The organism is Pseudomonas sp. S30, from assembly GCF_016518545.1.
Lineage (GTDB): Bacteria > Pseudomonadota > Gammaproteobacteria > Pseudomonadales > Pseudomonadaceae > Aquipseudomonas.
On the sequence record NZ_JACVTO010000017.1, the window covers coordinates 1 to 57,671 of the forward strand.

Sequence of the window (57,671 nt, forward strand, 5' to 3'; positions counted from 1 at the left end):
CGGCCCCCTGTGAAGGGGCTCTTGCAGGGCCTCGCAGTTCTGCCGATTGATGTCCAGCAGGGTTTTCAGGTCGAGCATGAGAGGTCCCTGGCGAAGTGAGCGGGGTTGTATGGGAAGATGCGCCTGTGGGAGCGCAGCCGGGCGCGAACCAGGCGTGCAGTGGGTGCAGCACATGCCGCTTTCGCTTTGGCTGATCAGGCCGTGCATATAGCGCATCGGCCCTTAGCAATAGCAGAATCTCCTCGTGATATTTATAAATATCAACTAATAATTGAGTTGCCACTTCTGAATAACTCGTAGGAAATTTCACAAACATTGGATTCTGATATTAATAAAGTACCAGCAGCCTCGTGGCCCACCTAAAAATATGCAGGTGAACTGACTAGTTCGTTGAGTGCAAAAGTGTAAACTAGTATTTGTCTTTGTCCGCTTTTTACTGGCTCACTTATAGAGTTTCGGGAAAGACAAAAACAAGAATGCCGATTTGATAGATGATGCTCGGGCGAGCAAACACATCAAAAAACCGGCGTACTTATGCACGATATAATACGTGCGTGCTCTATTGGGGGCAGTCATCGTTCGCAAACACGCGGGATCTATGACCTGTCCCACAGGGCCGCCAACTATGGCCGAGAAGTGATTGATCGTGTTAGAGGCGATGAGGCCAAGCGCCTTCGCCATGACAAGCCCGCCCGCAATCAACCGAATCAAGGCGATCAAACGGATGGCTTACGGCTGCCAAGATGGCAAATGCTTCTTCACGAAGATCAAGAACCACTTTCCCGGCAATCCATGAGGAATCTTTTTCAGGGCTCGACGGCTCAGCCGCGTCGGTCCGCCACCACGCCGATCAGCACCAGTACCACCAGCAGCACCGGCGCCAGGGCATAGTTGTTGAACTGCGCCAATGCCTTCACCACCCAGGGCGTGGCATAGATCAACGCGGCGCCGCTGCCGATCATCACCAGTAGCGCCATGAACGGCACCCGAAAGGCACCGGCCAGCCCGCCCAGGCGCTGCTCGACCCAGCCTTTGATGTCGGTTCCGAACAGCACCAGCAGACAGCCCACCAGCGCCAGGGAAATTTCCGATAGGTTGCTGCGGCTCCAGCGGGAAACGGTCGAGAGCAGGTCAAGTACCAGGTCCATGGGTCATCCTTAATTCAAGAAGTACTGCAGCAGATCGTTGAGGAACAGCTGGCCCTGTGGCGTGGCTGCAAGCCGCTTCGGTTCGACCTGCAAAAGGCCCCTTTGTTCGGCGCGACGGCGGGGCTCGGCCAACTGCGCCAGCGGCAGGCCCGTGCGTTGGGTGAACAGCTCGGCCTCCACCCCCTCGGTCAGGCGCAGGGCGTTGATCAGGAACTCGAACGGCAGCTCATCGGCGGGGAGCAGCTTCTCCCCGGCCTTGAACGGCTTGGCAGGGTCGAGGTAATCCTTGGGCAGGCGGGTCTTCCAGGTCCGCAGAATGCGGCCATCGGGAAACGACAGCTTGCCATGGGCACCTGCACCGATGCCGATGAAGTCGCCGAAACGCCAGTAATTGAGATTGTGACGCGCCGGGCGCCCGGGCAGGGCATAGGCCGAGACTTCATATTGCTGGTAGCCGTGCTCGGCCATCAGGGCCTGGCCGGCTTCCTGGATGTCCCAGAGAATGTCGTCCTCGGGCAGCATGGGCGGCTGGTTCCAGAACACGGTGTTCGGCTCCAGGGTCAGCTGATACCAGGACAGGTGCGTGGGGCCCAGGGCGATGGCCTGGCGCAGGTCGTCCAGGGCTTCGTCCAGCGACTGCTCCGGCAGGCCGTGCATGAGGTCCAGGTTGAAATTGTCGAAACCTGCCACACGGGCCATGTCGGCCGCGCGCACCGCCTCCTCGCCATTGTGGATGCGCCCGAGCTTCTCCAGCTTCTGCGGCTGGAAGCTCTGTACGCCGATGGACAGGCGGTTGATGCCAGTCTGCCGGTAGGCCTTGAACTTGTCCTGTTCGAACGTGCCGGGGTTGGCTTCCAGAGTGATCTCGATATCGGCCGCGAAGGCGATGCGCTGCTCGATGCCGCGCAGCAGCCGGCCCAGGGCCTGTGCGCTGAACAGGCTGGGCGTTCCGCCGCCGAAGAAGATCGTGCTGATCGCCCGACCCTGCACCACCGGCAACTCCAGCTCCAGATCCGCGAGCAGGGCGTCGATGTAGGCCTCTTCCGGCAGGGCAGGACCGGCCTGGTGCGAGTTGAAGTCGCAATAGGGGCACTTGCGCACGCACCAGGGAATATGGATGTACAGCGACAGCGGTGGCAGCACGGGTAGTCTGGGCTGCGTGGCGCTCGGAGAAGGCGTTGCGCTCATGCCAGTCCCAGGCGCTGGCGCAGCAGGGCCACGGCGCGGGCGCGGTGGCTGAGCTGGTTCTTTTCCAGGGGCGCCAGGTCGGCGCTGGAGCAGTTGCGCTCGGGCACCCAGAACAGTGGGTCATAGCCGAAACCGTGAGCGCCGCTGGCGGCGAAAAGGATCCGGCCGTGCCACAGCCCTTCGCACAGGATCGGCAGCGGATCGTCGGCGTGGCGCACCAGCGCCAGCACGCACACGAACTGGGCGCCACGCTCGGCCTCGGGCACCTCCATGAGGGCCTCCAGCAGCTTGGCGTTGTTGGCTGCATCGCCTTTTCCATCGGCATAGCGAGCCGAATAGATGCCGGGTGCGCCACCCAGGGCGTCGACCGCCAGACCCGAGTCGTCGGCCAGCGCCGGCAGGCCGCTCAGGCGTGCGGCATTGCGCGCCTTGAGGATGGCGTTCTCGACGAACGACAGGCCGGTTTCCTCCGGCTCCACCTGGCTGAATTCGCCGATCGAGCGAAGCTGAACGGCGCCGCCGAGCATGGCCTGGAGTTCCTTGAGCTTGCCGGCGTTGTGGCTGGCCAATACGAGTTGCTGGATGTTCATCATTCGCCTGGGAATACGTCCTGGTTGAATTGCAGGTCGTGGCTGATGCCGCCGACCTCGAACTGCAGGTCGAAGACCAGGGTCTGCGCCTGCTCGGTCTTGAACTGGGCTATATAGGATACGCCGCCGGCGCTGGTCACCTGCCTGAACGACAGCGCACTGGCGCTGCCAGCGAGGTCCTTGACCTTGCCACCGACCACTGCGGTGACCGGCTTGCCGGCCTTGAGCAGGGTCAGGTTGAGCACGCCCAGGGCCTTGCTGCGCACTATGCCGCTGGCCTGGGCGACCTCGGGCGTCAATGTGCCGGAGGGAAAGGCGTTGTAATGCACGGTGACGTCACCGAAGGCCTGCTTGCGCTCGGGGCGGGCCGCGTCCGCGGCCCAGGCGGGCAGCGCCAGGCACAGGGTGATCAGCATGAGGGCGAGTCGACGCATCATGGCATTGCTCCGATAGTCGGTCAGACCGCCACCTGGTGCTCCTGCAAACCAGGGCTGCTGACCCGATAGATACCGATTTCCCCCAACAGATTAGGCCACAGCCGGCCGCCCCAGCCATTGCGGTGGAGGTTGTCCACGGCCAGGCGGTCGAGCACCTTGGCGTCGCGTTCGCGGCACAGGTTCTCGAAATCCTCGAAGGTGCAGAAGTGGATGTTCGGCGTGTTGTACCAGGTGTAGGGCATGAAGTCCGACACGGGCATGCGGCCCTTGGTCGCCAGGTACCAGCGGCAGCGCCAGTGACCGAAGTTGGGGAAGGTGATGATGCACTGGCGACCGACGCGCAGCATTTCGTCGAGAATGCGGTCGGGATACTCCACGGCCTGCAGGGCCTGAGTCATCACGACCACGTCGAAGCTGTTGCTGGCGAAGTTGCCCAGGCCCTTGTCCAGGTCCTGCTCGATGACGTTGACGCCCTTGGCCACGCAGGCGGCGATGTTCTCGGCGTCGATTTCCAAACCGTAGCCGGTGACCTGCTTGCGATCGCGCAACGAGGCCAGCAGCTCGCCGCTACCGCAGCCCAGGTCGAGTACCCGGCTGCCGGCAGGGATCCAGTCGTGGATGATTTCCAGGTCGGCTCTCATGGGGTCCTCAGATGACGATGCGATTCATGTAGTTCGTGAAGCCCTGGGTGTAGCGCGGCGTGGGAATCAGGAAGGCGTCGTGGCCGTAGGGCGCATCGATCTCCAGGTAGCACACGTTCTTGCGGGCGGCCATCAGGGCGTCGACGATCTCCCGCGAGCGCGCGGGCGAGAAGCGCCAGTCGGTGGTGAACGACATGATGCAGTAGTCCGCCGTGACCCCCGCCAGCGTGGCCGCCAGATCGCCGCCATGGGCGGCGGCCGGATCGAAGTAGTCCAGCGCCTTGGTCATCAGCAGGTAGGTGTTGGCGTCGAAACGGCCGGAAAACTCCTCGCCTTGGTAGCGCAGGTAGCTCTCGACCTGGAACTCGACGCTGTGGAAGTCGTAGTTGAGCTTGTCGCTCTTGAGTTCGCGGCCGAATTTCTCGCCCATGGAATCGTCGGACAGGTAGGTGATGTGGCCGACCATGCGTGCCAGCATCAACCCGCGCTTGGGAATCACGCCCTGGTGCTGGAACGAGCCGCCGTGGAACTCGGGGTCGGTGAGGATGGCCTGGCGTGCCACTTCGTTGAAGGCGATGTTCTGCGCCGACAGCTTGGGCGCCGAGGCGATGTCGACACAATGGCGCACGCGCTCGGGATAGGTGATGGTCCACTGCAGCGCCTGCATGCCGCCCAGGCTGCCACCGACCACCGCGGCCCATTGCTGCACGCCCAGGCGATCGGCCAGGCGTGCCTGGCTGTGCACCCAGTCTTCGACCGTGAGCACCGGGAAATCGGCGCCATACGGCTTGCCGGTGGCCGGATTGAGGCTGCTCGGGCCGGTACTGCCGTTGCAACCCCCCAGGTTGTTCAGGCTGACCACGAAGAAGCGGTTGGTGTCGATGGGTTTGCCGGGGCCGATGCAGCTGTCCCACCAGCCAGGCTTGCGCTCGTCGGGGCTGTGGTAGCCGGCAGCATGGTGATGGCCGGACAACGCGTGGCAGATCAGCACCGCATTGCTGGCACTGGCATTGAGCGTGCCATAGGTTTCGTACACCAGCTCGTAGCCGGCCAGGGCGCGACCGCCGGCCAGCGTCAGCGGTTCATCGAACCGGGCGATCTGGGGGGTTACCAGACCGACGGAATCTTCGGGAAAGACAGTGGACATCGGCCCTGCTCACGCTTGACGGAGGCGTAAGTCTAAAGAGCGCTACCCCCAGCGGCAAGCGATGGCTGCCGCTGGGGGGCGAGGGAGGTCAGATCAGTCGCCACAGCAGATCGGGCATGCCGGCGTAGGCCGCCAGTTGCGGCATCAGGAACGACTGGACCACCTGGATGGCCAGGAAGGCGAAGATCGGCGAGATATCCAGCCCGCCCATGTTCGGCAGCAGGCGACGGAAAGGCGCCAGCACTGGCTCGCTGATCTGGTAGGCCAGCTCGGCGGCGGGGTTGTGGCTGTTGGGGGCGATCCAGGAGACGATGACCATGACGATCATCGCTACCCAGAAAATCTTCAGGAACAGCGAAGTGACGCCCAGGATCGCCCAGATCAGCAAGTGCGGCAGGTCGCCGAAAGTGCCGTACTTGAGCATCAGCACGAAGGCCATCAGCAGCGCCTGGATCACGATCGCCAACAGCAGCGAGGAGGTATCCAGGCCAGCGATGCTCGGCACGATGCGGCGGATGGGCTTGAGCAGCGGCTGGGTGGCACGCACGGCGAACTGGCTCAGCGGGTTGTAGAAGTTGGCCTTGACCAGTTGCAGCACGAAGCGCAGCAGGACGATCACCAGGTACAGGCTGACCAGCGATTGCACCACGAAGATCGCGGCGTCGGACAGTGCATTCATCGAGGACTCCTCATTTGCCCAGTTGTTCGGCCAGTTCGGCCGAGCGCCGGGCCGCAGCCTTCAGCGCCTGCTCGACCACGGCTTCGAAGCCGTTGGCCTGGAACGATGTGATCGCCGCTTCGGTGGTGCCGGCCGGCGAGGTGACACGCCGGCGCAGCTCGGCCGCATCGACCTCGCTGGAGACGGCCATGTGCGCAGCGCCCAGTGCGGTTTGCAGGGTCAGTTGCGAGGCTACCTCACGCGGCAGGCCGAGCTTTTCGCCCGCGGCGGTCATGGCCTCGATCAGCAGGAAGAAATAGGCCGGGCCGCTACCGGATACGGCGGTCACCGCATCGAGCTGCTGCTCGTGCTCCAGCCACAGGGCGCTGCCCACGGCGCGCAGCAACTGTTCGGCCTGTTCGCGCTGCTCGGCGCTGACCTGCGCGGTGGCGTACAGGCCGCTGGCACCTTGGCGCAGCAGCGATGGCGTGTTGGGCATGCAGCGCACAACCGGCACCTGCCCGAGCCATTGCTGCAGGCTTTGGCAGGTGATGCCGGCGGCGATCGAGACCACCAGCTGGCCAGCCTTCAGGCTCGGCTTCAGGCTCTCGCAAACGGCCTTCATCACCTGTGGCTTGACCGCCAGAACGATGACGTCCATGCCGTCGATGGCCTGGGCGTTGTCGTCGAACGTCTCGATGCCGTGTTCGGCCTGGATCCGGGCGCGGCTGTCGGCACCTGGATCGCTGGCGCGAATCTGCGCCGCGTCCAGGCCTTGGGCCCGCAGGCCGCCGATCAGGCTGGCCGCCATGTTGCCCGCGCCGATGAAGGCGATACGCGTCTTGCTCATGTCAGGTCCTTGAGGGGAAGAGTGAATGAAGCATGGAATCAGGCGTTGCCGTAGTCGCGAGCGCCGAACAGCGCGGTACCGATGCGCACCCAGGTGGCGCCCTCGGTAATCGCCGCTTCCAGGTCGTGGCTCATGCCCATGGACAGCGTGTCCAGGCCCAGGTCCAGGGAGGCCTGCAACTGGCGCAGCAGGCCGAAGGCGGCGCGCTGATCCGCGGCATCGTCGGTGGGCTCGGGGATCGCCATCAGCCCGCGCAGGCGCAGGTTGGGCAACCCGGCCACGGCCTGGGCCAGCGCCGGAAGCTGCGCTGGCGTACAGCCGGACTTGCTGTCCTCGCCGCTGACGTTCACCTGCAGGCAGACGTTCAACGGCGCCAGCCCGGCCGGGCGTTGCTCGCTCAGGCGCTGGGCGATCTTCAGACGATCCACGCTGTGTACCCAATCGAAATGTTCGGCAATCGCCTTGGTCTTGTTCGACTGGATGGGGCCGATGAAGTGCCAGATCAAGGGCAGGGCGGACAATTGGCCTTGCTTGGCCAGCGCCTCCTGCAGGTAGTTCTCGCCAAAGTCGCGCACCCCTGCGCCGTGCAGTTCGGCGATGGCCTCGGCGGGCTTGGTCTTGCTGACCGCCAGCAACTGCACGCTGTCCGCCTGCCGTCCGCAGGCATGGGCAGCGGTGTCGATGCGGGTGCGGATGGCGTGGAGGTTGTCTGCTAGGGTGGACATGGATCGATGCCGGCAGCTCAGTGATGTGCGGCATTCTACCTGCTTGATGGCCTTTGGGGAGTCTCATGGATGTGACCGACCTGCTGGCCCGGGCCGTGAAGGCCGGGGCATCGGATGTACACTTGGTCGCGAGCCAGGCGCCGCTGTGGCGCCTGGACGGCGAATTGCAGCGCCTGGAGCAGGAGCGCCTATGTGACGAGGCGCTGATGCGGGGTCTGGCGCCCTGGCTGAGCGATGCCCTGCGGGCGCAGTGGCTGAGCGGGGACGAGGTGGACCTGGCCATCGACTGCGCGGCCTTCGGGCGTGCCCGCCTGAGCCTGTTCAGGCAATACCATGGCCTTGCCGCCAGTGCCCGCCTGATCGCCGCGGACGTTCCCACGGTCGAAGCGCTGGCGCTCGATGATGTGTATCAAGAAGTTTCTCGGTGTGAGGGCGGCCTGGTGCTGGTGGGCGGCGCGACCGGCAGCGGCAAGTCCAGCACCCTGGCCGCCCTGATCGCGCAGCTGGCGCGCGATCGCGGCGGGCACACCATCACCCTGGAAGATCCGCTGGAGTTTCTCCACCGCTCCGGCTGCGGGCTCATCACCCAGCGCGAGATCGGTCGCCACAGCCAGGATTTCGCCCAAGGCCTGCGCAGCGCGCTGCGCCAGGACCCGGACGTGATCATGATCGGCGAACTGCGTGACCTGGACAGCATTCGCCTGGCTCTGCGCGCGGCGCAGACCGGGCACCTGGTGCTGGCCACCGTCCATACCCGCACGGCCGCGGGCAGTATCGATCGGCTGGTGGACGTGTTCGCGGGCGAGGAGAAATCGCTGATCCGCGCCCTGCTCGCTGACTGCCTGCAACTGGTGGTGGCGCAAGCGCTGGTCCGCCGTGTGGGTGGCGGGCGAGTGGCGGTGCGAGAGGTGCTGGTGGCCAGCCCCGCGGTACGCAACCTGATCCGTGAAGGGCGCGTGGCCCAGTTGCAGTCGGCGATGCAGGCTGGCGCAGCGCAAGGCATGGTGACGATGGAGGAGGCGCGACGACGTTTGCAGGCAGGCGGGGTGGTACTGGGCTAGCTCAACCCTGCGGCCCTATCCAGGCGTAATCCGCCAGGAAGGGCAGGGCAGGGCGGACTCAGCGCTTGGCCAGCCGCAGAGCTTGCTGTTCCTTGGGCAGTACGCGCTTGGCGACCACGTAGTGCTGCTGCCAGTAGGGCTTGTCCAGGCTGTCGATGGTCACCCGCTTGCCGGTGCGCGGCGCGTGGATGAAGCGCTCGTTGCCCAGATAGATGGCGACATGGTTGACCTGCCGGCTCTTGATGTTGAAGAAAATCAGATCGCCCGGTTTGAGGTCCTTGCGCTCGACCTTCACGCCATGGCCCTGGGCCATGGCCGTGGAGGAACGCGGCAGGTCGAGATTGGCCACGTCGTTGAAGGCGTATTTGACCAGGCCGCTGCAGTCCAGGCCCTTACCGGGCGTGGTGCCGCCCCAGCGATAAGGCGTGCCAAGCGCGTTGACCGCACGGCTGAGCACCTGGCTGCTCTGCTTGGGCGCTGCGGCGGCGACCTTCGGTGCAGGACGTTTGGCGGCATTGCCAGGACGTGCGTGCAGGGCGACGTGCTTGACGGGGCTGCGTTGGACGGTTGCATCGGCGTTGGTGGTGTAGCCGGTGAAGCCGTTGGGAAGTCTTTGCTCACGGTTGGTGGCGTGGGCGGCCAGGGGTAACAAAAGGCAGAGGGTCAGCCATGTCTTGAAAGAAGGCGGCATAGATGAAGCTCTTATGATGGTTATGAAGGTTGGCGCGCAACTTTATAACAGCTTTTCGATCAAAAACTGATCCGTTGGTCGTCTCGGCGATTACCATACGTCGGGACATCACCTGAAAGTCACATCGCTCTCAAGAAAATTTTCGGCTATCCCGCGAGGTAACAGCATGAATACATACGAACAGGGTGCGCCGTTGCACGATACCCACAGCAAGGTGATCGGCTACCTGTTGTGGATCTTCGGCTTCACCGGCTCCCATCGTTTCTACTACGGCAAGCCCATCACCGGCACGATCTGGTTCTTGACCCTGGGGCTGCTGGGCATCGGCTGGCTGATCGACCTGTTTCTGATCCCGTCCATGGATCGTGAAGCCGACCTGCGCTTTCAACCCGGCCCGGTGAACTACTCGGTGGCCTGGCTGCTGCTGACGTTCCTGGGGATCTTCGGCATCCATCGCCTGTACCAGGGTAAGTGGATCAGCGCCATCGTCTACTTCTTCACCGGCGGGTTGTTCCTGCTGGGCGTGCTGTACGACTTCTGGACACTCAACAGCCAGATCTCCACGATCAATCGCGAGCGGGTATGAAAAAAGGCCCTGTCGCGATGCGGCAGGGCCTTGGGTTCACTGGCGGGTCTGGCGCTGCTGCAACAGCAGGTTGCTGAAGCCGGCACCGGCCAATTGCTTCTGCGCCACGGTCAATTGTTCGCGGTTGCTGAATGGCCCGACCAGCACGCGGTACCAGGTCTCGTCCTTCACCGTGCCAGACTCCACCTTCACCACCTGGCCCAGCAGGATGATCTGCGCCCGCACCTTGTCGGCATCGGCCTGCTTGCGGAACGAGCCGGCCTGCAGGAAATACTGTGTGGTGGCGGCCGGCTTGATCACCGGTGGCGCTGGTGGTGGCGTCTGGCCAGACAGTGCCGCCTGGGCGCGTGCGGTGTCGATCTTCGCCGCCTCGGCCGGGGTGACCGGTGTGGTCGGCTGGGCAGGCACCGGCGGCGTCTTCTCCGGCACTGCCTCCGGCGGCACGATCACCTCCGATTCCGGCAGCAAGGTGTAGAAATCGTACTTGGGCTTGATCGGCTGCGGCGTCGTGGCCGTGGTGGCTTTGCCGGCCTCGGCGATCTTCGCTGGCTTCTGCTGCTCTGGCTTGGCACGCTTGATGTCGTCACCGCCCGGTTCGAGCTTCATCAGGAACACCACGAAGGCGCCTATGGTGAGGCCGATCGCCAGCCAGATCCAGCCAGGGATCGGCTGCTTGGCAGGCGGCTGGTGGCGACTGGCGCCGCGCTTGGGTGCGGGTTTTTTCTTGGCGGCCAACTTACATGCGCTCCAGGGTTTCCAGGCCGAGCAGATCCAGACCCTGCTTGAGGGTGCGGCCGGTCAGCGCGGCGAGACGCAGACGGCTTTGCTGCTGCTCGGCGGTGTCTGCGGAAAGAATCGGGCAGTGTTCGTAGAAGCTGGAGAACAGACCCGCCAGGTCGTAGAGGTAGCTGCACAGCACGTGCGGCGTGCCTTTGTCAGCGACGGCGTTGAGCACTTCGCCGAACTGCGCCAGGCGGGCGGCCAGGTCCTGCTCGTGGGGGGCCTGCAACAGGATGTCGCCTTCGGCCTGCTCGAAGCGCTTGCCCAGCTTGCGGAACACGCCAGCCACACGGGTGTAGGCGTACAGCAGGTAGGGCGCGGTGTTGCCTTCGAAGTTGAGCATCAGCTCGAAGTTGAAGCTGTAGTCGCTGGTGCGGTGCTTGGACAGGTCGGCATATTTCACCGCGCCGATGCCCACCACCTCGCCGATGCGGCGCAGTTCGTCTTCGCTCAGGTCCGGGTTCTTTTCCTTGACCAGCGCATAGGCGCGCTCCTTGGCTTCGGTCAGCAGGTCGACCAGCTTCACGGTGCCGCCGTCACGGGTCTTGAACGGACGACCGTCGGCGCCGTTCATGGTGCCGAAGCCCATGTGCTCCATTTTCATCGGGTGGCCGACGAAGCCGGCGCGACGGGCGACCTCGAACACCTGGTTGAAGTGCAGAGCCTGGCGCTGGTCGACGAAGTACAGGGCGCGGTCGGCCTTCAGCACATTGCTGCGGTAGCGTACGGCAGCCAGGTCAGTGGTGGCATAGAGGTAACCACCGTCGGCTTTCTGCACGATCACCGGCAGGGGGTCGCCTTCGCTGTTCTTGAACTCGTCGAGGAACACGCACTGGGCACCCTGGCTCTCGACCAGCAGACCAGAGGCCTTGAGGTCGGCGACCACCTGGGCCAGGTCGTCGTTGTAGGCGCTCTCGCCCATCACGTCGGCCATGGTCAGCTTGACGTTGAGCAGCTCGTAGGTTTTCTGGCAGTGCGACAGCGAGATGTCCTTGAAACGTGTCCACAGGGCCAGGCACTCGGGATCGCCAGCCTGCAGCTTGACCACCAGGCCGCGGGCACGGGTGGCGAAGTCTTCGGACTCGTCGAAACGCTTCTTCGCCGCGCGGTAGAAGTTCTCCAGGTCCGACAGCTCGTCGCTGGTGATCGGATTTTCCTGCAAGTAGGCCAGCAGCATGCCGAACTGGGTGCCCCAGTCGCCGACGTGGTTCTGGCGGATCACCCTGTCACCGAGGAACTCGAGCACCCGCGCGACGCTGTCGCCGATGATGGTCGAGCGCAGATGGCCGACGTGCATTTCCTTGGCCAGGTTGGGGGCCGACAGGTCGACCACCACTTTTTCCGCAGCACCCGCCTTGCGTACGCCCAGATGCGGGTCGGCCAGTGCCGCGCCCAGGCGCTGGGCCAGCGCATCGGTGTTCTGGAAGAAGTTGAGGAAGCCGGGACCGGCGATCTCCACCTTGCTGACTTCAGTGCTAATCGGCAGCGCGGCGATCAGCTTCTCGGCCAGATCGCGAGGCTTCATGCCGGCCGGCTTGGCCAGCATCATGGCGATATTGCTGGCGAAGTCGCCGTGGGTCTTGTCACGGGCGTTTTCCACCTGGATCGATGGCGACAACCCTTCAGGCAGCACACCGTCGGTGACGAGTTGGGCAAGGGCTTGCTGGATCAGCTGACGGATGGTGTCTTTCATCGGGTTCTCTTTTCGACCGCAAGCGCGGTGAGCGCTTCGATGCGCAGGTGGAAAAACTGGGCATTATCCGTGCTTGAGCCCTGTGGCTCAAGCACGTAGCGGCAAGTGGCAAGCGCCAGGGACCCGCGCGGCCAGCGCAGGTGCGTCGTTCAATAGAGATCGACCGGGTCGACATCCATCGACCAGCGCACCTGCCGCCCCGAAGGCAGCTGCTCGATCTCCAGCAGCAGGGCGCTGATCAACCGGTGCAGCGGCGCGCGGGCGCTGGCCTGGAGCAGAAATTGGGCGCGGTAACGCCCGGCTCGCCGCTCCATGGGTGCCGGCACCGGGCCGAGCAGTTCGATGCCTTGCAGGGCGAACTGGGCCAGCAGGCGCTCGGCCGCCGCGCAGGCTTCGTCGAGAAAGCCCTCCGCCTGGCCCGGCTTGTGCGCCTCGGCGCGCAGCAGCGCCAGGTGCGCGAAAGGGGGCAGTCCTGCGGCCCGGCGTTCGCTCAGGGCCTGCTCGGCGAAGGCGAAGTAGCCCTGCTCGGTCAACTGTACCAGCAGCGGGTGCTCTGCCAGGTGGGTCTGCACGATCACCTTGCCAGGCTCCTCGGCGCGTCCCGCGCGCCCGGCGACCTGCACGATCAACTGCGCCATGCGCTCGCTGGCGCGGAAATCGCCGGAGAACAGCCCGCCATCGGCGTCGAGAATCGCCACCAGGGTCACCCGTGGGAAATGATGGCCTTTGGCGAGCATCTGCGTGCCGACCAGAATGCTCGGCTGGCCGCGCTGGATGGTGGTGAACAGCTGCTGCATGGCGTCCTTGCGCGAGGTGCTGTCGCGGTCCACGCGCAGCACCGGGTAGTCGGGGAACAAGGTCTTCAGGCGTTCCTCGGCGCGCTCGGTGCCGGCGCCGACCGGGCGCAGGTCGACATGGGCGCACTGCGGGCATTGCAGCGGCAGGCGCTCCTCGAAACCGCAGTGATGGCAGCGCAGCAGCCCCGAGCGCTGGTGCACGGTCATGCGTGCATCGCAGCGCGGGCATTCGGACAGCCAGCCGCAATCGTGGCACAGCAGGGTCGGGGCGAAGCCGCGACGGTTGAGGAACACCAGGACCTGCTGGCCGGCCGCCAGGGTCTGGCCGATGGCCTGTTGCAGAGGCCCGCTGATGCCGCTGTCCAGGGGCAGGCTGCGCACATCCAGGCGCATGAACCGCGGCGCGCGGGCGCCACCGGCGCGTTGCTGCATGCGCAGCAGCCCATAGCGGCCGGTGTAGGCGTTGTGCAGGCTTTCCAGCGAAGGCGTCGCCGAACCCAGCAGGATCGGAATGTTTTCCTGATGCGCACGCACCACGGCGAGGTCGCGGGCGTGATAGCGCAGGCCTTCCTGCTGCTTGTAGGAGCCGTCGTGCTCCTCGTCGACGATGATCAGGCCCGGATGCTTCATTGGCGTGAACAGCGCCGAGCGGGTGCCGATGATGATGTCGGCCTCGCCATCGCGGGCCGCCAGCCAGGCATCCAGACGTTCGCGGTCGTTGACCGCCGAGTGCAGCAGGGCGATGCGGGCGTTGAAGCGCTGCTCGAAGCGCGCCAGGGTCTGCGGGCCGAGGTTGATCTCCGGAATCAGGATCAGCGCTTGCTTGCCGGCTTCCAGGGTTTCGCGGATCAGTTGCAGGTAGACCTCGGTCTTGCCGCTGCCGGTGACCCCGGCCAGCAGGAACGCGTGATAGCTGTCCAGGCCCGAACGCACGGCCTCGAAGGCGGCGCGCTGCTCTTCGTTGAGCGGCAGCTCCGGCTGGGCCAGCCAGTGCTCGTGCCGCGGCGGCGGCAGGTGACGGCGCACCTCGACCTGCACCAGCTCCTTGGCCAGCAGCAGGTCGAGGCTGTCCTTGTTCAGCGCCAGTTTGCTCAGCAGGCTGTGGGCCACGCCGTGGGGATGCTGGGCCAGGGTCTGCAACGATTCCTTTTGCCGGGGTGCACGGGCGATGCGCGGGTCGTCCAGGCGCGCACCGGGGGTGACGTGCCAGAAACGCTCCTGGCGCACCTCGGCCGCTTCGCCCTGGCGCAGCAGTACAGGCAATGCCCAGCTCAGCGTGTCGCCCAGGGCGTGCTGATAATAGTGGGCGGTCCACAGGCACAGCTTGAACAGGGCTGGGGGAAGAGGGGACTCGAGGTCCAGCAGCTCGCTGGCGTACTTGAGCTTGTCGGCAGGCACTTCGCTCTGGGAGACGACTTCCACCAGCACACCGATCATTTCGCGGCGTCCGAACGGCACGCGCAAGCGCATGCCCGGGGTCAGGGTCTGGCGCGCCATCGCGGCGGTCGCTCGGTAGTCGAACAGGCGGCGCAGGGGCGAGGGCAGGGCGAGGCGCAGAATGACGTCAGGCACGCAGCAGTCTTCATCGAGGGAGGTCGCACGAGCCTAGCAGACGACAGCCGGTGCAAGCGACATCTTGCACTGGTGCCTGGCTCTGGTATTATTTGCCGCCTAATTACGTGCGGTATTCAACAATAGGTGTTGGGTGGCGGCACGCAGCTCGAGGAAGTGACCATGAAAACCGATATTCATCCGAACTACGAAGTAGTTGCAGTCACCTGCAGCTGCGGCAGCAAATTCGAAACCCGTTCGACCCTGGCCAAGCCTCTGTCGATCGACGTCTGCTCCCAGTGCCACCCGTTCTACACTGGCAAGCAGAAGGTCCTGGACACCGGTGGTCGCGTACAGAAGTTCGCCGATCGCTTCGGTACCTTCGGTGCCAAGAAGTAATCATGCACCTGGCGAAGCCTGCGGGCTTCGCACCGTTGCTGAAGAAGGCGCCCCCTGCGGGCGCCTTTTTCGTTTCTGATTCACCGTGGGCGGTGCAGGTGCAACAGCTGTTGGACGAGCGGGGCGCGGGGCTATAGGAAAATAGTTGTAGACACTACGGAGCGGGATTGTACACACTCGATTCTCCCAGCCCCGTGAGGCATAGCGTAAAGTCGTAGGCCACAGGCCTTGACACTCGTGACCGGGCAGTCTTGTCGCTCCTGGGCTCTTTGCGTATCCTCGGCGGTCCGTCAGAACAGCTAACAAGCGGAATGCCCACCATGTCAGACTTGAAAACCGCCGCGCTCGATTATCACGCCCAGCCTCGCCCCGGCAAACTGAGCGTGGAACTGTCCAAGCCCACTGCCACCGCCCGTGACCTCGCCCTGGCCTACAGTCCAGGTGTCGCCGAACCCGTGCGCGAAATCGGTCGCGATCCGGAGCTGGCCTACAAATACACCGGCAAAGGCAACCTGGTCGCGGTGATTTCCGACGGCACCGCCATCCTCGGCCTGGGCGACCTGGGTCCGTTGGCCTCCAAGCCGGTCATGGAAGGCAAGGGCGTTCTGTTCAAGCGTTTCGCGGGCATCGATGTCTTCGACATCGAAGTCGAATCGGAAAGCCCGCAGGCGTTCATCGACACGGTGCGTCGCATCTCGATCACCTTCGGGGGTATCAACCTCGAAGACATCAAGGCGCCCGAATGCTTCGAAATCGAGCGTACCCTCATCGAGCAGTGCGATATCCCGGTCTTCCACGATGACCAGCATGGCACCGCCATCGTCACCGCGGCCGGCATGATCAATGCCCTGGAAATCGCGGGCAAGACCCTCGAAGACGCACAGATCGTCTGCCTGGGCGCCGGTGCTGCGGCCATTTCCTGCATGAAGCTGCTGGTGAGCATGGGCGCCAAGGTCGAGAACATCTTCATGATCGACCGCAACGGCGTGATCCACGCCGGCCGTGACGACCTGAACCAGTACAAGGCCCAGTTCGCCCATGCCACCGACAAACGCACCCTGGCTGATGCCCTGCAAGGCGCGGACGTGTTCGTCGGCCTGTCCGGTCCGAACCTGCTGAGCGCCGAGGGCCTGAAGTCCATGGCGGCCAATCCGATCGTCTTCGCCTGCTCCAACCCGGATCCGGAAATCAGCCCCGAGCTGGCCCACCAGACCCGCGACGACGTGATCATGGCCACCGGTCGTTCCGACTACCCGAACCAGGTCAACAACGTGCTGGGCTTCCCGTTCATCTTCCGTGGTGCCCTGGACGTTCGCGCCAAGCGCATCAACGAAGAAATGAAGATCGCCGCGGCCATCGCCCTGAAGGACCTGGCCAAGCAGCCAGTGCCCAAGGAAGTTTGCGCAGCCTATGGCGTCGACGCCCTGGAATTCGGCCGTGAGTACATCATTCCGAAGCCGCTGGATGCGCGCCTGATCACCGTGGTGTCCGACGCCGTGGCCAAGGCGGCCATCGAGTCCGGCGTGGCGACCCTGCCGTATCCGAAGCACTACCCGCTCAAGAGCGTGGATGACGTGTTCAACGGCTGATCGAGCGTAGCTCCAAGAAAACGTAGCACCAAGAAAAAGCCCCGGCTCGCGAGAGCCGGGGCTTTTTTCGGTCTGTGGGTCACTGTCGGGGCGGTTCATCCGCGAAGGGCTATGACACCGATGCGCAGACGAACCCGAGTCGACAGGATCAGAACAGGTCCATCGGCGCCGCTTCATCGGCCGGCAGCGGGCTGCCAGGCGCCGCGCCGTTGCCCAGCTCGTCGCCTGAAGGTGGAGAGTCCTCGGCCTTGAACAGCTCGAAGTAGGCATTGGGCGTGCTCGGCGTCGCCGCCCGACCGCTGACCGGGTCCACCCGCAGGCTGAGAATGCCCTCGGGCTCGGCAGGTGGATGCTCGGGCTTGCCCTTGAGCGCCGGGCCCATGAAGTCCATCCAGATCGGCAGCGCCACCGTGCCGCCGTATTCGCGGCGACCCAGGGTTTCGGGCTGGTCGAAACCGACCCACACGGTGGTCATGTAGTCGGCGTTGTAGCCGGAGAACCAGGCGTCCTTGGACTCGTTGGTGGTGCCGGTCTTGCCGGCCAGGTCGCTGCGGCCCAGCGCCAGGGCGCGACGACCCGTGCCGCGCTTGATCACATCCTGCAGCATGCTGGTGAGGATGTAGGTGGTGCGGCCATCGATGATGCGCTCCGCGGCCACCGGAGTGAGCGGCGGCGGCGCGACCTGGCCCAAGGCCGAAGGCGCGGTGCCTGGCTGCGGCAGGGTGGTGATCGGCGCCTCGGGTGCGGCGATGCCGGCCTGGTCCTGCTTGCCCTGCGGCACGCGTGCCGGGTTGGCGGTGAAGAGGGTCTCGCCGCTGCGGCTTTCCACCCGCTCGATCAGGTAGGGATTGATCTTGTAGCCGCCGTTGGCGAAGGTGCTCCAGCCGGTGGCGATCTCCATCGGTGTCAGCGTGGCGGTGCCCAGGGCCAGCGACAGGTTGCGCGGCAGGTCCTGCTTGTTGAAGCCGAACTTGGCGATGTAGTCGATGGTGCGGTCCACGCCCATGGCTTGCAGCAGGCGGATCGAGACCAGGTTACGCGACTTGTACAGTGCCTCGCGCATGCGGATCGGGCCCAGGAAGGTGTTGGTGTCGTTCTTCGGGCGCCAGACCTTGTCGACGGATTCGTCGACGAACACGATCGGCGCATCGTTGACCAGGCTGGCAGCGGTGTAGCCGTTGTCCAGGGCGGCGCTGTAGACGAACGGCTTGAAGCTCGAACCCGGCTGGCGCTTGGCCTGCATGGCACGGTTGTAGTTGCTCTGCTCGAACGAGAAGCCGCCGACCAGCGCGCGGATCGCGCCATCGGTCGGATCCAGGCTCACCAGGGCGCTCTGCGCGCCCGGCACCTGGCTGAACTTGAGCTTGCCGTCGGCCAGGCGCTGCACGCGCACCAGGTCGCCCACCTGCACCACGTCCGCCGGCGACTGCGGCGAGCGGCCCTGGGCGTTGCTGTTGATGAACGGCCGCGCCCATTTCATGGTGTCCCAGGCCACGTCTTCGTCCTGCCCGGCGCGGGTCAGAACTTTCACCCCGGTCTTGTCGACCTGGGTCACGATGGCCGGTTCCAGGCCGCCGAGGATGCGTTGCTTGGTCAGGTCCTGCAGCCAGGCGCTGTGGGTCTTGCCTGGAAAGCGTGCTTCAGGGCCGCGGTAGCCGTGGCGCTCGTCGTAGGCCGTCAGGCCATTGAGGACCGCCTTGTTGGCGATGTCCTGGGTGTCGCTGGGCACGGTAGTGGTGACCCGATAGCCTTCGGTATAGGCCTCGCTGCCGTAACGGCCGACCATCTCCGCACGGGCCATTTCGGCCACGAACGGCGCATTCACCTCGGGTGTCGGCACGTGATAGCTGGCATTGAGCGGCTCGGCCAGTGCGGCCTGGTAGCTCGCTTCGTCGATCTTGCCCAGCTTGTACATGCGCCCGAGGATCCAGTCGCGGCGCTCCTTGGCGCGCACCGGGTTGGCCAGCGGGTTGAAACGCGAAGGCGCCTTGGGCAGGCCGGCGATCATGGCCATCTGGGCCAGGCTGACGTCGCGGATCGACTTGCCGTAGTAAACCTGCGCGGCGGCGTCGATACCGTAGGCACGGTTGCCCAGGTAGATCTTGTTGACGTACAGCTCGAGGATCTCGTCCTTGGTCAGTTCACGCTCGATCTGCAACGCCAGCAGGATTTCGTTGGTCTTGCGCGAGAAGCTGCGCTCGCTGGTCAGGAAGAAGTTCTTGGCCACCTGCATGGTGATGGTGCTGCCGCCGGTCTGGATGTGACCGGATTTCACCAGCTGGCTCGCCGCGCGCATCAGGCTGCTGGGATCGACGCCGTAGTGATTGAGGAAATTGTCGTCTTCGGCTGACAGAAGCGCCTGTATGAACTGTGGGGGAATTTCAGAGAACCGGATGGGCGAGCGGCGCATTTCGCCAAATTCGGCGATCAGCTTGCCGTCGCTGCTGTACACCCTCAGGGGGATCTGCAACTGGATGCTTCTGAGCGAGTCGACCGACGGCAGGCTGGGGCTAAGATACAGAAACGCACCGCTCAGACCGAGTACGAGCGCGCAGATGACGGCGACGAAGGACCACCAGATGAACTTCAGCAGGCGTATCAAGGCTTTGGGGTATCCAGATTGATAAGTGGATTGCACGCAGGCCCGGCGGCCGAGCAAAAACGCCGCACAGTATAAGCGTTATCAGCCTTCCGGGTCATCGCTTGGCCGGGTAGGAAACTCGACGATTTCGACCGGCGGAGGGATGCCGGGGCCAATAATGGGGGACAGCGATGTTTGGACGCTTCGGCAGGGATGCCGGTTCACTGGCAGGGGTGCAAATCACCCAGGATTCGGTGCGGATGCTGCGATTGGGCGGCGCCCGAGGGCGGCGCAAGGTTGCAGGTTGGGCGCATCGGGCGGTGCCTCCGGCCGGCCATCCCGACCAGGCTGGCGAGGGGTTGGTGCAGGTGCTGCGCGAGGCTCATCGCCAGTGTGGTGGCCGCTCGACGCGGGTCGCGTTGGCCCTGCCGGGCTCCCAGGTGATCTGCAAGGTGGTGCAGCTGCCTGCCGAACTGTCCCCGGTCGAGCGTGAGTCACAACTGCTGGCAGACGCCGAGCACCTCTTCCCGTTTCCGCTCGATGATCTGGCGATGGATTTTCAGGTGCTGGGCGCTACGGTACACGCGCCCAGCACCGTGGATGTGCTGATCGGCGCGGTGCGCCAGAGCCTGCTGGAGCCGCTGTTGCTGCCGTTGGAGGAGGCCGGCCTGGACGTGGTCGCCGTCGAGGTGGATAGCCTGGCCCTGGCTCGCCTGCAACCCTCGGGGCCGCGCCTGCCAGTGCTGCAGCTGGAGTCGCACGGCATGATCCTGCACCAGTGGGATGCAGGCCCGCTGGCGCTGCGCACGGAGCAGCGGGTGGAAGCGCGAAGCGATCTTGCGGTGCCACCGGAGCAGGTCCAGCGTTTCCTGGCGCGCAGTCCCATGGCGCAGGAAAGCCAGGCGCTGGGGGTCGCTGGCGCAGCGGCCACAGAGGCGCAATTGCAGGCGCTGGCGCAGCAGCTGGGACGAGCGTGCCGACCCCTGTGCGGCCCCTCCCAGTGGCCCGGCTTGCCAGCCTCGGCGTGGGGCGCACTGGCGCTGCCACTGGCCTTGGCGTTGGGAGGCGACTCATGAGCCCCCGGCTGAACCTGCTGCCCTGGCGTGAACGCCAGCGCGTGGAAGCGCTCCGGCGCTTGCGTCGTCTGCTGCTGGGAAGCCTGTGCGTGGCGTTGGTTGGCGTGATGCTCGTCGACCGCCTGGCCCATCAGCGGCTGGAGCGACAAGTGGCGACCCGCCTCGAGCAGCAGGCGCAGATCCAGGCACTGAGCGGGCAACTGGCCGAGCTTCATGAGGTGCAGGCCGCACAGGCAGGGCTGCGCGCGCAATTGGTCGCGCTCGCCCGGCTCGGCGCCGACCAGTCCAGGCTGCCGCGCCTGATGGCCGAGGTGGAGGGGGCGATGCTGCAAGGCATGCAACTGACTCGCCTCGATCTGCAAGACGGGCGTCTCCAGGTCAACGGACTCGCGCTGTCTCCGGCGGTGCTGGCGCAATTCATGCGAGGCCTGCAGCGCTCGTCGGTGCTTCACGACATCGAGCTCAAGCAGGTGGTGGGGCGCAGCGAAGGCGATGCCTTCGAGCTGGTCGCTCGGGTGTCGCCGTCCTGAGCAGGCTCGACACACTGCTGTCGAGGTGGCAGGAGCAGGCCGCGCGGTCGGCCGTGGCGCGCGCTGCGCTGGTGGCCATCGTGGTGCTGGTGGTGGTGGCCGGCGGTTACTGGCTGCGCCTGCACGCCACGCTGGGCGCCTATCGCGATGCTGAGGTGCAGCAGGCTGTGCAGGACCGACTGTTGCACGAGCGCCAGCGACAGGCACGATCGCTGGATTCCGCGCAGGCGGCGCTTGCCGATGAGCAGCAGCGGGTGCAAGAGGCGCGGTGGCGCTTGTCGGGTGGCGAGGGCATGAGCGAGTGGCTCGATCAGCTGGCGCACAGCGGCCGCGTCCATGGGCTGGTGGTCGAACAGCTCGACGTCGGCGACACGCTGCAGGCAGTCGGCTATCGCCAGATGCCCTTGCGCATGCGCGTCGTTGGCTCCTACGCCGCGCTGCGTGTCTGGCTGGATGAGTGGTTGCAGCAGCTGCGGACATTGCAGGTGATGAGTATGCAGTGGGCGACAGCGGTCGATCGCCCTGGATTGCTGCAGTTGGACATCCAGCTGCATGCCTTCGATGCCGGCGAAGCATTACCGGTCCCCGGGTCGCTGGCCGAGCGATTTGCACGGCCGGTACGTCCGCCGCCGGCCCTGGACCCCTTCACTGGCTGGTCGCCGCGGCACATGGCGCAGCCAGGGCTCGCGGGGGTGCCGCTAGAACAGTTGGAAATGGTCGGCAGCCTCTCCCGTGTGGGTCAGACCCAGGCCCTGGTGCGCTGGGCCGGCGGGCTCCATCGGGTGGCCGAAGGTGACCGGCTGGGGCGTGAGGAGGGCGAGGTGGTGCGCGTCGATCCGGAGCAGATCGAGGTCAGGGAACGAATATTCAACGATGGAGCGTGGCAGGAAACCTCGCGTTACCTGTCCTTGAGCAGGCACAGGCGTGCAGGGAGCAGGCAGGTCTATGAGAAGACGGGTGATCGCGCTGTGGGCGTTGTGGGCGCTGTCGGCAGCGTGTCAGGCGATGGCGACGCCCAAGTACCGAGGTGAGCCGCTTTCGTTGAATTTCCAGGATGTCGAGGTCCGTGCGGTGCTGCAGGTCCTGGCCGACTATGCGGGGGTGAACCTGGTGGCCAGTGACACGGTACAGGGCAACATTACCCTGCGCTTGCAGGACGTGCCGTGGGACCAGGCCCTTGACCTGGTACTGCGCAGTCGCGGCCTGACCCGGCGCGAAGAAGGCAACGTGCTGCTGATCGCGCCGGCGGCCGAATTGGCCGAACAGGCGCGCGAGGCGCAAGTGGATCGGGTGCTGGTGGCTCGGGCGCAGCCGTTGCAACGCACCTTGCTGCCCGTTCATCACGCCGATGCGACCGAACTGGCGCGGCTGTTGCTGGCGAGTCTGCCCAGCGACGACGCCACCGATGCCAGGGCGAGCCTGACCGTCGACACCCGCACCAACACCCTGGTGGCCACCCAGCCTGCGGCCCGCCTGGCCGAGCTGCGTCAACTGATCGCCCAGCTGGACGTGCCGGTGCGTCAGGTCATGATCGAAGCGCGGATCGTCGAGGCCAACGTCGACTACGAGAAGGTGCTCGGGGTGCGTTGGGGCGCCAGGCCTGGCGGCGCCCTGGCTCGTTCGGGCGGCGAGCTGTTCGTCGACCTGGGCGCATCGAACCCGACCTCCGGCATCGGCCTGGCCCTGCTGGGCAGCAACGGGCTGCTGGACCTGCAACTCAGCGCCATGGAAAAAAGTGGCCAGGGTGAAATCATCTCGCAGCCCAAGGTGGTCACCGCCGACAAGGAAACCGCGCGTATCCTCAAGGGCACCGAAGTGCCCTACCAGCAGTCGACCAAGAATGGCGCCACATCGGTCTCCTTTCGCGAGGCCTCGCTGTCGCTGGAGGTCACCCCGCAGATCACCCCCGATGGCAAGGTCATCATGGCGGTACGCGTCACCAAGGATGAGCCGGACTACCTCAACGCCTTGAACGACGTGCCGCCGATCCGCAAGAACGAGGTCAATGCCAAGGTGCGCGTGGCCGATGGCGAAACGATTGTGATTGGCGGCGTGTACTCGACGTCCAACAGCAATGTGGTGGACAAGGTGCCATTTCTTGGCGATCTGCCGTATGTTGGGCGGCTGTTTCGACGCGATGCATTACAAGAGAAAAAATCCGAGCTGCTGGTCTTCCTGACTCCGCGTATCATGAGTGACCAGACGATTGCTGTGAGTCGTTGATTCTGTGCGAAATTTGATACTTGTAGGGCCCATGGGTGCCGGAAAGAGCACCATCGGGCGCCTGTTGGCGAAGGAACTGCGTCTGCTGTTCAAGGATTCCGACAAGGAAATCGAACTGCGGACCGGTGCCAACATTCCGTGGATTTTCGACAAGGAAGGCGAGCCGGGTTTCCGCGATCGCGAACAGGCGATGATCGCCGAGCTGTGCGAGCTCGACGGCGTGGTCGTGGCGACCGGCGGCGGCGCAGTGATGCGTGAGGCCAATCGCCAGGCATTGCATCAGGGCGGGCGTGTGATCTACCTGCATGCCTCGGTGGAGCAGCAGGTCGGACGCACCGCACGCGACCGCAACCGCCCGCTGCTGCGCACCGCCAATCCCGAGGCCACGCTGCGCGCCTTGCTGGAGGCGCGCGACCCGCTCTACCGCGAGATCGCCGACCTGGTGGTGGAAACCGACGAACGGCCACCTCGGATGGTGGTGATCGACATACTCGACCGCTTGCAGCAGTTGCCGCCCCGCTGAGCCGGGACTATTCTCGGCGACCAACGCCGGGTCGAGGTTGAACCTACGCGCGGACCGCTTGCCGACGCCGCGCCCAAGTACATTGTGGGGATACATGCAGACACTGAAGGTCGATCTGGGCGAACGCAGCTACCCGATCTACATTGGCGAGGGCCTGTTGGATCAGCCCGAGCTGCTGGCGCCGCACATCGCCGGCCGGCAGGTCGCCATCGTCTCCAACGAAACCGTCGCGCCGCTCTACCTGGAACGCCTGAGCCAGACGCTCGGCGCCTGGTCGGTGCTGCCGGTGGTACTGCCGGACGGCGAGGCCCACAAGAACTGGGAAACCCTGCAACTGATCTTCGACGCCCTGCTCACGGCCCGTCATGACCGGCGCACCACCGTGGTGGCCCTGGGCGGCGGCGTGATCGGCGACATGGCCGGCTTCGCCGCCGCCTGCTACCAGCGCGGCGTCGATTTCATCCAGGTGCCGACCACGCTGTTGTCCCAGGTGGATTCCTCCGTGGGTGGCAAGACCGGGATCAACCATCCGCTGGGCAAGAACATGGTCGGCGCGTTCTACCAGCCCAATGCGGTGCTGATCGACACCACCAGCCTGCGCACCCTGCCGCCGCGCGAGTTGTCGGCCGGGCTGGCCGAAGTCATCAAGTACGGCCTGATCTGCGACGAACCTTTCCTGGGCTGGCTGGAGGAGCACATGGTCGCGCTGCGCCAGCTCGATGCCGCGGCCCTGACCGAAGCCATTCGCCGCTCCTGCGCGGCCAAGGCCGCGGTGGTCGGTGCGGACGAGCGCGAGTCGGGCGTGCGCGCTACCCTGAACCTCGGCCATACCTTCGGCCATGCCATCGAAACCCACATGGGTTACGGGGTATGGTTGCATGGCGAGGCCGTCGCGGCCGGTACGGTCATGGCGCTGGAAATGTCCATGCGCCTGGGCTGGATCGACCAGGCGGCGCGAGATCGCGGTATCCGTCTGCTGCAGGATGCAGGCTTGCCGGTGGTGCCTCCAGAGGAAATGACCCCGGCGCATTTCATGGAACACATGGCGGTCGACAAGAAGGTGCTCGACGGACGCCTGCGCCTGGTGCTGCTGCACCGGCTGGGCGAGGCCGTGATCACCGACGACTATCCGAAGGAGATCCTTCAGGCCACGTTGGCGGCGGATTACCGCGCGATCGTGGCGCAGCGTGAGGTTGTGACAGCGCAATGACCAGTTTGCATGCCGATGAGGCGTTTCTCGACCATTACCAGTTGAGCCACGATCCGTTCGCGCCGCGTGTGCCCGGGTTCAAGTTCTTCCCGGCCCAGCGCAAGCCTGTGCTGGGCCAGCTGCATCATCTGGCGCGCTACAGCCACCTGATGCTGGTGGTCACCGGCCCGCATGGCAGCGGCAAGACCCTGCTGCGCCAGGCCCTGGTGGCCAGCACCAACAAGCAGTCGGTGCAGAGCGTGGTGGTGTCCGCGCGCGGCGCCAGCGATGCCGCCGGCGTACTGGGCCAGGTGGCCCAGGCATTGAGCGTGGCGCAGCCCCAGGTTCAGGCCATCCTGTCCCAGGTGGTGCAACTGGCGCTGACTGGCCAGGAAGTCTATCTGTTGGTGGACGATGCGGAACAACTCGAGGAGTCGGCACTCCAAGCGTTGCTGGAATTGGCGGCCGGTGTCCCCGAGGGGCGCCCGCACGTATTCCTGTTCGGCGAGCCCTCGCTGATCGCCGGGTTGGACGAGCTCAGTGCCGAGGAAGAACGCTTCCACATCATCGAACTCGCCCCCTACAGCGAAGAGGAAACCCGCGAGTACCTCGAGCAGCGCCTGGAAGGCGCGGGTCGGGGGCTGGAGGTGTTCAGCGCCGAGCAGATCGCCGAGATCCATGAAAACGCCGACGGTTGGCCGGGCAACATCAATCAGGTGGCCCGCGATACCTTGATCGAAGCCATGATCGCGACTCGCAGTACCGAGAAGCGACCCTCCATGGGGTTCAAAATGCCTAAGAAACACGTGCTCGCGCTTTCTGCCGTGGTGGTGGTCGCCGTTGCGGCAGCCGTCCTGATGCCCAAGAAGAGCGACAAGGCGCCGGCCGAGACGCCGGCTGCGCAGGCCCAGTTGCCGTTGGGGCAAGGGCAATCCGGCGGCAACGGCGCGCCGACGGTCGAATTCTCCGGTTCCTCGCAGCCGATGCCGCTGCCGCTGGTGGGACAGTCCCAGCCGGTGATGCGCGAACCCTTGGCCCAGGCCGCAGGCATGGGCGATGGCGAGGAGGGTGGTCCAGCGGGTAACACCGCCCTGCAACCGTCTGCGCCATCCACCGCGGTACCGCCAACCGTCACCACTACCGCGCCGCCCCAGGGCGTAGCGGCTGGTCCTGCGCCGACCCCTGCGCAACCTGTGGTGAGCGCGCCGGCTCAGACCGTGGCTCAGGCACCCAAGCCTGCGGCCACCCAGCCGACCAAGGCGACTGCACCAGCGGCCAAGCCGGCGCCGACCCAGGTAGCGACTGCCAAACCTGCCACCAAGGCCGTGGAGAAGAGCACCGGTGGCGCTGGCAACAGCAGCTGGTACAGCGGGCAGAAGGCTGGCAACTACGTGGTCCAGGTGTTCGGCACCAGCAACGAATCGGCCGCCCAGTCCTTCGTCAAGGAGCAGGGTGGCGAGTATCGTTACTTCAAGAAGACCCTGCAGGGCAAACCGCTGTATGTGGTGACCTACGGGAATTTCGCCAGCCGCGATGCCGCGGCGGCTGCAATCAAGAGCTTGCCAGCGAAGGTCCAGGCTGGTAAACCTTGGCCTCGTACCGTCGGCAGCGTTCAACAAGAGCTGGCCACGGCCCGCTGATCCTTCCGGGCGGCAGCACCCCGCCGCCCAGTTGCTGAGCGAATCCCGGATCTCTCGACAGCCTGCTGCGTTCATGCGCGGCAGGCTTTCGTGTCCCAGGCTGCCGGCCACGAGCCAGCGCATGCAGCCAAGGCTGAATCGCTTCATGCCTAGCTAGTGCTCTATCATGGTGCGCATTGCTAAACATTCAAAATTGCGACATAAACCTTTAGCGATTCGTCGTTAATGTTTGTGGGCGGCTCCGTCGCTGTGCAACAATGGTTTCCCATTGCCCCCGCAAAAAAGCTGGCATTCGACCGGTGTGGATGGTAAGTGGTTGTACTAAAAAGAGATTTGCCTTGGTTGAGAGGCGAACCTGGTGAGAATGTGTCTATGAAAACCGGTCTGTACCATCCAGAAGAATTCAAAGATAACTGTGGTTTCGGCCTGATCGCCCACATGGCGGGCGAGGCGAGTCATCACCTCCTGCAAACGGCTGTCGAGGCCCTGACCTGCATGACCCACCGCGGTGGGATCAACGCAGACGGCAAGACCGGTGACGGTTGCGGCCTGCTCATGCAGAAGCCCGACCAGTTCCTGCGCACCGTGGCTCAAGAGCATTTCGCCGTCGAATTGCCCAGGCAGTACGCGGTCGGCATGGTGTTCTTCAATCAGGATCCGATAAAGGCCGAAGCGGCCCGCGCCAACATGGATCGCGAGATCACCCAGGCTGGCCTGCAACTGGTGGGTTGGCGCAAGGTGCCGATCGATACCAGCGTGCTGGGCCGACTGGCGCTGGAACGCCTGCCGCAGATCGAGCAGGTGTTCATCGGCGGCGATGGCCTGAGCGATCAGGAAATGGCCATCAAGCTGTTCAGCGCACGTCGCCGTTCGTCGGTGGCCAATGCCCACGACGCCGACCACTACATCTGCAGCTTTTCCCACAAGACCATCATCTACAAAGGCCTGATGATGCCGGCGGACCTCACCGCCTTCTACCCGGATCTGGGCGATGAGCGCCTGAAGACCGCGATCTGCGTCTTCCACCAGCGGTTCTCCACCAACACCCTGCCGAAGTGGCCGCTGGCCCAGCCGTTCCGCTTCCTCGCCCACAACGGCGAGATCAACACCATCACCGGCAACCGCAACTGGGCCATGGCCCGTCGCACCAAGTTCGCCAACGACCTCATTCCCGATCTCGAAGAGCTCGGCCCCCTGGTCAACCGCGTGGGCTCGGACTCCTCGAGCATGGACAACATGCTCGAATTGATGGTCACCGGTGGCATCGACCTGTTCCGTGGCGTGCGCATGCTGGTCCCGCCGGCCTGGCAGAACGTCGAGACCATGGACGCCGACCTGCGCGCCTTCTACGAATACAACTCCATGCACATGGAACCGTGGGACGGCCCGGCCGGCATCGTGATGACCGAAGGCCGCCACGCGGTGTGCCTGCTCGACCGCAACGGCCTGCGCCCGGCGCGCTGGGTGACCACGCGCAACGGCTACATCACCCTGGCCTCGGAAATCGGCGTGTGGAACTACAAGCCCGAGGACGTCATCGCCAAGGGGCGAGTGGGTCCGGGGCAGATCTTCGCCGTGGACACCGAGACCGGTCAGATCCTCGACACCGACGCCATCGACAACCGCCTCAAGTCGCGCCATCCCTACAAGCGCTGGCTGCGCCAGCATGCCCTGCGCATCCAGGCGACCCTCAGCGACGACCAGGGCGTGGCCAGCTACGACAGCGACCAGCTCAAGCAGTACATGAAGATGTTCCAGGTCACCTTCGAGGAGCGTGACCAGGTGCTGCGTCCGCTCGGCGAACAAGGCCAGGAAGCGGTCGGCTCGATGGGCGATGACACGCCGATGGCCGTGCTGTCCCAGCGCGTGCGCTCGCCCTACGATTTCTTCCGCCAGCAGTTCGCCCAGGTGACCAACCCGCCGATCGACCCGCTGCGCGAAGCGATCGTCATGTCCCTGGAGATCTGCCTGGGCGCCGAGCGCAACATCTTCCAGGAGTCCCCCGAGCATGCCTCGCGGGTGATCCTCAGCTCGCCGATCATCTCGCCCGCCAAATGGCGCTCGCTGATGAGCCTGGAGCGCGAAGGCTTCGACCGGCAGGTGATCGACCTCAACTACGAGCAGGGCCTGGGCCTGGAAGCGGCCATCCGCAACATCGCCGACCAGGCCGAGGAGGCGGTGCGCAGCGGCAAGACGCAACTGGTGCTCAGCGACCGCTTCATCGCTCCGGGCAAGTTGCCGGTGCATGCCGCGCTGGCCGTCGGCGCGGTGCACCACCGCTTGACCGACCAGGGCTTGCGTTGCGACAGCAACATCCTGGTGGAAACCGCGACCGCCCGTGACCCGCATCACTTCGCCGTACTGTTGGGCTTCGGCGCGTCGGCCGTGTACCCCTACCTGGCGTACGAAGTGCTGGCCGACCTGATCCGCACCGGTGAAGTGCTGGGCGACCTGGGCGAGGTGTTCAAGTACTACCGCAAGGGCATCTCCAAGGGCCTGCTGAAGATCCTGTCGAAGATGGGCATCTCCACCATCGCCTCTTACCGGGGTGCGCAGCTGTTCGAAGCCATCGGCCTGTCGGACGAGGTCGTGGGCCTGAGCTTCAAGGGCGTGTCCAGCCGCATCAAGGGCGCACGCTTCGAAGACCTGGAAAGCGACCAGAAGCTGCTGGCCGCCGAGGCCTGGAGCGCGCGCAAGCCAATCCAGCAGGGCGGCTTGCTCAAGTTCGTGCATGGCGGCGAATACCACGCCTACAACCCGGATGTAGTCAACACCCTGCAAGCGGCGGTACAGCAGGGCGACTACGCCAAGTTCAAGGAATACACCGCGTTGGTCGACCAGCGCCCGGTGTCCATGCTGCGCGACCTGCTGAAGGTCAAGGTGGCCGACCAGGCACTGGCGCTGGAGCAGGTCGAGCCGGTAGAGGCGATTCTCAAGCGCTTCGATTCCGCCGGCATTTCCCTGGGCGCGCTGTCGCCGGAAGCCCACGAGGCGCTGGCCGAGGCGATGAACCGCCTGGGCGCGCGTTCCAACTCCGGTGAGGGCGGTGAAGATCCAGCGCGCTACGGCACGCTCAAGAGCTCGAAGATCAAGCAGGTGGCCACCGGCCGCTTCGGCGTCACCCCCGAGTACCTGGTCAATGCCGAGGTGCTGCAGATCAAGGTGGCCCAGGGCGCCAAGCCTGGTGAGGGCGGCCAGTTGCCGGGCGGCAAGGTCAACGGCCTGATCGCCAAGCTGCGCTATGCGGTGCCCGGCGTGACGCTGATTTCGCCGCCGCCGCACCACGACATCTACTCGATCGAAGACCTGGCCCAGCTGATCTACGACCTCAAGCAGGTCAACCCGCAGGCGCTGGTGTCGGTCAAGCTGGTGGCCGAGGCGGGCGTCGGCACCATCGCTGCCGGCGTGGCCAAGGCCTATGCCGACCTGATCACCATTTCCGGCTATGACGGCGGCACCGGCGCTTCGCCGCTGACCTCGATCAAGTATGCCGGCGCGCCCTGGGAGCTGGGCCTGGCCGAAACGCACCAGACCCTGCGCGGCAACGACCTGCGCGGCAAGGTGCGGGTGCAGACCGACGGCGGCCTGAAGACCGGCCTGGACGTGATCAAGGCGGCGATCCTCGGCGCCGAGAGCTTCGGCTTCGGCACCGCGCCGATGATCGCCCTGGGCTGCAAGTACCTGCGCATCTGCCACCTGAACAACTGCGCCACCGGCGTGGCGACCCAGAACGACAAGCTGCGCAAGGACCACTACATCGGCACCGTCGACATGGTGATCAACTTCTTCACCTTCGTCGCCGAAGAAACCCGCGAGTGGCTGGCCAAGCTGGGTGTGGCCAGCCTGGGCGAGCTGATCGGCCGCACCGACCTGCTCGACGTGCTGCCCGGCGACACCGAGCGCCAGCAGCACCTGGACTTGACGCCGCTGCTGGGCAGCTCGCACATTCCGGCCGACAAGCCGCAGTTCTGCGAAGTCGACCGCAACCCGCCGTTCGACAAGGGCGAGCTGGCCGAGCGCATGGTCGAAATGGCCTTGCCGTCGATCCGCGACCAGGCCGGTGGCGAGTTCGCGGTGGATATCTGCAACTGCGACCGCTCCATCGGCGCGCGGATCTCCGGCGAGATCGCCAAGCGCTACGGCAACCAGGGCATGGCGGCCAAGCCGATCACCTTCCGCTTCAACGGCACCGCCGGGCAGAGCTTTGGCGTGTGGAACGCCGGAGGCCTGCACCTGCACCTGGAAGGGGACGCCAACGACTACGTCGGCAAGGGCATGACCGGTGGCAAGCTGACCATCGTGCCACCGGCCGGTAGCCCGTTCGAGACCCAGCACAGCGCCATCGTCGGCAACACCTGCCTGTATGGCGCCACCGGCGGCAAGCTGTTCGCCGCCGGTACCGCTGGCGAGCGCTTCGCGGTGCGCAACTCCGGCGCCCACGCGGTGGTCGAGGGCACGGGCGATCACTGCTGCGAGTACATGACCGGCGGCTTCGTCTGCGTGCTCGGCAAGACCGGCTACAACTTCGGCTCCGGCATGACGGGCGGGTTCGCCTACGTGCTCGACCAGGACAACACCTTCGTCGACAAACTCAACCACGAGCTGGTGGAAATCCAGCGCATCAGTGGCGAGGCGATGGAGGCCTACCGCAGCCACCTGGCGCGGGTCCTGGCCGAGTACGTCGAGGAAACCGGCAGCGAGTGGGGGCGTGAGCTCTGCGAGAACCTGGACGACTACGTGCGACGCTTCTGGTTGGTCAAGCCCAAGGCGGCCAACCTCAAGCAACTGCTGTCCAGCACCCGCGCCAACCCGCAATAAGGCAGCTGCAAGGGCGAGCTCAGGCTGCCGCTAGCAGCGGCCTGGGCTCGCCGGGCTTACGTGATCGTCTTGCGGCTTGCAGCCTGATGCGCGCAGCTGCTGTTGAGAGGTTTTGAAAAATGGCTGAACGTCTGAGTAACGACTTCCAGTTCATCGAAGTGGGCCGCAAGGACCCGAAAAAGAAGCTGCTGCGTCAGCGCAAGAAGGAGTTCGTGGAAATCTACGAGCCCTTCAAGCCGCAGCAGTCCGTGGAGCAGGCACACCGCTGCCTGGGTTGCGGCAATCCGTACTGCGAATGGAAGTGCCCGGTGCACAACTTCATTCCCAACTGGTTGAAGCTGGTGTCCGAAGGCAACATCCTGGCGGCGGCGGAGCTGTCCCACCAGACCAACACCCTGCCGGAAGTGTGCGGTCGCGTGTGCCCGCAGGATCGTCTGTGCGAGGGCGCCTGCACCTTGAACGATGGGTTCGGTGCGGTAACCATCGGTTCGGTGGAGAAGTACATCACCGATACCGCCTTCGCCATGGGCTGGCGTCCGGACATGTCCAAGGTCAAGCCGACCGGCAAGCGCGTCGCCATCATCGGTGCCGGCCCTGCCGGGCTGGGTTGTGCCGACGTGCTGGTGCGGGCCGGCGTGACGCCGGTGGTGTTCGACAAGAACCCGGAAATCGGTGGTCTGCTGACCTTCGGCATCCCTGAGTTCAAGCTGGAAAAGACCGTGCTGAGCAACCGCCGCGAAGTCTTCACCGGCATGGGCATCGAATTCCGCCTGAACACCGAAGTGGGCAAGGACATCTCCCTGGAGCAGTTGCTGGCCGACTACGACGCCGTGTTCATGGGCATGGGCACCTACACCTACATGAAGGGCGGGTTCCCCGGCGAGGACCTGCCGGGCGTGCACGATGCGCTGGACTTCCTGATCGCCAACGTCAATCGCAACCTGGGCTTCGAGAAGTCGCCCGAAGACTTCGTCGACATGCAGGGCAAGCAGGTGGTGGTGCTCGGCGGTGGCGACACGGCGATGGACTGCAACCGCACCTCGATCCGCCAGGGCGCCAAATCGGTGACCTGCGCCTACCGTCGCGACGAAGCGAACATGCCCGGTTCGCGCAAAGAGGTGAAGAACGCCAAGGAAGAAGGGGTCAAGTTCCTCTACAACCGCCAGCCCATCGCCATCGTCGGCAACGGCAAGGTCGAAGGGGTGAAGGTAGTCGAGACTCGCCTGGGCGAACCGGATGCCCGTGGTCGCCGCAGCCCCGAGCCGATCCCCGGCTCCGAGCAGATCCTGCCGGCCGATGCCGTGGTGATCGCCTTCGGCTTCCGTCCGAGCCCGGCGCCCTGGTTCGAGCAGCATGGCATCCAGATGGACAGCCAGGGCCGTGTGGTCGCGCCGGAGAAGGGCCGCTTCAAGCACCAGACCAGCAATCCGAAGATCTTCGCCGGCGGCGACATGGTGCGCGGCTCCGACCTGGTGGTGACCGCCATCTTCGAAGGCCGTACCGCCGCCGAAGGCATCCTGGATTACCTGGAAGTCTGAAGCGACCCTGCGTGACGTGGGAGTGGGGCCGACCCCTCCCACGCGCGTTTCGCCATCCCGCCCGCAGCGATCCTTGACCCACGGCACCCGATAGACAAAAGCCATGGCCGCGACCGTGCCTTTTGCGCTGGCGTCTGAGAAAATGCCCGCACTTTTTTGCTGGATGCCGACATGACTGCCCTGAAGAACGATCGTTTCCTGCGTGCATTGCTCAAGCAGCCCGTGGACGTCACCCCGGTGTGGATGATGCGCCAGGCCGGCCGCTACCTGCCGGAATACCGCGCCAGCCGCGCCAGCGCCGGCGACTTCATGAGCCTGTGCAAGAACCCGCAGTTCGCCTGCGAGGTGACGCTCCAGCCGCTGGACCGCTACCCCCTGGACGCCGCGATCCTGTTCTCCGACATCCTCACCATCCCCGATGCCATGGGCCAGGGCCTGTACTTCGAGACCGGCGAAGGCCCGCGCTTCAGGAAGGTCGTCAGCACCCTGGCCGACATCGAGGCGCTGCCGATTCCCGATGCGCACCAGGACCTGGGCTACGTGATGGATGCGGTCAGCACCATCCGCCGCGAGCTCGATGGCCGCGTGCCGCTGATCGGCTTCTCAGGCAGCCCCTGGACCCTGGCCACCTACATGATCGAGGGCGGCTCGTCGAAGGACTTCCGCAAGACCAAGGCCATGCTCTACGACCAGCCCGAGGCGCTGCACCTGCTGCTGGACAAGCTGGCGCAATCGGTGACCGCCTACCTCAACGGCCAGATCCAGGCCGGCGCCCAGGCTGTGCAGATCTTCGACACCTGGGGCGGCGCGCTGTCGTCGGCGGCCTACCAGCGTTTCTCGCTGGACTATATGCGCAAGATCGTCAGCGGCCTGATCCGTGAGCACGACGGCCGCAAGGTACCGGTGATCCTGTTCACCAAGAACGGCGGCCTGTGGCTGGAAAGCATCGCCGAGGCCGGCGCCGACGCGCTGGGCCTGGACTGGACCTGCGACATCGGTGATGCCCGTCGCCGCGTGGGCGATCAGGTGGCCCTGCAAGGCAACATGGACCCGACCGTGCTGTACGCCAGGCCCGAGGCCATTCGCCAGGAAGTGGCGCGCATCCTGGCCAGCTACGGTCACGGCAGCGGCCACGTGTTCAATCTGGGCCATGGCATCACCCCGGAAGTCGATCCTGCCCATGCCGGGGTATTCATCGAAGCGGTTCACGAGTTCTCGGCGCAGTACCACGGCTGACGCAGTCGTCTCAGGCGCGGTGCGTTCACATCCACAAGGCTGTGGACGCCGCTTCGCTTCGAGACGGATGCAGGATTAAGCTTGAATTCAGCGATCGTCGCTAATCTGGTCCCATCGAAACCCAAACAGGACCCGATCATCATGAAAGCACGTTATCTGCCCCTGATCCTCGCCCCGCTCTTCAGCACTGCTGCCCTGGCCGCCGGTTACACGGGCCCGGGCGCGCAGCCCGTCACCACCGTCGCCGCTGCCAATGAAGCGGCCGACGACACTCCGGTGGTGCTGCAGGGCTACATCACCAAGAAGATCAACAACGACGACAAGTACGAGTTCAAGGACAACACCGGCACCATCCATGTCGAGATCGACAACGAAGACCTGCCTGTCACGCCCTTCAATGAGAAAACCCAGGTGAAGCTCACCGGCGAAGTGGAAAAACACCTCATGAGCCGCGAAGTGGATGTGGACATCGTCGAAATCGTCAAGTGACACCACCCTGCGGGCGGACCGGGATGAGCTTCACAGCCTCTCGCTCGGCCCGCAGGCGTTTCACGCAGCCTTGGGTTGCAACTTGCTCAGTTTCAGCGCCACTGCCAACGCGACGGCCAGCAGACCACCGATGAACAGGCCGATACCGTTCCAGCCCCAGTGATGCCAGAACACCCCGCCCGCCGTCCCGGCCACGCTCGATCCTGCGTAATAGCTGAACAAGTACAGCGACGAAGCCTGCCCCTTGGCCTTGAGTGCCCGCCTGCCGATCCAGCTGCTGGCCACCGAATGGGCGCCGAAGAAGCCGAAGGTGAACACCAGCATGCCGACCACCACCAGCGGCAAGGGTGTGAACAAGGTCATCGCCATGCCGATGGCCATCACCCCGATACTGGCCCAGAACACCCGCCGCCGACCCAGCCGGTCGGCCAGCGCGCCCACCTGCGCCGAGCTGTAGATACCGGACAGGTACACCACCGAGAGCAAGCCGACCAGCGCCTGGTTCATGTGGTATGGCTCGGCCAGCAGGCGATAGCCAATGTAGTTGAACAGCGTGACGAAAGCGCCCATGAGCAGGAAGGCTTCGAGGAACAGCCAGGGCAGGCCGGCATCCTTGAAGTGCATCACGAAACCATCGAGCAGCCGACGCGGCCGCAGCGACTGCGCGCGGAAGTTGCGTGACTCGGGCAGGACCTTCCAGAACACTACCGCCGCCAGCAGCGCCAGACCGCCGATGACCAGCATCGCCGTATGCCAGCTGACGAAGTCGATCAGCACGCCGGTGATCAGGCGTCCGCTCATGCCGCCGATGGCGTTGCCGCCGATGTACAGGCCCATGGCCAGGCCGATGTGCTGCGGATGGATCTCTTCGCTGAGGTAGGTCATCGCCACGGCGGCCAGCCCGCTCAGTGACAGCCCCACCAGCGCCCGTGTGGCCAGCACCAGTTCCCACGTCGGCATCACGGCACTGGCCAGGGTGGACAGCGCCGCGCACGCCAATGCGAACACCATCACCGGCTTGCGCCCGATGCGGTCGGAGATCGGGCCGGTGATCAGCAAGCCGACCGCCAGCATCGCGGTGGATACCGAGAGCACCAGGCTGCTCTGGGCCGCATTGATGGAAAAGTCCTTGGACAGCAGCGGCATCATCGGCTGCACGCAGTACAGCAGGGCGAAGGTGGCGAAGCCGCCGCTGAACAGGGCCAGCACGGTCTTCATGAAGGCGGGAGTGCCTTTTTCGATCCACAGGTCGTTCAAGGGGGCGGGTTCAGGTTGCGTGGGTAAAGGGGCTACAGCGGATTTCACGACGGACTACCTCATGGCACGGGGCCGGTGCTGCGATGTGGAAAAGCTTATAGCTGGCTAATTATTATTTCCAATATATTGTTCGACCTATTTAAGACGTTTTTCGACCTATTTGGAGTGCGTCAATGGAACTGCGTCATCTACGCTATTTCATCGCGGTCGCCGAGGAGCTGCATTTCGGGCGCGCCGCCCAGCAACTGGGAATCTCTCAGCCGCCGTTGAGCCAACAGATCCAGGCGCTGGAGCAGGAATTGGGCGCGCGATTGTTCGAGCGCACCAATCGGCGGGTGGAGCTCAGTGAAGCGGGCCGTCTGTTTCTCGACGAAGCCCGCCAGGTGCTGGCCCAGGTCGACAGGGCCGCCGACGTGGCGCGCCGCGCACAATTGGGCGAACTGGGCGAGATGAAGATCGGCTTCACCTCGTCGGCGCCGTTCACCTCGCGCATTCCCCAGGCGATCCACGCCTTTCGCCAGCGCTTTCCGGCCGTGCACCTGCACCTGAAGGAAATGAGCAGCCGCGAAGTGGTCGACGCGATGCTCGACGAGTCCATCGAGGTGGGGCTGATGCGTCCGTTGCCAGTGCCCGAGGGCCTGGCGGTCAACGAACTGTTCCGCGAACCCCTGGTGGCGGTGCTCAATGCCTCGCACCCACTGGCCCTGGGCAGCGAAGAGGGCCTCTACCTCGATGCGCTGGCTCACGAGCCCTTCGTGTTCTTCCCTCGCAGCTACGGCAGCGGTCTGTACGCGCAACTGATGGAGCTGGCGCGCCATGCCGGCTTCAGCCCGCACTTCGCCCAGGAAGCGGGCGAGGCCTTGACCATCATCGGGCTGGTGTCGGCGGGGCTGGGGGTGTCGGTACTGCCGGCCTCGTTCCAGCGCATTCGCGTCGACGGCGTGGTCTACCGCACCTTGCTCGACCCGCAGGCCACCAGCGCGGTGTGGCTGGTGCAGCGGGCCGGCGCCAGTTCGGCGATGGCCAGGGCCTTCGCCGCGCTGTTGGGTGGGGTGGACAAGCCCCAAGAAGCTGGCTAAACGATGCCGCCCGCCACATACTCGGGCATTCCCTGAAACACGGAGGTCTTGTCATGCGGCGCGTGGTGTTCAATCAGAAAGGTGGCGTGGGCAAGTCGAGCATCGCCTGCAACCTGGCGGCGGTCAGCGCCAGCGAAGGCTATCGGACCCTGCTGATCGACCTGGACGCCCAGGCGAACTCGACCCAGTACCTGACCGGCCTCACCGGCGACGACATTCCCATGGGCATCGCCGACTTCTTCAAGCAGAGCCTGGCGGGCGGGCCGGTGGCCAAGAAGAACAAGGTCGATATCTACGAAACGCCCTTCGACAACCTGCATGTCATCACCGCTACGCCTGAACTGGCCGATCTGCAGCCCAAGCTCGAGGCCAAGCACAAGATCAACAAGCTGCGCAAACTGCTCGACGACCTCAGCGAAGACTACGAGCGGATCTATATCGACACCCCGCCTGCGCTGAATTTCTACGCCGTGTCCGCGTTGATCGCCTCCGACCGTGTGTTGATTCCCTTCGACTGCGACAGTTTCTCGCGCCAAGCGCTGTACGGGCTGCTGGCCGAAATCGAGGAGCTCAAGGACGACCACAACGAGGCCCTGCAAGTGGAGGGAATCGTGGTCAACCAGTTCCAGTCCCGCGCCAGCCTGCCCCAGCAGATGCTCGACGAACTCATCGCCGAAGGCCTGCCGGTGCTGCCGGTGTACCTCGCCAGCTCGGTGAAGATGCGCGAATCGCACCACGCCAGCCTGCCGCTGATTCACCTGGAGCCTCGGCACAAGCTGAGCCAGCAGTTCGTGGAATTGCACGATCTGCTCGAACGCAGCGCCTGATAGAGAGGCGGTTGACCTCGGTCCGTCGATCAGACACCGTGCGCGCGCAGCCACTCCATCAGCGATGCCAGCGGCAGTGCACCGGCCTGGCGCGCGACTTCCCGGCCGTTGCGCAGCAGGATGAGGCTGGGAATCGAGCGAATGCCCAATTGCCCCGCCAGGTGGCGGTTGGCTTCGCTGTCGAGCTTGGCCAGGCGGCAGCGGCCGACGAGCTGGCGGGCGGCCTGCTCGAACACCGGGGCGAAGGATTTGCAGGGTCCACACCACTCGGCCCAGACATCCACCAGCAACGGCATATCACCCCTGATCTGCGCGCTGTAGCGGTCTTCGCCAAGCTCGAAGGGCGCTGCCAGCAGCACCGGCCGCTTGCAACGACCACAGGTGGGGGCGTCGCCCAGGCGGGAAGCCGGCACTCGGTTGAGGCCGTCGCAGTGGGGGCAGGGAATCAGCAGTGGGTCGGACATGATGGCTCCTTGATAGCTCCTTGAAAGTACCGATCAGTGGCGTAGCCTCGCGTCGCTCAATGCCCTGTGGGCGGTGCAGAGGTGTTCAGGAAACCTCTACGACGAGCAACTGATCTCCAGGTGCTTGCCCCAGGTCGGTGGCCGCTGCGCGTAGGCCTGCATGCCGGGTTGTTCGGCAAAGGGGTTGCTCAGCACCTGATGCAGCCGTCGTACTTCACTGTAGTCGCCCGCTTCGGCGGCCTCGATGGCCTGCTGCGCCAGATAGTTGCGCAGGATGTACAGCGGATTCACGGCATGCATGCGCTCGCGTCTGCCCTGTGCATTGCCGGGCTCGCGCTGGCAGCGTGCGAGGTAGTCGGCGCCCCAGGCGTCGAAACCGGCCAGGTCGACGAATTCGGCGCGTACGGTCTGCAAGGCTTGCTGCACCGGCTGCTCGCCCAGGTGTCGGAAGAACAGGGTGTAATCCACGCCGCCGCTCTGCATGCACTGCAGCAGGCGCTCGACCAGGGCCATGTCGCCGTCCTCGGCCGTTTCCAGGCCCAAGCGGCAGCGCATCAGGTCCAGGTAATGGGCCTGGTAGAGGGGCAGGAACAATTCCAGGGCCTGCTTCAAGGCCTCCACCTCGACCACCGTGGTGAGGGCCTGGGCCAGCGCACTGAGGTTCCAATGGGCGATCGGTACCTGGTTGGCGTAGCTGTAGCGGCCGCGGTCGTCGGAGTGATTGCAGATGAAGTTGGCGTCGAAGTCGTCGAGGAAGGCGAACGGGCCGAAGTCGAAGGTGATGCCCAGGATCGACATGTTGTCGGTGTTCATCACCCCATGGCAGAAACCGTAGGCTTGCCAGCGGGCGATCAGCTCGGCGTTACGCTCGACGATGTTGTGGAACATCGCCAGGTACGGCTGCTCGGCCTCGCGACACTCGGGATAATGCTGCTCCAGCACATGCTCGAGCAGCACCCGCTGCTGTTCGGGCTGGCGGGTGTAGTAGAAATATTCGAAGTGGCCGAAACGCACATGGCTCGGCGCCAGGCGCAGCAGCATGGCCGCGCTTTCCTGGGTTTCGCGCCATACCGAGGTGCTGGAACCGATCACGCACAGGGCTCGGCTGCTGGGAATGCCGAGGGCGTGCAGGGCTTCGGAGGCGAGGAATTCGCGGATCGAAGAACGCAGCACGGCCCGGCCGTCGCCCATGCGCGAGAAGGGCGTCTGCCCGGCGCCCTTGAGGTGCAGGTCCCAGTGCTGGCCCGCGTCGTTGAGCACTTCGCCCAGCAACAGCCCGCGGCCATCGCCCAGCCGCGGGGTGTAGCCACCGAACTGGTGACCGGAATACACCATGGCCCGCGGTTGCGCCTGGTCCCACAGCTTGTGGCCACTGAACAGCTCGGCGAACACGGGCGACTCGGCGTGCGAGGGGTCCAGGTCGAGCAGCGCCATGGCCGCCTCGCTGGCCACCACCAGGCGCGGATCGGCGATCGGCTCGGGCAGGACTTCGGTGGAGAAGGCATCGCCCAGGCGAGCGAAACGGTTGTCGAAGTGCAACTGGTCGAGGGCTTTCACGGGTTCGGCTCCTGGATGAGTGGCAAGGGTCGGCTGGCGACCCTTGGCGGGGCGAGCCCGCGCCCGCAGGGATCGGATCGCTCAAAGCCTATCACGTCCCTGGCGGACGGCTCGTCAGACGAACCCACCGCGCGATCGTCGCCCCGTGCGGCGGTGGGCGCCTCAGGCCGAGGTCGGCCCGTCGGCACCGGGCTGCGGCGCCGGAATGAGCTGCTGCTTGCCGCCCTTGGTGTCCATCAGGAACACCTCCACCTGGCGCACCGAGATCTTGATGTCGTGGGCCTTGAACTCGCGGTTGATGTAGCGGTTGATCTCGTCCAGCGTCGGGTTGCGGTCGCCCAGGTCGCGCACGTGCATGCGCAGCTCATGGTCCAGGGAGCTTTCGCCGAATTGCAGGAAGTACACCAGCGGCTCGGGGTCCTTGAGCACTCGCGGGTTCTCGTGGGCGCCCTTGAGCAGCAGGTCGCGCACCAGGTCCAGGTCCGAGCCGTAGTCGATGCCCAGTTTCAGCGTGACGCGGGTGACGGTGTCGGTCAGCGACCAATTGATCAACTGGCCGGTGATGAAGGTCTTGTTGGGGACGATGATGTCCTTGCGATCGAAGTCGGTGATGGTGGTGGCGCGAATACGGATCTTGCTCACCGTTCCGGAGAGGTTGCCGATGGTGATGGTGTCGCCGATGCGCACCGGACGCTCGAACAGGATCATGATGCCGGAGATGAAGTTGGCGAAGATTTCCTGCATGCCGAAACCCAGCCCCAGTGACAGAGCGGCCACCAGCCATTGCAGCTTGTCCCAGCTGACCCCGAGCGTGGACAGCGTACCGACGATGCCGACGCCGACGATCACATACGACAGCAGTGTGGTGATGGCATAGGCACTGCCCTGGGCCAGGCTCAGGCGTGACAGCACCAGCACCTCCAGCAGGCCTGGCAGGTTGCTGGCCAGGGCGATGGTGATGCCGGCGATCACCAGCGCGCCGAGCAGGTCGCCCAGGCTGATCGGCACCATGCTGGCGGTCGCGCCGGTGCCGCTGGCGTATTCGTACAGGGTGATGTTGTTGAGGTAGGAGAACACCGTGATCAAATCCGCCCACACCCAGTACAGGCCGGCAATGAAGCCGCCGAGCAGGGCCAGGCGAATCAGGCGCAGCGACTGCTGGTTGACCTGTTCGATGTCCAGCGTCGGTTCCTCGACGATCACCTCGCCGTCCAGCCCTTCCTTGGCCGCCGCGCGCTTGCTCAGCGCGCGTTGGTAGGCCAGGCGCCGCGCGGCTACCGACAGGCCGCGCACGAACGCTGCCTCGATCACCAGCCAGAACATCAGCAGGTACAGGGTATAGATCAGCCGGTCGGTCAGCTTGAGGGCAGTGTAGTAGTAGCCGAAGCACACGGCGATGAACAGCGCCACGGGCAACGCCGTGAACGCCACTCCTACGGCTTTGCGGAACAGCGAGGTGTCACGGTGGGCCGGGCTGCTGAGCAGCAGGCGACTGAGCAGCCAGGCCATCAGCGCGTAGCAGGTCAGCACGATACCGATGCCCAGTACGTCGTCGGCCAGCGCCGAGGGCTGGTGCTCGGCCACCGCCACCACGCCGACCAGGGCCAGCACCACGGTACCGAGCCGACGCACCCAGCCGCGAAGGAACTCGACCTGCGGCTTGTGCCACCGGAAGTGCACCTCCGCCACACCGCCTGGAGAGAGAATGCGGTAGGCGGTATAGAACACCAGCCAGGCCTGGGCCAGTTGCCAGAGCGCCGCGCCGAGGTTGGCGTTCTGGCCCCGGGCGTCGATCTGCAGCGCATAGCTGCACAGCGCCAGGCCCAGGCTCAACGGCATCGCCAGGAGGATGTTGATCAGGATCGCCTGGGGCGTATGCCACTGGCTGTCACGACGGAAATGGCCGATGTCCTGGTGCACCTTGTTCAGGCGCTCGTACAGGTACTTGCGGCGCCACAGCAGGGCGCCGATCACCAGCAGCAACGGCAGGAACAGCAGCGGTCGGCGGATCAGCCCGTCGGCCAGTTCCTTGACCCCCGAACTCCAGGGCAGGCTGGCGACCTGGTCGGCGAAGCCCTGGGGCACGTAGCGCAGCCATTCCCAGTCCAGCGGCTTGTTGCTGGGGATCCAGAACATCTGCTCATCGAGGGTGGTGCGCAGGTTCTGCGCAGTGCCCAGCAGCTGTTTCTGATTGAGCTGCAAGGTGATCGATTCGTTGAGCAGCGCCGACAGCTCGCGATTCAGCCGTTCGAGCAGGTCGCTGCGGGTAATGGCCACTTCCAGCAGGGCCTTGCGCAACTGGGGCGTCACGTCCTGTTCGGGCTGCTTGGCCAGCAGGTCGTCGACGTAGGTGATCGGACTGGTGATCTGCTCGCGTTGCTGGTTGACCTCGAACTGGTAGAGGCGAATGTCGGCGATCTGGTCGGCCAGGTCGCGGTCCAACTTCAGGTGCGGCAGGGCCTGCTTCTGCTTGTAGAGAATCTTGGACAGCAGCAGGCTGCCCTTGAGCACGTTGATCTGCTCGTCCAGGGCCTGGTCGGCCTGGGTCAGGGTGTCCAGTTGCTGCTTGGTCTGCAGGTTCTGCTGGGTCAGTTCGTTGAGGCGGTCGGTGCTGCGCAGCAGGTAGTCGGACAATTTCAGGTTGGCAGCGCTCTCGTTGGCCAACAGGGTGCTGCCGCCGGCTTTCTGCGCTTCGATCGACTGCTGGGTGACGGTCTGCTGGGACTGGGCCAGGCGCTTGTCGTTGATCAGCGTCTGCAGGTCCTGGATCTCCTGCTCCAGGCGCGTGGCGCGCTCGATCAGCAAGTCGTGGCGGGCATTGCCCAGGTCCTGCAACAGGCTGTTGGCCGCCAGTTCCTGACGGCGCAGGGCGGTCAGGGCATTGAGCGAGCCCAACTCGGCGCTGAGCTGGTTGCGCTGGTCGGCCGACAGCACCTTGCCGTTGTCCTTGCCGGACTTGAGGGCGTTGTTGATCTGCTGGGCGCGGGTCTGGTTGTTGCTGATTTCGGCCTGGGCGCGCTCGGGACGGGTCTGCGAGTTGATGATCAGGCTGTTGGCTTCGGCCAGGGCCTTTTGCAGATCACCCTGTTGGGTGCTGCGTTCGGCCAGCATCTGTTCGAGCTGCGGAACGCCGAGGTTGGCGTAGCGCTGGGCTACGGCGGTCGGCTTGCTGGCCTTGAGCCTGGCCAGTTCGTGCTGGCTGTCACGGGTTTCCTGGGGGGCGCTGGCCAACTGCTGTTTCAGCTCGGCGAGCTTGCGCTCGTTGTCTTCCTTGCTGGTGATCAGCGACAGGGTCTGCTCAAGCACCTGTTGCAGCGCTTTCTGTTCCGGTTCGGCCAGCTTGCGCTCGGCGATCTTGTCGAGGCTGTTCTGCACGCCAGGGGCGGTGGGCATCTCGGCCGCCACGGCGCCGAACGATAAGGTGAGACACAGCCCCAGGAGGGCTGTGCGGGCATACTGGCGCAGGGACATAGGCAGACTACTGGCGAAAAGGGCACGGATCGAAGTTTAGAGGAACAGCCCGGGGCCGGGACGCGTTCCTTCGGGGAATCTGACGCCCACTTTCTGGATCTTGTTCCCGTCCATGGTCGCGATGGTCCAGATCGTGCCGTGCCACTCGACCTGGTCGCCCACGATAGGCGCGCCGCCGACCTTCTGTCGAATGAATTGTGCCAGCGGCGTGCGGGCGTCCAGGCCATCGAGCTGCAGGCCGTAGAGTGCGGCCACTGCGCCCAGTTCGGCGTCGCCTTCGAGCACGAAATCGCCGAAGAAGCGCAGGTCCAGGCCGCGCTGGGGCGCCTGGCTGAACAGTTTGCCCAGGGCCGGCAGGTCATGTTCGTGGCCGATCACGCAGAGCATGTCGCCCACTTCCAGCACGGTGCTGCCGGTGGGGTGCAGCAGTTGTTCGCTGCGAAACAGTGCCGCGATCCGCGTGCCTTCGGGCATCTTCAACTCGCGCAGGGGCGAGCCGATGCACCACTTTTCCGCGCCCAGGCGGTAGACGAACAGCTCCCACTCGCTGGTGACGTGCACTTCCAGGGCCGAACGCGAGATCGGCGCAGGATCGGGCGGCACGGTGACCTTCAGCAGCTTGGCCATCCACGGCAGGCTGGTGCCCTGCACCAGCAGCGAGATGAGCACGATGAAGAACGCCAGGTTGAAGAACAGCTGCGCGTCCGGCAGCCCGGCCATCAGCGGGAACACCGCGAGGATGATCGGTACCGCCCCGCGCAATCCCACCCAGGAGATGAAGCCTTTCTCGCGGCCATGGAAGGCCTTGAACGGCAGCAGTGCGGCGACCACCGACAGTGGCCGCGCCACCAGGATCATCCACAGCGCCAGGCCAAGGGCCGGTAGGGCGATGGGCAGCAGGTCGTGCGGCGTGACCAGCAGGCCGAGCACCAGGAACATGCCGATCTGCGCCAGCCAGGCCATACCGTCGAGCATGTGCAGGATCCCGTGGCGGCTGCGGATCGGCCTGTTGCCCAGCACCAGCCCGCACAGGTACACGGCGAGGAAGCCGCTGCCGTGCAGGGCGTTGGTCAGCGAGAACACCACCAGGCCACCGGCGACCACCAGGATCGGGTAGAGCCCGCCGGCCAGGTGGATGCGGTTGACCAATTGCAGCATCAGCCAGCCGCCGCCCAGGCCGAGCAGGCCACCGATGCCGAACTCGCGCAGCAGGTGGGTCAGCAGGCTCCAGTGCAGGCCGGTCTGGCCGCTGGCGATCATGTCGATCAGGGTGACGGTGAGAAATACCGCCATCGGGTCATTGCTGCCGGACTCGATTTCCAGCGTGGCCGTGACCCGCTCGTTCAGGCCTTTGCCGCCTAGCAGCGAGAACACCGCGGCAGCATCGGTGGAGCCGACGATGGCGCCGATCAGCAGGCCCTGGATCAGGCTGAGGTCGAACAGCCAGGCGGCGACCATCCCCGTCAGCGCGGTGGTGATCAGCACCCCTACCGTGGCCAGCGACAAGGCCGGCCACAACGCTACGCGAAAGCTCGCCACCCGCGTGCGCAGACCGCCATCGAGCAGGATCACCGCCAGCGCCAGGTTGCCTACCAGGTAGGCGGTGGGATAGTTGTTGAAGACGATGCCGCCACCGTCCACGCCGGCGACCATGCCGACCGCGAGGATGATGACCAGGATCGGGATGCCCAGGCGTGAAGACAGGGAGCTGACCAGGATGCTCGCGCCCACCAGCAGTGCGCCGATCAGGAACAGGCTGTTGATGGTACTGGCATCCAAGGGCGGGTACTCCGGGACTCGCGGGGGAAGAAGACGTGGTAGTGCTGGAGAGAACTAGCAGGTCGCGTGCCAATCGATTCTAACCCGATGAATTGGCAGGCTGTAAAGGGTTTGTGCGCGCCAGCGCAGGGGGCGGGGCGGCTGCAAAGGCTGTCGGGGCAGGGGCCGGTAGTGCCGGCCTCCGCGGATGAATCCGTGCCTGCCAGGGCCGATGCGAGCGGCCCCGGCAGGGTCCATCAGGCCGGGTTGACCTCGCGCAGCGCCTTGCCCTTGACCGGTGCATCGCCGGCCACATAGTAGTCGGCGGTGCTGCGCGGCAGGGGTTGGTGGCCGCGGATGCGGTCGGAGATCTTCTCGGCGATCATGATCGTGGTGGCGTTGAGGTTACCGGTGATGATCACCGGCATGATCGAAGCATCCACCACGCGCAGGCCCTGCATGCCATGCACACGACCTTCGCCGTCGACCACCGCCATGTCGTCGGTGCCCATCTTGCACGAGCAGGACGGGTGGTAGGCGGTTTCGGCGTGCTCGCGGATGAATTTGTCCAGTTGCTCGTCGGTCTGCACGTGCTCGCCCGGGCTGATCTCACGGCCACGGTAAGGGTCCAGCGCCGGTTGCGCCATGATTTCGCGGGTCAGGCGGATACCGTCACGGAACTCCTGCCAGTCCTGCTCGGTGGCCATGTAGTTGAACAGGATGCTCGGGTGCTGGCGTGGGTCCTTGGACTTGGCCTGGACGCGACCGCGGCTCGGCGAGCGCATCGAACCCATGTGCGCCTGGAAGCCATGCTCCTGTACGCCTTTGGAACCGTTGTAATTGATGGCCACCGGCAGGAAGTGATACTGGATGTTCGGCCATTCGAACTCAGGTCGCGACCGAATGAAGCCACCGGCCTCGAACTGGTTGCTGGCGCCGATGCCCGTGCCGTTGAACAGCCATTCGGCTCCGATGGCCGGCTGGTTCCACCACAGCAGCGAGGGATACAGCGACACCGGCTGGGTACAGGCGTACTGCAGGTACAGCTCCAGGTGGTCCTGGAGGTTCTCGCCAACGCCCGGCAGGTCGTGGACCACCGGAATGTCCAGGCTTTCGAGCAGCGCGCGCGGGCCCACCCCGGAACGTTGCAGCAGTTGCGGCGAAGCGATGGCGCCGGAGCTGACGATCACTTCCTTGCGCGCGCGGGCTTCGACACGTTCTTCGCTGTCGCCGACCAGATAGGTCACGCCCACGGCGCGCTTGCCCTCGAACAGGATGCGATCGCTCAGGGCATGGGTGACGATGGTCAGGTTCGAGCGCTTCTTGGCTTCGTCCAGGTAGCCGCGCGCGGTACTGGCGCGACGGCCATTCTTGGTCACGGTGCGGTCCATCGGACCGAAGCCTTCCTGCTGGTAGCCGTTGAGGTCTTCGGTGCGCGGGTAGCCGGCCTGCACGCCGGCTTCGACCATGGCGGCGAACAGCGGGTTGTTGCCGGCCTTGGGCGTGGTGACGCTGACCGGGCCTTCGCCGCCGTGGTAGTCGTTAGGGCCGATGTCACGGGTTTCGGCCTTGCGGAAGTAGGGCAGGCAGTCCAGGTAGGTCCAGTCTTCGAGCCCTGGGAGCTTGGCCCAGCCGTCGAAGTCCAGGGCGTTGCCACGGATGTAGCACATGCCGTTGATCAGCGACGAGCCACCCAGGCCCTTGCCGCGACCACACTCCATGCGCCGGCCGTCCATGTGCGGCTCGGGGTCGGTCTCGTACGCCCAGTTGTAGCGCTTGCCCTGCAGCGGGAAAGCCAGCGCGGCCGGCATCTGGGTGCGGAAATCGAAGCGGTAGTCGGGGCCGCCGGCTTCGAGCAGCAGCACCGAGACACTGGCGTCTTCGGTCAGGCGGGTGGCCAGGGTATTACCGGCCGAGCCGGCACCAACGATGATGTAATCATATTCCATGGGGCTTCCTCCGGAAGCGGCTGCAAGCTACGGGCTGCGATCGAGCGCAGTCGAGCGAGGCTTGCAAGATGGATGTGACCTGCAAGGGCCGGTGGCGCAAGGCCGACCGGCACGTTCTTGCAGCTTGAGGACGGGAACCCGAGGCTGCGATCGATCGATCAGAAGACCGACGCGTAGCCGCCCAGTTCGACCTGAACCGACTTGATGCGCGTGTACTGGGCCAGGGAACTGATGCCATTCTCGCGGCCCACGCCCGATTGCTTGTAGCCACCGACCGGCATTTCGGCCGGCGACTCGCCCCAGGCGTTGATCCAGCAGATACCGGCTTCGAGCTGGTGAATCATGCGGTGAGCGCGGGTGAGGTCGTTGGTGCACACGCCGGCGGCCAGGCCGTAGTCGGTGTCGTTGGCGCGGCGAATGGCCTCTTCTTCGGTGTCGTAGGCGAGGATGCTCATCACCGGGCCGAAGATCTCTTCCTTGACGATGGTCATGTCGTCGCGGCAGTCGGTGAACACGGTCGGTGCGACGAAGGCGCCCTTGCCCAGCACGCCGTCGGTCAGGCGCTCACCCCCGCACAGTAGACGAGCCCCTTCTTCCTTGCCCTTGGCAATGTAGCCGAGCACGCTTTCCATGTGGGCGAAGCTGACCAGCGGGCCGAAGTTGGTGTTTTCGTCTTCCGGGTTACCGACGCGGATACGTGCCACGCGCTCGAGAATCTTGGCCTCGAACGCCTGCTTCAGCGAAGCGGGAACGAAAACGCGGGTGCCGTTGGTGCAGACCTGACCGGAGCTGTAGAAGTTGGCCATCATGGCGATGTCGGCGGCCTTGTCCAGGTCGGCGTCGTCGCAGATGATCAGCGGCGACTTGCCGCCCAGCTCCATGGTCACTTCCTTGAGCGAGGAGCTCGAGGCGCTGGCCATGACTTTCTTGCCGGTGGTGGTGCCGCCGGTGAAGGAGACCTTCTCGATGCGCGGGTGCTCGGTGAGCCAGGTGCCGACTTCACGGCCGCTGCCGGTGAGCACGTTGAACACGCCGTCCGGCAGGCCGGCCTCGGTGTAGATCTCGGCCAGCTTGAGGGTGGTCAGCGAAGTGACTTCCGACGGTTTGAAGATCATCGCGTTGCCCGCGGCCAGGGCCGGGGCGGATTTCCACAGGGCGATCTGGATCGGGTAGTTCCAGGCGCCGATGCCGGCGGTCACGCCCAGCGGCTCGCGGCGGGTGTAGACGAAGGACGATTCGCGCAGCGGAATCTGCTCGCCTTCGATGGCGGGCACCAGGCCTGCATAGTATTCGAGCACGTCGGCACCGGTGACGATGTCCACGTAGCGGGTTTCGGAGTACGACTTGCCGGTGTCCAGGGTTTCCAGCATGGCCAGTTCGTCGTTGCGTTCGCGCAGGATGTCCACGGCGCGGCGCAGGATGCGCGAGCGCTGCATGGCGGTCATCGCGGCCCAGACCTTCTGGCCCCGCTCGGCGCTCTGGACGGCGCGCTCGACGTCGGCTTCGGTGGCGCGCTGGACGTGGGCGAGCACTTCGCCGGTAGCCGGGTTGACGGCTTCGAAGGTGGCATCGCTGCCGGCGTCGACATAACCGCCGTCGATGTAGAGTTTTTGCGTTCCGAAACGGGCCATAGAATCCTCGCAAGTGCAGTGTGTGGGTGGCTAGCCGCCTCGCATGCCTGCCTTCAGGGCCAGGGTCGCCGGCGGTTCTTCAGCAGCCTGGGGTGGCAGGTTGTGCTGTTTGGCCAGTTGTAGATCCATGTATTCGCAGGCGATGCGTATCGCCTGTTCCGTGTCGAACCCATCGCCCGACAGCGCGCCGCGCAGCCACAGACCATCGATCAGGGCCGCCAGGCCGCGTGCTGCCTTGCGCGCATGGTAGAGCGGCAGGACACGGCGAAACTGACAACACAGGTTGGAGTACAGGCGGTGGTCATTTATCCGCTGCAACCTGTGCAAGGACGGTTGGTGCATGCTCGAGGCCCAGAACGCCAGCCAGGTCTTCATGGCCGGTCCGTTGACCTGGCTGGCATCGAAGTTGCCCTCGATGATGGCCAGCAGGTGGGCCCGTGGTGTGTCTTCCTGCAGCGCCTCGCGGCGCACGTTGACGCCTTCGCCGAGCATCTTCATGACATAGCTCATGGTCGCTGCGATCAGGCCGTTCTTGTCCTGAAAGTAGTGACTGATGATGCCGTTCGACACGCCGGCCAAACGCGCGATCAGCGCAATGCTGGCGTCTCCCAGTCCTACCTGATCGACCGCTTGCAGGGTGGCTTCGATCAACTGCTGGCGGCGAATGGGTTGCATACCGACCTTGGGCATCGTGCTTTCTCCTCAGGCCTGCCAGTGGACGACACGCATCCGACTCGGCGAGGGCCAGTCTATTTTGTTTTGATTGAACGTTCAATCAATAAAGAATAAGCTCTGCGACAATTTGTGCCATTGACAGCATTTCAGGCGGTCGATGCGACACGGATTGGCACCCCGGAAAATCGTGCAAACCCTCCGCGAATACAGGGCGTTGAGCGGCATGAGCGGTGCAGTGACAGATTCGGCCGAGCGGTCCTGGACCGTGCGGCAGGCCTCTGGAGCGGGTCGGGCGAGCTGCGACACGGACGCGCATCCACAGCGGATGATCGCGCCGATACCGGGCTCGCCACTCTGTTTTGCTGCAGTGATTCGGTTCGGGTTCACGATTTCCAAGGTGCTTTTATAACACCTGAAGCAGTAGGGGGATTCCACCGATTGCTCGGGACAAGACTGTATTAGCCTCCACCGCTGCACTGCCCGGAGCATTCGTGCAATGAGTTCTGCCTCCCTGACAAAGCCCCCCGCCGAGAGGGTTCGGGTCAACCGCGTGGTGTTCTACACCTCTGCGCTGCTGATCCTCGCGTTGACTGCCTTGCTGATCGCCGTACCCGAAACCGCGGGCCAGGTGCTGGGTGTCGCCCAGAACTGGCTGACGCGTACCTTCGGCTGGTACTACATGCTGGTGATCTGTGGTTACCTGATGTTCGTGGTCTATCTGGCCTTTTCCGACTACGGCAAGCTCAAGCTGGGCGGCAAGGACGATCAGCCCGACTTCAGCTACGGCGCCTGGGCCGGCATGCTGTTCTCCTCCGGTATCGGTATTTCCCTGCTGTACTTCGGTGCCTCCGAGCCGCTGGACCACTATTTCAATCCGCCCGAAGGCACCCCGGCGAGCCTGGAGGCTGCGCGCCAGGGCCTGCAACTGACCTTCCTGCACTGGGGCCTGCACGGCTGGGCCATCTATGCCCTGGTGGGCCTGGCCGTCGGCTACTTCGCCTACCGTCACAACCAGCCCCTGGCACTGCGCTCGGCGCTGTACCCGCTGGTGGGCGAGCGCTGGGTCAAGGGCGCGGCCGGCAATGCAGTGGACATCTTCGGCATGTTCGTCACCCTGCTGGGCCTGGTGACCAACCTGGGCATCGGCTCGATGCAGGTGGCTTCGGGCCTGGAATACCTGTTCGGCATGGACCACAGCAAGACCAACCTGCTGGTGGTGATCCTGGTGATGGCCGGGGTGGCCACGGTGGCGGCGGTGTCGGGTGTGGAGAACGGCATCCGCCGCCTGTCCAACCTGAACATCGCACTGTTCAGCGGCCTGCTGATCTTCGTGCTGCTGGGCGGGCAGACCCTGCACCTGCTCAATGGCTTCGTGCAGAACGTGGGCGACTACCTCAACGGGCTGGTGCTCAAGACCTTCGACCTCTATGTGTACGAGGGCGAGGCGGGCAAGTCCGAGCGCTGGCTGGGCCTGTGGACGGTGTTCTACTGGGCCTGGTGGATTTCCTGGGGCCCGTTCGTCGGCATGTTCATCGCGCGCATCTCCAAGGGCCGCACGGTGCGCCAACTGGTCAGCGGCGTGCTGCTGATCCCGCTGGGCTTCACCCTGGCGTGGCTGTCGATCTTCGGCAACACGGCCCTGGACCTGGTGATCAACCACGGTGCCGTGGAACTGGGCAAGACTGCGCTGGAGCAGCCGTCGATGTCCATCTACCAGCTGCTGGAGTACTTCCCCGCCGCCAAGATCGTCATCGGCGTGGCGGTGTTCGTCGGCTTCGTGCTGTTCCTCACGCCGGCCGACTCAGGGGCGGTGATGATGGCCAATCTTTCATGCACCGGCGGGCAGGTGGATGAAGATGCGCCGCACTGGATGGTGGTGTTCTGGTCGGTGATTATCACCCTGGTGACGGTAGGACTGCTGTTCGCCGGCAACTTCGAGGCGATGCAGACCATGGTGGTGTTGGCCGGGCTGCCGTTCTCGGTGGTGCTGGTGCTGTTCATGTTCGGGCTGTACAAGGCCATGAAGCAGGACGTGGCGATCGAGCAGGAGCGCGCGGAACTGGCCGCCCGTGGCCGACGTGGTTTCAGCGAGCGCCTGACCCAGCTCGAACTGCAACCCACCCAGGCAGTGGTGCAGCGCTTCATGGACCGCTACGTCAGCCCGGCACTCAGGGAAGCGGCCGAACACTTGCGCGCGCTGGGCTTCGAGGTCGAAACCCGGGTGGGCCAGTCGCGCGACATGATGGGCGTGCGGGTGATGATGGAAGAGGGTAATCCGTTCGTCTACGAAGTCAGCCTGGACGGTTATCAGGCTGCACCGAGCGAAGCGGCGGCCGACGACGAGTCGCTGGTGCGTCAGCGCTTCTACCGTGCGGAGGTATACCTGCACGACGGCAGCCAGGAATACGACCTGATGGGCTTCACCCCCGAGCAGATCGTGCGCGACGTGCTGGATCAGTTCGAGAGCCATCGCCAGGTGCTGGGGCGGGTCTACAGCTGATCAATCACGGGGCTGCGGCGCTGATCGGCGCCGTGGCCCTGGTCGAGCGATAAATAAGCCACCTCGGAGCGGTAGGGTCGCTAGGGTCGAGGCTCGTTCTTCAGCGAGACATCGCCATGACCGCCATCGCCGCCGCCTCCCCCGATTTCGCGTCTCTGGTGAGCGCCCAGTTCGCCAGCCGCCCCACGCTGCGCCAGGTGCTCAGCCGCCAGATCCTGCAGGTGTTGATCGACCAGTACCCGCTGATCGCCATCCACCGTCCCGAGCTGGTCGACGCCGACCGGATCAACCTGGCCTTGCCGACGGCCGACGGTCAGCGCATCGACCTGCGGCCGCTGGTCGATGTCATGTTGCACGCGCACCTGCGGGGCCATCTGCTGTCTTCGGCGACCACCGCTCCGTTCCTGCCTTACCTGATGCTCGGGCAGAAACGCTTTTTCGCCATCGACGACCCGTTCGAAACGACCGAGGGTGACCTGATCGAACTGCAGCGCTTGATCGCCCCCCTCAGCGACCTGCTGCTGACGCTGGAGGCGCATTTCGATCAGGCCCAGATCGACTACTGGCGGGCGCCGGGGGACCTGGGCGCCAGCCGTGATCGTTGCCTGCAATTGGCGATCCGCAGCGCACTGCTTCACAACCTCGCGCTGCAGCGCCTGGACGAGCGGCAACGATCCTGCCTGCTGGGGTTGCTGTCAGGTGATGGGCAGCAGTCCTCGGTGTTCTTCCTGGAAATCGAACTGCAGCGCAACGCTGAGGTGTACCGCGAGTTCCTCACCGATCTGTTCTTCATCGGGCAGTGGGACGAGGCCGACGTGATCCTGTGGTGCAGGCCGTGCGGGGTGGTGTGGGCGTTCGACGACGATGAGTCCCTGCTCGATGCACTGGCGGCCGATTACCTGTACCTGTCCGATTACCAGGCATTGAGCTGCCATCGTCACGAACTCGAGGGCGACCCGTTCGTGCAACTGACGGCCTTGATGCAGGAGCAGCTGCTACAGCGTGTGCACATGGCCTGGTCCCGGCCGCCAGACAGCGTCGAGGCGCTGGAGCGCATCAGCCTGGCGCTGACCGACCCGGCACACTGGTTCATTCCAGGCTACAGGGTCCAGGCCCAGGTGGCAGGTACCCTGCCAGCCAGATGGTCTGGCCTGGACGCCCAGGACAGCTTCGCCTGCCAGTCGGCGCTTTTCCAGCTGGCGTTGGCCCAGGCCCAGTCGGACGGAACCTCGGCGCTGGACGACGTGCTCGACCTGCACAGCTACGCCAGCGCCCAGTTGCGCGAACAACTGCTGATCGACCACCCCATAGACGCCAATTACTTCCCAGACGACCTGCTACTGGAGCTTACCCACGCCTGGGGTGTGCCGGGCGGTGCCGGGGCAGGACCTGGCGATGGCACGCTGGAAAAACGCACCGTCACCTTGACCCAGTTCGCCATCGATAATCTGGCGTCGCTGCACGGTGCCACGATCACGGCAATCACCCACCGAAGCGGCCAGCTGATCATGGCGTGGCTGACGGCCGACTATGTCAAGGCACTGGTCGAGCGCGTCGACATCGGTGGCGACTATCCGCGTTATGTCGCGGCCCAGCTGGATGATCCCGCCGGGTACGGACAGCGAGCCGAGCGCTTCGCCCGGCAATGGCGTTCGGCGTTTCTGGCCAGCGCGCTACAGGCCAGGCTGGAACATCAGTTGACGGAGCCGAATCTGCAGGCTGTAGCCGACTACTGTGGCGGGCGCCTGGATACCCAGTTGCCGTCGAGCATGCTGATGCCGTTCGCGCTCAGGCGTGAGCCGGGCAGCGAGTCCTATGACCAGGTGATGGGCATGTATGTGCTGTACGTGGTCCAGACCCACAGCGTGGTCCTCTATCGACCGCTGTACGCCCAGGCGCCAGTGCGTGAGTTCGCCACTATCGACGCGATGATGGCGGCGGTGCGCGAGGAGGCCGACCTGCAGCGCAGCCTGCTCGACTGGCTGCCCGCCGAGGCACGCAAGGTCTATGACCATGGCGGCTTCGCCGAGCCGCACCTGGGCAGGCCCATCCTGGATACCCAGCTGCTGCCCGAGCCGGTCGAACCCGTACGGTTCTGGGCCCGCTTCTGGCGCACCGAAGTGGATGCGCAGCTTTACCAGGCCAACCGAGATCTGTTGGTGGAACTGGGCGAGCGCGAGTCCCTGTCCACTGCCGAGAGTCGCTGGGCACTGCTGGTCGAGGGCGCCTGGCTGCTGTTCGACGTCGCCAGCCTGGTGGTGCGCGGTCCGGTGGCTCAGGTACTGTGGTTGGTGCAGATGTTCAATGCGGCTTCTGCCGACGTGCGAGCCATCGTCGAGGGCAGCGCGTTCGAGCGCTCCGCCGCCGTGGTCGACATGCTGATGAACCTGGTGATGGCACTGGCCCATGCGCGGACACCTTCGATCCCCTTGGTCGCGATCGAGCGTCCGCCTGAGCTGGGCCTGCTGGAGCCGACCCGTGGGTCGCTGTCGGTGCCGACGGCACGGCCGCAGATCGCTAGCCAAGGCAAGGTGTACCTGTCCGGGGCCTTGGTCAAGGCCGATGCGCTGCTGGACTTTTCCTTCACCGGCAGCGACGGCTTCAATCGCTTGCCTGCGCAACGGCTGCGCGACCTCGAGGCCCTGCGCAGCGCCAAGGTCCTCCAGCCTCAGGCATTGGTCGAGCGCGGCGCCGCGGCCGGGCTCTACCTGATCGAGGGCGAACACTACGTGGGGCTGCGTGGCGATGCCTACCGAATCGCGATCAGCGAGGAGGGTGTGCGGGTCGTGGGTGCCGACGGGCGTCTGGGGCCTTGGCTGGAGCGTGACGCGTCGGGGTGGCGCATCGATGTAGGGCAACGCCTGCGTGGCGGTATGCCCAAGAGTCGTATCGCCCTCAAGCGCGAGCAGAACCTCGCCGAAGAGGCGCGGATCAGGGCGGAGGATGCGCGTCTGACGGGTATTCGCAATGGTCTGGGCCAGCGGCTGGACAAGCATCTGGCCGAGGAGGACAAGAGCCATGCCAAGATCGAGGAATTGCAGGCCCTGGGATCGCTGGACGAACGCCAGCGCGAGTTGCTGGACCTGCACCTGCAGATCAGGAGAGCGCAGCGCAACGTGCTGGCCAAGGACCTCAAGGACCTGATCGAGCATAACCTGCAGCACGATGCACTGCTGCGCGAGCTTGGCGCGGTCAAGCTGTCCAGTGAGGTCATGGTCGATGCCTTGTCGCACCAGCGCAGTATTCTGACCCAGGGCGTGATCGCCGCGTGCGAGCAGCGCTACAACCTCCTGGCGACCCTGATCAACGAAGAGGATATCGACGTCCAGCGACGAGCCATTGCGATCTTTCCAGAGACGGACGCGGAGCAGCAGCAGTACCAGCGTCTGGTCGCCTCCCTGGAACGGGTGGAAAAGCTGGGCGAGGAACTGGTCGAGCTGGCCGTGCGTTTCGATGGGTTGCTCGAGCGCACCATCAAGGATGACGTGATCGTCTACCGCGATGAGCAGGATCGTCCGATCAACAAGCGTCACGAGTTGGACAAGGTCATCGAGCTGCGCCGCCATAACGCCATCGATGTCGAGATGCGCTTGCTGGAGGACCTCGGCGAGTTGTGCCTGGACCGCCTGAAAGGTCCGACCGAGGAAGACATCGCGCGTCTGGACGAGATGCTGGTGAGCGACGCTCTGCGCAGTGCCGGTAGCGCCCATGGCGAACTGGCCAGCAGCGATCTGTCCGAGGAGGAGCGCGTGGCGGTGCTCAACGACGTGATCGAAGCCTACGAGGAAACCATTGGCAGTGCCGAATACCTGGCGGCCGTCAAGCCTGCCGCCATTCGCCAGGACAAGCTGCAGCGTTTTCTGGGGAGTGTGCGCCGGCTCAAGGCCCTGGCCAGTGCCGACATGAATGCCAGTGTGCGAGAGATCGAACTGGCCGAGCCGGCGCCGAGGCGCACACCGGTGTACGCGCCCCGAGGCGGCATCCGTCGGGTCGTCAGGACCCAGCGCGGGCGCAACGTGGTCGGCGTCGAGTCCACCGGAGCCGACGGCGAAGCCGTACTGGAGCAGAAGGACAGCCACGACAACGTCCTGCGCACTTTCCGTCGGCAGGCCAGCCAGTGGCAGGAGGTCGACGACCGACGTGAAGAGGGACCCTCTCCTGCGCCTTCACCCCAACCCTCGGTCGTTCGCTCGCGCATGAAGAAGCTGTTGGGCGAAGTCCAGCCGACCATCGCCATCGCCAAGCGCTTCTTCGCCAACGACGAGCCCCTGGGGCTCTCCACCGTCATCGATCTGCATTCGAAGGATCTGCAGCGCGGGCTCGCGTCGTTGCCGCGCAGTGGGCGGGACGCCGAGTTGGTCGAGCAGGCCAACAGGGCCGTCGAGTTGCTCGAGTCGAGCAAGCGCGAGCTGCTCACGGTTCATTACCTGAGGACCCAGACACCGACCCTCAACGCATTGCGGTACCTGCATGGCATCGGCGAGATCAGCATCGCGCGCAGCGAGCGTCGCATTCGCCTGGCGGCCAGCGACTTTCTCGACACCTACGAAATCCGGCAGGCCAGTGGCAAAAAGCTCTGGGAGGCACATTTCCACTATCTGGCCGAGGATACGCCGGATCGCGATTTCGCCAAGGGTCACCTCAAGCTGTGGGAGCAGCGCAAATTGGGCCAGCAGGCGCAGGTGCGTGCTGCCCGGCGCAGTCAGGTGCTGAAGATCTACCGGGGGCAACTGCGCAAAGGCGATGTCGAGGGCATCATCCCGTTCGAGTGAGCGCCGTCAGCGGTTGCTGTAGCGGCCGTGGCGACCGTGGGCGGGCATGGCCTGGTTGCTGCGTTCGGCGATCATCTGGTGCAGGCCGATCAGGGTGATGCCCTGGGCGGCCAGGCGCGGTATCTCGCGCTCGAGCACTTGCAGGGTTTGCGGGTAGGGATGGCCGATCAGCACTGCCGAGCCTTGCCTGCGGGCAAGCTCCACGCCTTTGTGCAATTGTTCGGCGATGGCCTCGGGCGTGCGCACGTCGTCGAGGAATACATCCCGCGAAACGTTGGCCAGCCCGACTTCCTGCGCCTTGGCCGCCGCCACCGTGGCGGCGCTGGTGCGGCTGTCGACGAAGAACAGGTCGCGGCGCTGCAGCTCGGCCATCAGCCAGGCCATCGCTTCGGGCTGCGCGGTCATGCGGCTGCCCATGTGGTTGTTGACACCGGCGGCGAACGGCACCTTGAGCAGGGCGGCGTCCAGGCGCCGGGCCAGTTCTTCGAGGGGCAGGCCGGGGTGCCAGGCGTAGGGGCCGGTGGCCGGGTCCATGGGCATGTGCAGGATCACCGTGCGGCCAGCCTTGTGGGCCTGCCGGGCGAAGTCGCTGGCGTGGGGCGTGTCGGGCATGACCGCCAGGGTGACCGGCCCTGGCAGGGCGAGCGTGCGGCTGTCGCGCTCGCTGTTCTGCCCGAGGTCATCGATGATGATGCTCATGTACGCTTTGGTCGACGCCGCGTGGGCAGCGCCGGCCAGCAGGCACAGCAGGGTCAGCGCGAGCGTGCGGATGACCGCCATCAGTCGCCCTTGGTGATGTTCAGGCCCTTGAGCAGGCTCAGTGCCTGGCTGAGCTGGAAGTCGTCGTCCTGGGGCCGTTCGGTGCGCTTGCTGCTGCCCGTCGGGCGATCGGCGCCGCCGTTGCCGTTGCCCAGGTGACCCTGCAGGTCGGCTTCCTTGAAATTGTCGGTGTCGGCTTCGGCGGTGAGCTTGGCCTGGCGCACCTCGATGTCCGGAACGATACCCTGGGCCTGGATCGAACGGCCATTGGGCGTGAAGTACAGCGCGGTGGTGAGCTTGAGCGCACGGTCGTTGGTCAGCGGCAGCACGGTCTGTACCGAGCCCTTGCCGAAGCTGTCGGTGCCCATCAGCACGCCGCGCTTCTGGTCCTGCAGGGCGCCGGCGACGATTTCCGAGGCCGAGGCGCTGCCGCCATTGATCAGCACCACCAGTGGCACGCCCTCGCTGGCGTCGGCCGGATCGGCGCTGAAGCGCAGCTCGGAGTTGGCGATACGGCCCTTGGTGTAGACGATCAGGCCCTTGGTGAGGAAGTGGTCGGCCACTTCCACGGCCGCCTGCAGCACGCCACCGGGGTTGT

Annotated in this window: 43 protein-coding genes (1 of these 43 running past the window's edge); 19 read left to right on the forward strand and 24 right to left on the reverse strand. The window is 65.0% G+C overall.

Annotation, left to right across the window (positions count from 1 at the left end; all coding sequences use genetic code 11):
- Positions 1-821: 821 nt before the first annotated feature.
- From IAE34_RS17995 to IAE34_RS18035, 9 genes are all read right to left on the reverse strand, one after another.
- Positions 822-1,148, reverse strand: a complete 327-nt coding sequence (locus IAE34_RS17995) for a DUF3392 family protein (RefSeq protein WP_200140329.1) — start codon at positions 1,146-1,148, stop codon at positions 822-824.
- A gap of 9 nt (positions 1,149-1,157) precedes the next feature.
- Positions 1,158-2,336: a radical SAM family heme chaperone HemW gene (gene hemW, locus IAE34_RS18000; RefSeq protein WP_200140330.1), complete on the reverse strand. Its 1,179-nt coding sequence runs from the start codon at positions 2,334-2,336 to the stop codon at positions 1,158-1,160.
- Positions 2,333-2,929 carry an RdgB/HAM1 family non-canonical purine NTP pyrophosphatase gene (gene rdgB / locus IAE34_RS18005; RefSeq protein WP_200140331.1) on the reverse strand — a complete coding sequence of 199 codons (597 nt, stop codon included), beginning with the start codon at positions 2,927-2,929 and terminating at the stop codon, positions 2,333-2,335. Before rdgB ends, hemW begins: the two co-directional genes overlap by 4 nt.
- Positions 2,926-3,360, reverse strand: coding sequence for a DUF4426 domain-containing protein (locus IAE34_RS18010; RefSeq protein WP_200140412.1), 435 nt, complete (start codon positions 3,358-3,360; stop codon positions 2,926-2,928). Before IAE34_RS18010 ends, rdgB begins: the two co-directional genes overlap by 4 nt.
- 23 nt (positions 3,361-3,383) lie before the next feature.
- On the reverse strand, positions 3,384-4,004 hold the full coding sequence (gene metW, locus IAE34_RS18015) for a methionine biosynthesis protein MetW (protein WP_200140332.1): 621 nt from the start codon (positions 4,002-4,004) through the stop codon (positions 3,384-3,386).
- 7 nt (positions 4,005-4,011) lie between these two features.
- Positions 4,012-5,151 (reverse strand): homoserine O-succinyltransferase MetX, encoded by a 1,140-nt coding sequence (gene metX / locus IAE34_RS18020; RefSeq protein WP_200140333.1) that lies wholly within the window; start codon positions 5,149-5,151, stop codon positions 4,012-4,014.
- Positions 5,152-5,239: 88 nt separating this feature from the next.
- Positions 5,240-5,830, reverse strand: a complete 591-nt coding sequence (locus IAE34_RS18025) for a YggT family protein (RefSeq protein WP_200140334.1) — start codon at positions 5,828-5,830, stop codon at positions 5,240-5,242.
- Between the two features lie 10 nt (positions 5,831-5,840).
- Positions 5,841-6,659: a pyrroline-5-carboxylate reductase gene (gene proC, locus IAE34_RS18030; RefSeq protein ID WP_200140335.1), complete on the reverse strand. Its 819-nt coding sequence runs from the start codon at positions 6,657-6,659 to the stop codon at positions 5,841-5,843.
- A 38-nt stretch (positions 6,660-6,697) separates the two neighbouring features.
- A complete protein-coding gene (locus tag IAE34_RS18035) occupies positions 6,698-7,384 on the reverse strand; it encodes a YggS family pyridoxal phosphate-dependent enzyme (protein WP_200140336.1) in 687 nt (228 codons plus the stop codon).
- Between the two features lie 65 nt (positions 7,385-7,449).
- On the opposite strand from IAE34_RS18035, the gene IAE34_RS18040 reads away from it, so the two are divergent.
- On the forward strand, positions 7,450-8,445 hold the full coding sequence (locus IAE34_RS18040; RefSeq protein WP_200140337.1) for a type IV pilus twitching motility protein PilT: 996 nt from the start codon (positions 7,450-7,452) through the stop codon (positions 8,443-8,445).
- Between the two features lie 58 nt (positions 8,446-8,503).
- Here IAE34_RS18040 and IAE34_RS18045 read toward each other — a convergent pair whose 3' ends face one another.
- Positions 8,504-9,136 (reverse strand): C40 family peptidase, encoded by a 633-nt coding sequence (locus IAE34_RS18045; protein WP_200140338.1) that lies wholly within the window; start codon positions 9,134-9,136, stop codon positions 8,504-8,506.
- A gap of 166 nt (positions 9,137-9,302) precedes the next feature.
- Between IAE34_RS18045 and IAE34_RS18050 the strand changes: the two genes are divergently transcribed.
- Positions 9,303-9,722, forward strand: coding sequence for an NINE protein (locus IAE34_RS18050; RefSeq protein WP_200140339.1), 420 nt, complete (start codon positions 9,303-9,305; stop codon positions 9,720-9,722).
- 36 nt (positions 9,723-9,758) lie between these two features.
- Here IAE34_RS18050 and IAE34_RS18055 read toward each other — a convergent pair whose 3' ends face one another.
- The 3 genes from IAE34_RS18055 to IAE34_RS18065 form a co-directional block, all read right to left on the reverse strand.
- The gene (locus tag IAE34_RS18055; RefSeq protein WP_200140340.1) at positions 9,759-10,457 is read right to left on the reverse strand and encodes an SPOR domain-containing protein; all 699 of its coding nucleotides are present in this window, start codon (positions 10,455-10,457) and stop codon (positions 9,759-9,761) included.
- Position 10,458: 1 nt separating this feature from the next.
- Positions 10,459-12,195 (reverse strand): arginine--tRNA ligase, encoded by a 1,737-nt coding sequence (gene argS, locus IAE34_RS18060; RefSeq protein WP_200140341.1) that lies wholly within the window; start codon positions 12,193-12,195, stop codon positions 10,459-10,461.
- Positions 12,196-12,344: 149 nt separating this feature from the next.
- The gene (locus IAE34_RS18065) at positions 12,345-14,564 is read right to left on the reverse strand and encodes a primosomal protein N' (RefSeq protein ID WP_200140342.1); all 2,220 of its coding nucleotides are present in this window, start codon (positions 14,562-14,564) and stop codon (positions 12,345-12,347) included.
- Positions 14,565-14,726: 162 nt separating this feature from the next.
- Between IAE34_RS18065 and rpmE the strand changes: the two genes are divergently transcribed.
- Together rpmE and IAE34_RS18075 are read left to right on the forward strand one after the other, a co-directional pair.
- A complete protein-coding gene (gene rpmE / locus IAE34_RS18070; RefSeq protein WP_200140343.1) occupies positions 14,727-14,942 on the forward strand; it encodes a 50S ribosomal protein L31 in 216 nt (71 codons plus the stop codon).
- A 320-nt stretch (positions 14,943-15,262) separates the two neighbouring features.
- On the forward strand, positions 15,263-16,531 hold the full coding sequence (locus IAE34_RS18075) for a malic enzyme-like NAD(P)-binding protein (protein WP_200140344.1): 1,269 nt from the start codon (positions 15,263-15,265) through the stop codon (positions 16,529-16,531).
- 148 nt (positions 16,532-16,679) lie between these two features.
- Here IAE34_RS18075 and IAE34_RS18080 read toward each other — a convergent pair whose 3' ends face one another.
- A complete protein-coding gene (locus IAE34_RS18080; protein WP_442793219.1) occupies positions 16,680-19,130 on the reverse strand; it encodes a penicillin-binding protein 1A in 2,451 nt (816 codons plus the stop codon).
- Positions 19,131-19,303: 173 nt separating this feature from the next.
- On the opposite strand from IAE34_RS18080, the gene pilM reads away from it, so the two are divergent.
- From pilM to IAE34_RS18135, 11 genes are all read left to right on the forward strand, one after another.
- Positions 19,304-20,188, forward strand: coding sequence for a type IV pilus biogenesis protein PilM (pilM, locus tag IAE34_RS18085; RefSeq protein WP_267908866.1), 885 nt, complete (start codon positions 19,304-19,306; stop codon positions 20,186-20,188).
- Complete coding sequence (locus IAE34_RS18090; RefSeq protein ID WP_200140347.1) at positions 20,185-20,718, forward strand: PilN domain-containing protein; 534 nt, start codon at positions 20,185-20,187, stop codon at positions 20,716-20,718. Before pilM ends, IAE34_RS18090 begins: the two co-directional genes overlap by 4 nt.
- A gap of 53 nt (positions 20,719-20,771) precedes the next feature.
- Positions 20,772-21,749 carry a pilus assembly protein PilP gene (locus tag IAE34_RS18095; protein ID WP_200140348.1) on the forward strand — a complete coding sequence of 326 codons (978 nt, stop codon included), beginning with the start codon at positions 20,772-20,774 and terminating at the stop codon, positions 21,747-21,749.
- Entirely contained in the window at positions 21,724-22,941 is a 1,218-nt protein-coding gene (locus IAE34_RS18100; protein WP_200140413.1) for a type IV pilus secretin PilQ, read from the forward strand. Before IAE34_RS18095 ends, IAE34_RS18100 begins: the two co-directional genes overlap by 26 nt.
- Before the next feature lie 4 nt (positions 22,942-22,945).
- Positions 22,946-23,464 (forward strand): shikimate kinase AroK, encoded by a 519-nt coding sequence (aroK, locus tag IAE34_RS18105; RefSeq protein ID WP_200140349.1) that lies wholly within the window; start codon positions 22,946-22,948, stop codon positions 23,462-23,464.
- 94 nt (positions 23,465-23,558) lie between these two features.
- Complete coding sequence (gene aroB / locus IAE34_RS18110) at positions 23,559-24,674, forward strand: 3-dehydroquinate synthase (protein ID WP_200140350.1); 1,116 nt, start codon at positions 23,559-23,561, stop codon at positions 24,672-24,674.
- On the forward strand, positions 24,671-26,293 hold the full coding sequence (locus IAE34_RS18115; protein WP_200140351.1) for an AAA family ATPase: 1,623 nt from the start codon (positions 24,671-24,673) through the stop codon (positions 26,291-26,293). Before aroB ends, IAE34_RS18115 begins: the two co-directional genes overlap by 4 nt.
- Before the next feature lie 372 nt (positions 26,294-26,665).
- A complete protein-coding gene (gltB, locus tag IAE34_RS18120; RefSeq protein ID WP_200140352.1) occupies positions 26,666-31,111 on the forward strand; it encodes a glutamate synthase large subunit in 4,446 nt (1,481 codons plus the stop codon).
- A gap of 119 nt (positions 31,112-31,230) precedes the next feature.
- On the forward strand, positions 31,231-32,649 hold the full coding sequence (locus tag IAE34_RS18125) for an FAD-dependent oxidoreductase (protein ID WP_200140353.1): 1,419 nt from the start codon (positions 31,231-31,233) through the stop codon (positions 32,647-32,649).
- A gap of 171 nt (positions 32,650-32,820) precedes the next feature.
- Positions 32,821-33,885 carry a uroporphyrinogen decarboxylase gene (hemE, locus tag IAE34_RS18130; RefSeq protein WP_200140354.1) on the forward strand — a complete coding sequence of 355 codons (1,065 nt, stop codon included), beginning with the start codon at positions 32,821-32,823 and terminating at the stop codon, positions 33,883-33,885.
- Between the two features lie 141 nt (positions 33,886-34,026).
- Positions 34,027-34,374 (forward strand): NirD/YgiW/YdeI family stress tolerance protein, encoded by a 348-nt coding sequence (locus IAE34_RS18135; RefSeq protein ID WP_200140355.1) that lies wholly within the window; start codon positions 34,027-34,029, stop codon positions 34,372-34,374.
- Between the two features lie 60 nt (positions 34,375-34,434).
- Here IAE34_RS18135 and IAE34_RS18140 read toward each other — a convergent pair whose 3' ends face one another.
- Positions 34,435-35,679 carry an MFS transporter gene (locus IAE34_RS18140; RefSeq protein ID WP_200140356.1) on the reverse strand — a complete coding sequence of 415 codons (1,245 nt, stop codon included), beginning with the start codon at positions 35,677-35,679 and terminating at the stop codon, positions 34,435-34,437.
- 125 nt (positions 35,680-35,804) lie between these two features.
- On the opposite strand from IAE34_RS18140, the gene IAE34_RS18145 reads away from it, so the two are divergent.
- Together IAE34_RS18145 and IAE34_RS18150 are read left to right on the forward strand one after the other, a co-directional pair.
- Positions 35,805-36,710, forward strand: a complete 906-nt coding sequence (locus tag IAE34_RS18145) for a LysR family transcriptional regulator (protein WP_200140357.1) — start codon at positions 35,805-35,807, stop codon at positions 36,708-36,710.
- 53 nt (positions 36,711-36,763) lie between these two features.
- Positions 36,764-37,537 (forward strand): ParA family protein, encoded by a 774-nt coding sequence (locus tag IAE34_RS18150; RefSeq protein WP_200140358.1) that lies wholly within the window; start codon positions 36,764-36,766, stop codon positions 37,535-37,537.
- 29 nt (positions 37,538-37,566) lie between these two features.
- On the opposite strand, the gene trxC is transcribed toward IAE34_RS18150, so the two are convergent.
- From trxC to betI, 7 genes are all read right to left on the reverse strand, one after another.
- Complete coding sequence (gene trxC / locus IAE34_RS18155) at positions 37,567-38,001, reverse strand: thioredoxin TrxC (RefSeq protein WP_200140359.1); 435 nt, start codon at positions 37,999-38,001, stop codon at positions 37,567-37,569.
- Positions 38,002-38,097: 96 nt separating this feature from the next.
- A complete protein-coding gene (gene selO, locus IAE34_RS18160) occupies positions 38,098-39,558 on the reverse strand; it encodes a protein adenylyltransferase SelO (protein WP_200140360.1) in 1,461 nt (486 codons plus the stop codon).
- A gap of 162 nt (positions 39,559-39,720) precedes the next feature.
- Complete coding sequence (gene mscK, locus IAE34_RS18165; protein WP_200140361.1) at positions 39,721-43,029, reverse strand: mechanosensitive channel MscK; 3,309 nt, start codon at positions 43,027-43,029, stop codon at positions 39,721-39,723.
- A 36-nt stretch (positions 43,030-43,065) separates the two neighbouring features.
- Positions 43,066-44,808, reverse strand: coding sequence for a potassium/proton antiporter (locus IAE34_RS18170; protein WP_200140362.1), 1,743 nt, complete (start codon positions 44,806-44,808; stop codon positions 43,066-43,068).
- Positions 44,809-45,044: 236 nt separating this feature from the next.
- Entirely contained in the window at positions 45,045-46,736 is a 1,692-nt protein-coding gene (gene betA / locus IAE34_RS18175; protein WP_200140363.1) for a choline dehydrogenase, read from the reverse strand.
- Positions 46,737-46,894: 158 nt separating this feature from the next.
- The gene (betB, locus tag IAE34_RS18180) at positions 46,895-48,367 is read right to left on the reverse strand and encodes a betaine-aldehyde dehydrogenase (protein ID WP_200140364.1); all 1,473 of its coding nucleotides are present in this window, start codon (positions 48,365-48,367) and stop codon (positions 46,895-46,897) included.
- Between the two features lie 30 nt (positions 48,368-48,397).
- On the reverse strand, positions 48,398-49,057 hold the full coding sequence (gene betI, locus IAE34_RS18185; RefSeq protein ID WP_200140365.1) for a transcriptional regulator BetI: 660 nt from the start codon (positions 49,055-49,057) through the stop codon (positions 48,398-48,400).
- 481 nt (positions 49,058-49,538) lie between these two features.
- Here betI and IAE34_RS18190 point away from each other — a divergent pair, with 481 nt between their 5' ends.
- Both IAE34_RS18190 and IAE34_RS18195 read left to right on the forward strand, forming a co-directional pair.
- Positions 49,539-51,542, forward strand: a complete 2,004-nt coding sequence (locus IAE34_RS18190) for a BCCT family transporter (RefSeq protein WP_200140366.1) — start codon at positions 49,539-49,541, stop codon at positions 51,540-51,542.
- 116 nt (positions 51,543-51,658) lie between these two features.
- Positions 51,659-56,314 carry a dermonecrotic toxin domain-containing protein gene (locus tag IAE34_RS18195; RefSeq protein ID WP_200140367.1) on the forward strand — a complete coding sequence of 1,552 codons (4,656 nt, stop codon included), beginning with the start codon at positions 51,659-51,661 and terminating at the stop codon, positions 56,312-56,314.
- 6 nt (positions 56,315-56,320) lie between these two features.
- On the opposite strand, the gene IAE34_RS18200 is transcribed toward IAE34_RS18195, so the two are convergent.
- Together IAE34_RS18200 and IAE34_RS18205 are read right to left on the reverse strand one after the other, a co-directional pair.
- Positions 56,321-57,094, reverse strand: a complete 774-nt coding sequence (locus IAE34_RS18200; RefSeq protein ID WP_200140368.1) for a divergent polysaccharide deacetylase family protein — start codon at positions 57,092-57,094, stop codon at positions 56,321-56,323.
- Positions 57,094-57,671: the 3' portion of a S41 family peptidase gene (locus IAE34_RS18205; RefSeq protein ID WP_200140369.1), read on the reverse strand. It continues 748 nt past the right edge of the window; 578 of the gene's 1,326 nt are visible here — the last part of the coding sequence; its start codon lies beyond the right edge, outside the window; it ends in the stop codon at positions 57,094-57,096. The genes IAE34_RS18200 and IAE34_RS18205 overlap by 1 nt, the downstream gene beginning before the upstream one ends.

What these genes read in the sequence shown, in the direction of transcription:
- IAE34_RS17995 (WP_200140329.1), bottom strand. Translation starts at nt 1,148, where the DNA reads ATGGACCTGGTACTTGACCTGCTCTCGACCGTTTCCCGCTGGAGCCGC.
- hemW (WP_200140330.1), bottom strand. Translation starts at nt 2,336, where the DNA reads ATGAGCGCAACGCCTTCTCCGAGCGCCACGCAGCCCAGACTACCCGTG.
- rdgB (WP_200140331.1), bottom strand. Translation starts at nt 2,929, where the DNA reads ATGATGAACATCCAGCAACTCGTATTGGCCAGCCACAACGCCGGCAAG.
- IAE34_RS18010 (WP_200140412.1), bottom strand. Translation starts at nt 3,360, where the DNA reads ATGCGTCGACTCGCCCTCATGCTGATCACCCTGTGCCTGGCGCTGCCC.
- metW (WP_200140332.1), bottom strand. Translation starts at nt 4,004, where the DNA reads ATGAGAGCCGACCTGGAAATCATCCACGACTGGATCCCTGCCGGCAGC.
- metX (WP_200140333.1), bottom strand. Translation starts at nt 5,151, where the DNA reads ATGTCCACTGTCTTTCCCGAAGATTCCGTCGGTCTGGTAACCCCCCAG.
- IAE34_RS18025 (WP_200140334.1), bottom strand. Translation starts at nt 5,830, where the DNA reads ATGAATGCACTGTCCGACGCCGCGATCTTCGTGGTGCAATCGCTGGTC.
- proC (WP_200140335.1), bottom strand. Translation starts at nt 6,659, where the DNA reads ATGAGCAAGACGCGTATCGCCTTCATCGGCGCGGGCAACATGGCGGCC.
- IAE34_RS18035 (WP_200140336.1), bottom strand. Translation starts at nt 7,384, where the DNA reads ATGTCCACCCTAGCAGACAACCTCCACGCCATCCGCACCCGCATCGAC.
- IAE34_RS18040 (WP_200140337.1), top strand. Translation starts at nt 7,450, where the DNA reads ATGGATGTGACCGACCTGCTGGCCCGGGCCGTGAAGGCCGGGGCATCG.
- IAE34_RS18045 (WP_200140338.1), bottom strand. Translation starts at nt 9,136, where the DNA reads ATGCCGCCTTCTTTCAAGACATGGCTGACCCTCTGCCTTTTGTTACCC.
- IAE34_RS18050 (WP_200140339.1), top strand. Translation starts at nt 9,303, where the DNA reads ATGAATACATACGAACAGGGTGCGCCGTTGCACGATACCCACAGCAAG.
- argS (WP_200140341.1), bottom strand. Translation starts at nt 12,195, where the DNA reads ATGAAAGACACCATCCGTCAGCTGATCCAGCAAGCCCTTGCCCAACTC.
- rpmE (WP_200140343.1), top strand. Translation starts at nt 14,727, where the DNA reads ATGAAAACCGATATTCATCCGAACTACGAAGTAGTTGCAGTCACCTGC.
- IAE34_RS18075 (WP_200140344.1), top strand. Translation starts at nt 15,263, where the DNA reads ATGTCAGACTTGAAAACCGCCGCGCTCGATTATCACGCCCAGCCTCGC.
- pilM (WP_267908866.1), top strand. Translation starts at nt 19,304, where the DNA reads ATGTTTGGACGCTTCGGCAGGGATGCCGGTTCACTGGCAGGGGTGCAA.
- IAE34_RS18090 (WP_200140347.1), top strand. Translation starts at nt 20,185, where the DNA reads ATGAGCCCCCGGCTGAACCTGCTGCCCTGGCGTGAACGCCAGCGCGTG.
- IAE34_RS18100 (WP_200140413.1), top strand. Translation starts at nt 21,724, where the DNA reads ATGGCGACGCCCAAGTACCGAGGTGAGCCGCTTTCGTTGAATTTCCAG.
- aroB (WP_200140350.1), top strand. Translation starts at nt 23,559, where the DNA reads ATGCAGACACTGAAGGTCGATCTGGGCGAACGCAGCTACCCGATCTAC.
- IAE34_RS18115 (WP_200140351.1), top strand. Translation starts at nt 24,671, where the DNA reads ATGACCAGTTTGCATGCCGATGAGGCGTTTCTCGACCATTACCAGTTG.
- gltB (WP_200140352.1), top strand. Translation starts at nt 26,666, where the DNA reads ATGAAAACCGGTCTGTACCATCCAGAAGAATTCAAAGATAACTGTGGT.
- IAE34_RS18125 (WP_200140353.1), top strand. Translation starts at nt 31,231, where the DNA reads ATGGCTGAACGTCTGAGTAACGACTTCCAGTTCATCGAAGTGGGCCGC.
- hemE (WP_200140354.1), top strand. Translation starts at nt 32,821, where the DNA reads ATGACTGCCCTGAAGAACGATCGTTTCCTGCGTGCATTGCTCAAGCAG.
- IAE34_RS18135 (WP_200140355.1), top strand. Translation starts at nt 34,027, where the DNA reads ATGAAAGCACGTTATCTGCCCCTGATCCTCGCCCCGCTCTTCAGCACT.
- IAE34_RS18145 (WP_200140357.1), top strand. Translation starts at nt 35,805, where the DNA reads ATGGAACTGCGTCATCTACGCTATTTCATCGCGGTCGCCGAGGAGCTG.
- IAE34_RS18150 (WP_200140358.1), top strand. Translation starts at nt 36,764, where the DNA reads ATGCGGCGCGTGGTGTTCAATCAGAAAGGTGGCGTGGGCAAGTCGAGC.
- trxC (WP_200140359.1), bottom strand. Translation starts at nt 38,001, where the DNA reads ATGTCCGACCCACTGCTGATTCCCTGCCCCCACTGCGACGGCCTCAAC.
- mscK (WP_200140361.1), bottom strand. Translation starts at nt 43,029, where the DNA reads ATGTCCCTGCGCCAGTATGCCCGCACAGCCCTCCTGGGGCTGTGTCTC.
- betA (WP_200140363.1), bottom strand. Translation starts at nt 46,736, where the DNA reads ATGGAATATGATTACATCATCGTTGGTGCCGGCTCGGCCGGTAATACC.
- betB (WP_200140364.1), bottom strand. Translation starts at nt 48,367, where the DNA reads ATGGCCCGTTTCGGAACGCAAAAACTCTACATCGACGGCGGTTATGTC.
- betI (WP_200140365.1), bottom strand. Translation starts at nt 49,057, where the DNA reads ATGCCCAAGGTCGGTATGCAACCCATTCGCCGCCAGCAGTTGATCGAA.
- IAE34_RS18190 (WP_200140366.1), top strand. Translation starts at nt 49,539, where the DNA reads ATGAGTTCTGCCTCCCTGACAAAGCCCCCCGCCGAGAGGGTTCGGGTC.
- IAE34_RS18195 (WP_200140367.1), top strand. Translation starts at nt 51,659, where the DNA reads ATGACCGCCATCGCCGCCGCCTCCCCCGATTTCGCGTCTCTGGTGAGC.
- IAE34_RS18200 (WP_200140368.1), bottom strand. Translation starts at nt 57,094, where the DNA reads ATGGCGGTCATCCGCACGCTCGCGCTGACCCTGCTGTGCCTGCTGGCC.